The organism is Seonamhaeicola sp., from assembly GCF_028281565.1.
Lineage (GTDB): Bacteria > Bacteroidota > Bacteroidia > Flavobacteriales > Flavobacteriaceae > Seonamhaeicola.
Genome location: NZ_JANQJQ010000043.1, coordinates 288,358 through 346,028, shown reverse-complemented (window position 1 = coordinate 346,028; position 57,671 = coordinate 288,358). Strand labels below are relative to the sequence as shown.

At 38.3% G+C, this 57,671-nt stretch carries 30 protein-coding genes (2 of these 30 only partly in view); 11 read left to right on the top strand and 19 right to left on the bottom strand.

Annotated elements, in window-relative coordinates; translation table 11 throughout:
• The 3 genes from Q0983_RS18640 to Q0983_RS18630 form a co-directional block, all read right to left on the bottom strand.
• Positions 1 to 242, bottom strand: the 5' portion of a protein-coding gene (locus Q0983_RS18640; protein ID WP_299556457.1) for a RagB/SusD family nutrient uptake outer membrane protein. Its footprint begins 1,528 nt before the window's first position; the window shows 242 of its 1,770 coding nt (coding positions 1-242); the start codon lies at positions 240 to 242; its stop codon lies beyond the left edge, outside the window.
• Between the two features lie 85 nt (positions 243 to 327).
• Positions 328 to 3,429, bottom strand: coding sequence for a SusC/RagA family TonB-linked outer membrane protein (locus Q0983_RS18635; protein ID WP_299556455.1), 3,102 nt, complete (start codon positions 3,427 to 3,429; stop codon positions 328 to 330).
• Between the two features lie 382 nt (positions 3,430 to 3,811).
• Positions 3,812 to 6,781 (bottom strand): sulfatase-like hydrolase/transferase, encoded by a 2,970-nt coding sequence (locus Q0983_RS18630; protein ID WP_299556453.1) that lies wholly within the window; start codon positions 6,779 to 6,781, stop codon positions 3,812 to 3,814.
• A gap of 507 nt (positions 6,782 to 7,288) precedes the next feature.
• On the opposite strand from Q0983_RS18630, the gene Q0983_RS18625 reads away from it, so the two are divergent.
• The 4 genes from Q0983_RS18625 (at position 7,289) to Q0983_RS18610 (ending at position 18,181) form a co-directional block, all read left to right on the top strand.
• Positions 7,289 to 10,405: a TonB-dependent receptor gene (locus tag Q0983_RS18625; protein WP_299556451.1), complete on the top strand. Its 3,117-nt coding sequence runs from the start codon at positions 7,289 to 7,291 to the stop codon at positions 10,403 to 10,405.
• A 61-nt stretch (positions 10,406 to 10,466) separates the two neighbouring features.
• Positions 10,467 to 12,341, top strand: a complete 1,875-nt coding sequence (locus Q0983_RS18620) for a RagB/SusD family nutrient uptake outer membrane protein (protein WP_299556449.1) — start codon at positions 10,467 to 10,469, stop codon at positions 12,339 to 12,341.
• 37 nt (positions 12,342 to 12,378) lie between these two features.
• On the top strand, positions 12,379 to 14,049 hold the full coding sequence (locus Q0983_RS18615; RefSeq protein ID WP_299556447.1) for a hypothetical protein: 1,671 nt from the start codon (positions 12,379 to 12,381) through the stop codon (positions 14,047 to 14,049).
• A gap of 106 nt (positions 14,050 to 14,155) precedes the next feature.
• Positions 14,156 to 18,181, top strand: coding sequence for an FG-GAP-like repeat-containing protein (locus Q0983_RS18610; RefSeq protein ID WP_299556445.1), 4,026 nt, complete (start codon positions 14,156 to 14,158; stop codon positions 18,179 to 18,181).
• On the opposite strand, the gene Q0983_RS18605 is transcribed toward Q0983_RS18610, so the two are convergent.
• Entirely contained in the window at positions 18,141 to 18,389 is a 249-nt protein-coding gene (locus tag Q0983_RS18605; protein WP_299556443.1) for a hypothetical protein, read from the bottom strand. The two genes, Q0983_RS18610 and Q0983_RS18605, sit on opposite strands and share 41 nt — an antisense overlap.
• Positions 18,390 to 18,747: 358 nt before the next feature.
• Here Q0983_RS18605 and Q0983_RS18600 point away from each other — a divergent pair, with 358 nt between their 5' ends.
• From Q0983_RS18600 to Q0983_RS18575, 6 genes are all read left to right on the top strand, one after another.
• Complete coding sequence (locus Q0983_RS18600) at positions 18,748 to 21,912, top strand: TonB-dependent receptor (protein WP_299556441.1); 3,165 nt, start codon at positions 18,748 to 18,750, stop codon at positions 21,910 to 21,912.
• Between the two features lie 18 nt (positions 21,913 to 21,930).
• A complete protein-coding gene (locus Q0983_RS18595) occupies positions 21,931 to 23,793 on the top strand; it encodes a RagB/SusD family nutrient uptake outer membrane protein (protein WP_299556439.1) in 1,863 nt (620 codons plus the stop codon).
• A 37-nt stretch (positions 23,794 to 23,830) separates the two neighbouring features.
• Positions 23,831 to 25,450: a hypothetical protein gene (locus tag Q0983_RS18590; RefSeq protein WP_299556438.1), complete on the top strand. Its 1,620-nt coding sequence runs from the start codon at positions 23,831 to 23,833 to the stop codon at positions 25,448 to 25,450.
• Between the two features lie 173 nt (positions 25,451 to 25,623).
• Positions 25,624 to 29,586, top strand: a complete 3,963-nt coding sequence (locus Q0983_RS18585) for an FG-GAP-like repeat-containing protein (RefSeq protein WP_299556436.1) — start codon at positions 25,624 to 25,626, stop codon at positions 29,584 to 29,586.
• A 104-nt stretch (positions 29,587 to 29,690) separates the two neighbouring features.
• On the top strand, positions 29,691 to 30,407 hold the full coding sequence (locus Q0983_RS18580; protein WP_299556434.1) for a T9SS type A sorting domain-containing protein: 717 nt from the start codon (positions 29,691 to 29,693) through the stop codon (positions 30,405 to 30,407).
• 142 nt (positions 30,408 to 30,549) lie between these two features.
• Positions 30,550 to 33,093, top strand: coding sequence for a T9SS type A sorting domain-containing protein (locus tag Q0983_RS18575; RefSeq protein WP_299556432.1), 2,544 nt, complete (start codon positions 30,550 to 30,552; stop codon positions 33,091 to 33,093).
• A 108-nt stretch (positions 33,094 to 33,201) separates the two neighbouring features.
• Here Q0983_RS18575 and Q0983_RS18570 read toward each other — a convergent pair whose 3' ends face one another.
• The 12 genes from Q0983_RS18570 to Q0983_RS18515 all read right to left on the bottom strand — a co-directional run bounded on the left by Q0983_RS18570 (position 33,202) and on the right by Q0983_RS18515 (position 51,347).
• Positions 33,202 to 34,500, bottom strand: a complete 1,299-nt coding sequence (locus Q0983_RS18570) for a thioredoxin domain-containing protein (protein ID WP_299556430.1) — start codon at positions 34,498 to 34,500, stop codon at positions 33,202 to 33,204.
• Between the two features lie 23 nt (positions 34,501 to 34,523).
• On the bottom strand, positions 34,524 to 34,985 hold the full coding sequence (locus Q0983_RS18565; RefSeq protein WP_299556428.1) for a protein-disulfide reductase DsbD domain-containing protein: 462 nt from the start codon (positions 34,983 to 34,985) through the stop codon (positions 34,524 to 34,526).
• Between the two features lies 1 nt (position 34,986).
• Positions 34,987 to 36,423 carry a VCBS repeat-containing protein gene (locus tag Q0983_RS18560; RefSeq protein ID WP_299556426.1) on the bottom strand — a complete coding sequence of 479 codons (1,437 nt, stop codon included), beginning with the start codon at positions 36,421 to 36,423 and terminating at the stop codon, positions 34,987 to 34,989.
• Between the two features lie 18 nt (positions 36,424 to 36,441).
• Positions 36,442 to 38,706 (bottom strand): Gldg family protein, encoded by a 2,265-nt coding sequence (locus tag Q0983_RS18555; RefSeq protein ID WP_299556424.1) that lies wholly within the window; start codon positions 38,704 to 38,706, stop codon positions 36,442 to 36,444.
• Between the two features lie 14 nt (positions 38,707 to 38,720).
• Positions 38,721 to 39,665 carry an ABC transporter ATP-binding protein gene (locus tag Q0983_RS18550; RefSeq protein WP_299556422.1) on the bottom strand — a complete coding sequence of 315 codons (945 nt, stop codon included), beginning with the start codon at positions 39,663 to 39,665 and terminating at the stop codon, positions 38,721 to 38,723.
• Positions 39,666 to 39,687: 22 nt separating this feature from the next.
• Entirely contained in the window at positions 39,688 to 40,911 is a 1,224-nt protein-coding gene (locus Q0983_RS18545) for a thioredoxin domain-containing protein (RefSeq protein WP_299556420.1), read from the bottom strand.
• A 95-nt stretch (positions 40,912 to 41,006) separates the two neighbouring features.
• On the bottom strand, positions 41,007 to 42,242 hold the full coding sequence (locus tag Q0983_RS18540) for a TlpA disulfide reductase family protein (RefSeq protein WP_299556418.1): 1,236 nt from the start codon (positions 42,240 to 42,242) through the stop codon (positions 41,007 to 41,009).
• Between the two features lie 13 nt (positions 42,243 to 42,255).
• Positions 42,256 to 44,232 carry a VCBS repeat-containing protein gene (locus Q0983_RS18535; protein WP_299556416.1) on the bottom strand — a complete coding sequence of 659 codons (1,977 nt, stop codon included), beginning with the start codon at positions 44,230 to 44,232 and terminating at the stop codon, positions 42,256 to 42,258.
• A gap of 7 nt (positions 44,233 to 44,239) precedes the next feature.
• Entirely contained in the window at positions 44,240 to 44,749 is a 510-nt protein-coding gene (locus Q0983_RS18530; RefSeq protein ID WP_299556414.1) for a TlpA disulfide reductase family protein, read from the bottom strand.
• Between the two features lie 161 nt (positions 44,750 to 44,910).
• The gene (locus tag Q0983_RS18525; protein WP_299556412.1) at positions 44,911 to 46,332 is read right to left on the bottom strand and encodes a RagB/SusD family nutrient uptake outer membrane protein; all 1,422 of its coding nucleotides are present in this window, start codon (positions 46,330 to 46,332) and stop codon (positions 44,911 to 44,913) included.
• Between the two features lie 11 nt (positions 46,333 to 46,343).
• Positions 46,344 to 50,111 (bottom strand): SusC/RagA family TonB-linked outer membrane protein, encoded by a 3,768-nt coding sequence (locus Q0983_RS18520; RefSeq protein WP_299556410.1) that lies wholly within the window; start codon positions 50,109 to 50,111, stop codon positions 46,344 to 46,346.
• A gap of 105 nt (positions 50,112 to 50,216) precedes the next feature.
• A complete protein-coding gene (locus tag Q0983_RS18515) occupies positions 50,217 to 51,347 on the bottom strand; it encodes a FecR domain-containing protein (RefSeq protein ID WP_299556408.1) in 1,131 nt (376 codons plus the stop codon).
• A 144-nt stretch (positions 51,348 to 51,491) separates the two neighbouring features.
• Between Q0983_RS18515 and Q0983_RS18510 the strand changes: the two genes are divergently transcribed.
• A complete protein-coding gene (locus tag Q0983_RS18510) occupies positions 51,492 to 52,082 on the top strand; it encodes an RNA polymerase sigma factor (RefSeq protein WP_299556406.1) in 591 nt (196 codons plus the stop codon).
• A gap of 133 nt (positions 52,083 to 52,215) precedes the next feature.
• On the opposite strand, the gene Q0983_RS18505 is transcribed toward Q0983_RS18510, so the two are convergent.
• The 3 genes in view from Q0983_RS18505 to Q0983_RS18495 are tightly spaced (at most 26 nt apart) and all read right to left on the bottom strand, a layout consistent with a single transcriptional unit that may run on beyond the window.
• The gene (locus tag Q0983_RS18505; protein ID WP_299556404.1) at positions 52,216 to 55,338 is read right to left on the bottom strand and encodes an efflux RND transporter permease subunit; all 3,123 of its coding nucleotides are present in this window, start codon (positions 55,336 to 55,338) and stop codon (positions 52,216 to 52,218) included.
• Positions 55,339 to 55,357: 19 nt separating this feature from the next.
• Positions 55,358 to 56,440, bottom strand: coding sequence for an efflux RND transporter periplasmic adaptor subunit (locus tag Q0983_RS18500; RefSeq protein ID WP_299556402.1), 1,083 nt, complete (start codon positions 56,438 to 56,440; stop codon positions 55,358 to 55,360).
• A gap of 26 nt (positions 56,441 to 56,466) precedes the next feature.
• Positions 56,467 to 57,671, bottom strand: partial view of a TolC family protein gene (locus Q0983_RS18495; protein ID WP_299556400.1) — the 3' portion only. 1,129 nt of this gene lie beyond the right edge of the window; 1,205 of the gene's 2,334 nt are visible here — the last part of the coding sequence; its start codon lies beyond the right edge, outside the window; it ends in the stop codon at positions 56,467 to 56,469.

Sequence of the window (57,671 nt, the reverse complement as noted above, 5' to 3'; positions counted from 1 at the left end):
CCATATCCCGGATACCCCATATCAGAGCGGAGCGCTTCCGCTATAACATTCAATACGGCCGGGTGGTGTAATGTCTGGTACACCGTATTTAACCCTGCACCCGTTTCTGTTAAATTCCTCCAAAACCGGTCAACGCCAATTATATTTGGATTTTGTTCCTGAAGAAACTCATTATCCGCACAAGAGCACATGGTGGCTATGGTGAAGATTAACATTATAGATTTTAAAATGATATGTTTCATCTGTTTATATTTATTGTTTTAGATGTCAGATATTGAAATGATTAATTATGCGCATTTCATAACAACTATCTAGTTATATTTTTCATTAAAAGTTCAAATTCATTCCAAACAGATATTGGATTGAAATAGGTCCTGTGTCTTTATCCAATCCTCTGGACACAATCCCTCCCCCAATTTCCGGGTTATAGCCGGAATATTTGGTAATGGTCAAAGGGTTTTGGGTTCTTACATAAAACCTTAAATATTTCAGACCCCATTTCTCCACTGTTCTTTTAGGAATGGCATATCCCAAAGACACCTGTCTTAATCTCAAATAAGACCCATCTTCCAGCCACAGATCACTATATCCCAAATAGTTTGGATGTCTTCGCACATCATTTCTATAGGCCGGTATTGGAGAATCCCTGTTCACCTCAGACCATTGATAAATTAAATCCTTATGCCTACCGAAACCATAGGCCCAGGCATCAAAACCATTCATGATTTCCTGACCCAAAGCGGCATACCAATTCATAGAGAAATCCCAACTTTTATAATTTAGATTTAAAGTATACCCTAGTTCATACTTTGGTAATCCACTGCCACTATAAACCCGGTCATTATCATCCAAAACACCATCATTGTTCTGATCAATAAATCTGGTATCTCCCATTCGTGCATTGTTATCTATTAACTGGTATTCAGCTAATTTTTCTTCCGTATCAATAATACCGTCTGTTCTCCAGAGAAAAAAGGCTCCGGCTTCATGGCCCAGTGCCAAAGCTGTCACCCTGGACTGCTGAGGCGCTCTGCCTACCAAGCCGAAATCATTGGTTAACTGAAAATCCGTATTCCCGTTTATTTTGGTTATTTCATTTTCGTTAGTGGAAAAAGTACCATTCATTCTAAATCTTACCTTGCCAACATTACCTCTGTACGCCGCCGTTAACTCCAATCCTTTATTAACCATATTACCAACATTAAGGGTCACTGTTGCATTATTTCCTCCTCCTGCTGATAATGGCAGGAATACCGGGAAAAGCATGTCTTCCTTATCCGCATAATAATATTCAGCGGTAAGTGTTAGCTTATTCCTTAGAAACCCAAGATCTATTCCAATATTGGATGTTGTAGTGGACTCCCACTTTAATGTTTTATTTGCAAAATCAAGTTGCGTTGCTCCTAAACTAACACCGTCATCAGTACCGGTATTTCCTATATAATTGATATTTTGTTCTATCCCCGGAATAAATGAATAGGGCCTCACACGATCATTTCCTATGGTACCATGAGACAACCTTACTTTGAAATTATTTATAGTGCCTGCATATTTAGCCCAAAAAGGTTCATCAGAAGCATTCCATGCGAAAGACACCCCCGGAAACGTACCCCATTGCTTTTTTGGAGACACCAGATATGAAACCAGGGAAGATCCGTCCCTACGTACACTGGCACTTAATAAGTAACGCCCTTTATAACCATAAAGCACACGACCAATGGTACCAATTCTGGTTGTTGTATAATCAAACCCAGATGTCACGCTTTGGTCTCCGGTGGCCAAATTTAATACGCGGGCATCAGGATTCGTAGCCTCCAAACGTCTCGCTCTAAAGGCTTCATTTTGATACCTTTCGCGATCTGCAAAAAATGTAAACGTGAATTTATGATCATCAGCAACTACTTTTTGATAGGTTAAACCGGCATTAATATTTAAGGACCTGTTATAATTGGTTCTGTTATCTATATAGCTATTTATAGGTTGCGATTGCAGGATACCCTGCGTATTGAAAATTTCCTGATAAGGCCTGTAATCCTTTCTGAATGTATTAAAAGTGGTAAGACCAATATTACTTGTAAACTTAAGGTCTTTAGTAATGTCATAATCCAAACGAAAAGAAGCATTGGTTCTGACACTTTTTTGGTTTTGCTCGGTTCTCAGGCTTTCTAAGACCCAGCCTAAACGATTTACATCATCACCACCTTGTTCCAGCTCATCAAAACTGTCCAGATCCAAACCATTTTGTGTTGGTCTGTATACAATAGCCTGTGATAGTAAATTTCCCTGGGGAATATCTCTGTCATCCTGAATAAAGGCAAGGCTTGATTGAATTCTAACCTTATTCTTTTGATATACGGTGTTAAAACGTGTATTAAAGCGCTTGTATGCAGAATTTACCTGTATGCCCTCCTGATCGAAAAATCCCAGTGCGACGTTATATGTAATATCTTCTGTGCCTCCGGAAATATTTAAATTATGGGTTTGTGTCGGCACATCCTGTCTGAATAAAATATCATTCAGATTGGTTTCATTTTGAAATTGAATAGGATTTTGTAATAACTGTAGTCTTACTTCATCATCAAATGCTCCGCCTGTATTTCTTTGGGTTACAACATCAAAGTAAGTCTGCTCAACAGAGTTCATTAACGGCACGGCTGCTTGTCTTCTTTGAATAGCATAATTCCCGTTATATCTTACCTGTAATGACCCCGGCTTACCTTGTTTGGTAGTAATAATGATGACTCCTGTTGCTCCCCGAGCTCCATAGATAGCTGTAGAAGCCGCATCTTTTAAAATATCAATGGTCTCAATATCTGTTGGAGGAATCCTTGGGTCACCTTCCTGAACAATCCCATCAACTACGTATAATGGTGTGTTGTTATCTAAAGACGTAATACCTCTGATCAAAATTTCCGAATCACCTCCCGGTGTGGATGAAGCCACTACATTAACACCTGCAGCCTGTCCCTGTAATGCCGATCCCAGATCCGCGCTTACGATTTTCTCCAAAGCCTCGGCTTTTACCTGAGTTACGGCACCTGTTAACTCTTTTTTCTTAACTGCACCATAACCAATTACAACTACTTCTTCCAACTCATCTACTTCCGCGATCAGGACTACATTTAATTGATCCCCTATTACTTTTAACGACTGCGTAGTCATACCCAAATAGCTAAAAGTCAGAGTATCTCCAATACTGGCTTCAATAGTATAGACACCGTCAAAATCTGTAACTGCTCCTGTTGTTTTTCCTTCTTTTACAAGAATAACGGATGCCCCAGGAATTGGCATGCCGTCTTCACCTGAAACAACACCTTTTACTGTTAAGGTTCCGGTTTGCGCCTGCATAATACAAGTGAAAAACAGAAACATAAAAAGCATGGATTTGCTCAGTAAATTTCTCGTAAATAAAACGCTTTTAACTTTCATTTGCTTAAGTTTAATTAGCTTGTTTTTATTATAGAATTATCCGGTTGGACATTTTGAACCAAAACATCCAACAACTCAATAAACACAAAGGTTTTTCTTGATTTACTGCAGTAAAATTAGATATTGAAAAAGGACTTTAAATATCATTATTTACCCTTAACATAGCCTATATTACCATGCTATTAAACCTGAGGGAAGGCAGACAAAATTATTTGAAGAAAAAAGAGGCTGACTAAACAGTGGAGGTTTTGTCAACCTGAATTTATTTCAGGTTCTCATAGCAACTGATAACCATCAAGATAAGATTCTGAAACTAATTCAGAATGACAGTTTTAGTACTTTTTAGACAGCCTCTTTTTAGCACTATTAACTTGAATTCGATTTATATTTTGACAACTTTTTTGATTGACAATTTGTTATCCGCAAATACCTTTAAAATGTATGTCCCTTTTGGTAAATCAGACACATCAATTTTGGATCTGTGTATATTCGTTCTTTCAACTTTTTTAATTAATTGCCCTGTTACGGAAATTAATTCTATGGCTAACTTTTGGGCTGACCTTTTAAAGCTCAAATTAATATAATCTTGTGCAGGGTTTGGATAAACACGAAGGTTAGAAATTGACACATCTTCAACATTCAAAGTTCCCGAAGAACCAATTTGTCCGGAAACAGAACTCACTGTCTGATCAAAAGGCCATAAGTTATAATTAGTCGATTCAGACGTTGACCAATTTGCGGGGTTATTAATACTGGCCCTTAATTGTGACGGTGAACCGGAAAGTGCTCCGGTGTAAATACCATTATCCTGATCGGTACCAACTGCATTGGCATTCACACCATTGGTCAAAGCAGTGGGTAATGCACAAAACGTATTGCCACCACCGGTGCCCCAACCACCATTGGTATTCAACCCGGTGATCCATTGGCTGGAATTAGGATCTGTTGGCAAAACAAACGGATCTGCCTGGTAAATTAAGATCCCATCACCTCCGGTTGCCATATCAAAATCACCATCGCTACTTTCAGAGGATTTTCCTGTATGGTCATGAGACATGGTTCCAACAACAACTTCAGAATCACCAATGACATGTTTTACCTGGCCATCGGAATCTAATTTAAAAATATCGCCTGTGTTAAACGCCGCTCCGGCAGTCCAGGTCCAAACATCATCCACACTATAGTCTCCAGTCCAGCCATCCTGAGTCCCTTTCCATGATCTGTTGGAAATTGAAATTTTAGTGGTTGCGGTTATATCCTTTAAAAGCATAAAGGCAACAGCTCCATTATTGGTACCCTCTGCTTTAAAACCAACTATTGCAATATCACCGGCCGTTAATGTAGTTGGAACAATAGCATCCAACACAAAAATACTTGCCGGGGTATTGTTTACCGTTCCTACACTTGTTGATTGTAGGGTAAGTGTAAGCGTTTCACTGGTCTCATCTAAACCATCTGCTGCTGCTACAATAGTTATATCCGTGCTGTTTGTACCATTAGCAATAGTAACTGTTCCGGGCAAGGTTGGATAGTCGGTACCATTGGTGGTATTCCCACTTATGCTATAGGTAACATCAATATCTTCTCCAGCATGGATACCTTCGGGTAAACTTACGGTAAACACACCGTTAGTTTCTCCCTCAATGGCATCCGTTTCACCGGTAATGCTTATTTCACTTATTTGACTCTCAAGTAACAGCAATGGACTTTCAAATAAGGCATCATATGCCGGTAAGGTGCCGTCATCCCACAAGAAACTATGGGGGTGCCCACTGCCATCACCGTCATTATCATACCAGGCCGGCTTTACATCTTTAAAATCTTTCACGATGCCTATAGCATCGTCTAACATATCCTGAATAATCTGTTCGGCATTGGTCTCGGTTGCTCTTACATCAGTAGTTTCTCCAGGATCAGTCAAAATATCATACAATTTCCAGGCACCACCGGCCGTTTTAACTATTTTCCATTTCCCGTTGGAAAGCCCTCCATTGTGAAACCCATTTTGCGGCCTCATAATAATTACCGTTTCATCAGGCCTGGCATCACTACCCGCAATTAAATCATCCATAAAGTCTACACCATCTAAGGTTTTATCAACAGGCATAAGGTTATTACCGGCTAAATTCACCAGAGTAGGGTATAGATCTAAAGAACTCAATTGATGATCGTAAGTAGCCGGGGTGGTAATTTGAGCCGGCCAGTGTACAAACATAGGCACTTTATGCCCGCCTTCTTTCACGCTTCCTTTTAAAGCGTCAAGCGGCCAATTCACTGCACCTTTACTAAAAGTATAACCACCGTTGTCGCTTAAAAATATGATTAAGGTATTATTAAACTCCGTCATATCCTTTTGCAACTCGGCAATAACCCTACCTATGTTTTTATCCATATTGGCCACCATGGTAGCGTAGGTAACCCGGGCCTCTGTTAATTCATCTATTTTTGCTTGCTGATCTTCAGCGGGCAATTTTGTAACTGGGTTAGAATTTTTAATATAATCACTATTATTAACTAAACTTTCAAAATTAGGGTTATCCAATTTGAACTGTGCAATTTCAGCTGCCGGAGCCTGTAAGGGTGTATGTGGTGCATTATAAGATAAATACATAAAAAATGGATCAGACAAAGGTGCATTTGTTGCAATATAGGCTATAGCCTCATCTGTAAGGACATCTGTTAGATAATCTTCTTCAGGCGCATCGCTAAATTCGCTTTCTGGAACATACCCCCTATCTCTCCATAAAGGATCCTGATACTCATTTGTTACTGGGTTACTTCCTCCAAGCCGGTTGTAAAAATTGTCTTCATAGATACTTTCAAAATAGTTTTTTCCGCCTCCTAACATGCCAAAGAAATAGTCAAAACCTCTATCCAAAGGTTGATAAGATCCATGCTCGAAACCCAAATGCCATTTACCAATGGCAGCTGTGTTATAGTCAGAATCCTGAAGTACTTTAGAAAAATAAGTTTCCTCAGTCGGCACTCCCAATGTTGTGGTTATATCATTAGGCAAATTGTATTGTGCACCGATTCGGTGGGGCATCATCCCCGTTAACAATCCAACCCTACTAGGGCCACAAAACGGATGGGCTACATGCGCATTTCTACAAATAATACCATTGTTGGCTAATGCATCTATATTAGGTGTTGGTATGATGCCTCGTTCAGCTGGAAACGGATGCGTACTATTGTAAGCATCCCTGTTAAAACCAACATCGCCATATCCTAAATCATCTGCCAGAATAACGATAATATTGGGACGCGTACCTGCAGTCTGAGTAAACATGTTTATTGTAAACAGGAGCATGACACTCACCATACTAATCTTTAAGGAATCTAGTTTCATCATTTGACAAAATTTCAGGTTGTAAAATTACTTTGAACCTGAAACATAAGCTCCTAAAGATTTACCTTAATCTTATCATAATTTACCCTTTGTAACATATTATGGCATGAAAGCGAAAGGTTAAAAACCTCCTAATGATTTATACTATTTTCATCTAAACTTTTCAAAAAACGGCTTCCAGTTTTCAAACAGAAACTCTATACAAAAGCAGAAAAATAGTATTAATTTTTAAGATCCCAACACCATTAAAAACCATCTCCTTATGGTGCACTGAGAAACATTGCAACGCATTTAAACAAATTCCAAATAGTTTTTCATATATGAACAAGCATTCAACTATAAAACCAACAAAAAATCATAAACATCTAATTATCAGATATTTAAAATAATATAATTTTTAACAATAAGTAACATTTAGAACTTTTGTTCTCATGAATAGACCATTTGTTTCCCTGTAAATTGGCTTTTTTACACAATTTTGTCTATTCAAACATTTAAAACTAACAAAATATGAAAATCAACTTACTTGAAAGAACGCTATTCAAAGAATGGCAATTCAAGGCTTTTCTTATTGCATTTATTTGTTCTATTAGTATGAATACGGCTTTTGGCCAAACCCAAACTATTAAAGGACAGGTATCCGATATTGATGGAGAGCCTTTAGTCGGAGCAACTGTAATAGTAACAGGCACCTCTACGGGAGCTGTTACAGATTTCGACGGGAATTATGAGATCAAGGCAACTGCGGGTAGTAAATTACAATTCAGCTATCTGGGATACATTGACAAAGTTATTACAGTGGGCAGTAACACTACAATTAATGTTACCTTAGATGAAGATCTGGCAACTTTGGATGAAGTAGTGGTTGTAGGGTACGGTACACAAAAGAAAAAAGAAGTAACCGGTGCTGTAGGACAAATTAAGGCAGAAACATTAGTACAAAATGCTACTGCAGATTTAGGTAACGCACTTCAAGGACAAATTGCCGGTGTTAGCGTTACAGCCCAGGATGGAGAGCCGGGTGCAGAGTCCAATATTGTAATTCGTGGTGTAAGTTCTTTAACAGGAACAACCTCGCCACTTTATGTTGTAGATGGCATTCCTTTTGACGAAGACCCAAGGTTAAGTATTGAAGAAATAGAATCTATAGATGTTCTAAAAGATGCGGCGTCTGCAGCAATTTATGGTACACGTGGTGCCGGTGGTGTCATCTTGATCACTACTAAAAAAACCAAACCGGGCGTTATGAAAATTAGCCTGAATAGCTGGTATGGTATACAGAGAATCACTTCTGGTACACCTCTTCTTGATACAGAACAATGGATTTACGCCAGAAATATTTCAGAACAAAATAACCCTACACCTACATGGTGGGACAATACATGGACCCGTTTACGTAATGGTGTAGGACGTGCGACTAATAACTCCAGTCAGGTGGACTTGGTTGAGCAAGACCAACAACCCATACAAAATCACAGTTTAAATATAGCCGGTGGTAAAGAGGGGTTAACTTATAACTTGACTGCCGCATTTTTCAGCCAGGATGGTGCTATAATAAATACCGGGCATGAGCGGTTTAATTTACGTGCGAATTCTCAGTTTAAAAGCGGTAAATGGAATGTTCAAACCGGCTTGGCATTTAGATTAGAGGAAAGAAACCGTCCGGCTTATCAGTTACTTTACCAAGCTTTTAGAAATCTACCTTATCAAGACCAGGTAGATTTAGATGCAGATACAGTTGAACAAGCCGGAAACATCAACGATACTGAAGCAAATCAAGTTTCGCAACAGTTAACACGTTTGAGACAAACAGATACGGATCAGATTGATAACTTTCAGGCCAATATGACAGCGCGATACGACATCACTAAAAACTTATCGTACTCCTTGCGTGGCGGAATCAGCCTGACTAATAATACAAGAAAACAAGTAACGCCGCAATTCGATGTAACCGATCAAGACGGGAACATTGTTCCACGTTTTCAACGTTCGGGCATCACAAACACAAGTGGTAGAATCAGCAGATGGACTGTTGAGAATATCTTAAATTATAAGAAAAGTTTTGGAAGTCATAATTTTGTTTTAACCGCAGTATACTCTGCGCAATCTACAAAAAGAACAAATTTTTTCGCCACCAGACTTGATTTAAGAAATAACGACCTGCTTACTTTAGATAATACGACCGCAGATCCGGATGCCGGTAATGGCAGTATTTGGCTTAACAACACCCAATCGTTAACCGGTATATTAGGTAGGCTACAGTATAACTATAAAGGGAAATATTTATTTAGTGCCAGTATTCGTCGTGACGGTTCTTCACAGTTTGGTATAAACAATGTATATGGTAACTTCCCGTCTGCAACCATTGGATGGAATGTTTCCGACGAAGCTTTTTGGGCGCCCCTTAAGCGAACCGTCACCTCGTTTAAAACAAGAGCTAGTATAGGAACTGTAGGTAATGATAGATTCCAGCCTTACAGTGACGAAGCCGTAATTGTACCGGAATTAGATTATACTTTTGGCCCTACAGAAGCGAACAGATTGGTCTTGGGAGCTATTCAAACCGGATTTGCAAATCAAAATGTGAAATGGGAAACAACTGTTTCTAAAAATATTGGTTTTGATTTAGGACTATTTAAGAATAAATTAACCATTACCGGTGATTTTTATCAAACGGATAAAGAAGATTTGTTATTACCATTACTAATTCCACCATCAACCGGAGCCGGTGGTAACGGACAAGTAATCCTGAATGTTGGAGATATGACCAATAAAGGTATGGAGTGGGCCGTAAATTACAAGCACAGAGGTAAATTATCCTGGAATGTTGCAGCCACTTATACACAAAACAGGAACAAGGTTACTAAAATGAGTGGAACCAATAAATTGTTATATCTGGCCAACAGTCAGCCATATAGATTTGGGCCAACTACAGATGAAGTTAAAGTTATTGCAGAGGGTTATGAAGCAGGGTCTTTCTTCTTAATCAAGACAGATGGTATTATTAGAACGCAAGAGGAATTAGATGAGTATAGTCAACTTACCACGGGTAGTACACCTCAATTAGGTGATACCAGATTAGTTGATGCCAATGGTGATGGTGTTATTAATGTAGATGATCAGGTATACGCCGGAAGTGCCGTGCCGGATTTTGAAGCAGGCTTAAATTTCAATGCTAACTACAAAGGATTTGATTTTGCAATGCAATGGTATGGTACTTATGGTGCCGAAATTATAAACGGTAACAAAGCCTTCACTTACAGTCAGGGTGTACATAGAGACAGAGTATATCAATGGTCACCTCAAAACCCAACGTCAAACATACCTTTATACCAGGGTTCTAACCACAACAATGTGAGGGGTAGAAATGATACCTGGCTTGAAGATGGATCATTTGCGAGATTAAAAAACATCACATTTGGATACTCTATTCCCAAGAAATACCTTGAGCCTCACAATATTACGAAAATCAGGGTTTATCTTTCCGGGCAGAATCTTATTACTTTGACTGATTATACAGGTTATGATCCTGAAGTAGGTGGTACTGGTATTTCTACTAGTGGTTTAGACAGAGGTGCTTACCCGTTTACCTCTGCCTTTAGATTAGGAGTACAATTATCATTTTAACAAAAATTCGTAACTTAAGATGAAAAAAATAAAATTAAGTACTAATACAAAAAAAAGGAAAATGAAAAATTTGATATTTAAAAAACTTGCCCTTGTATTGGTTATAGCCATTGCAGTGACATCGTGCGAGGAAAGCTTCCTCGATGAAAGCAATCCCATATCCTTATCCAGTGAAACCTATTTTAATACAGTTTCAGATTTGGAAACCGGTCTTATTAGTGTTTACAATGCATTAAAAAATGACAATACACTATCAATAGTAAATGAATATCACCGTAGTGATATGACTTATCCCGGATTTGGAAGACCAAACCCTCAAAACTCTGGTTCAGTTTTTTATTTCCAGAATTTTGACGAATCATCAACAACAACCAATCAGAAATGGGCTGCACTTTACACCGGGATATTTAGAGCGAACCAGGTAATCGTTAATTGTGAACGTTTAATTCCGGAATTTACGGGCGATGCACAAGAAGCAGCGGAACTTGTTTTAGCCCAGGCCAGAACACTTAGAGGTTTGTTTTACTTTTGGCTGCATTCAAGCTACAATGGAGGGTCTGTGCCAATCTATGATTTCGTTCCCGTAAGTGAAGCTGATTTTTACCAGGAAGCACAACCGGAAGATGTGGTTCAGCAATTTTATCTTGCGGATTTAGAATATGGTATGAATAATTTACCTGCGTCATATACCGCTGAACAAGGTATTGGTAGAATTACCAAGGGTGCTGCCACGGCTTTATTAGGTAAGAGCTATTTATATGATGAAGACTACGCTATGGCTGCCCAATACTTTAAATCGGTAATAGATGATTTTGACTATGCGCTAACGCCCGATATTGGAAGCAATTTTACTACCAGAGATGAGTTTAATGAAGAGTCCATTCTTGAAATCTCCTACTCTACACAGTTCAAAGATGAAATTCATCCAGCTTCGCAAGAACAAGTTTCTACACGTTTAAATTATAGTTTTAGCCCCGTTGGAGGTTGGAGTTCTATTTACCCATCTTGTTGGTTAACGGTTTTATACCAGGACGAACAAGTGGATACCCAGGATCCCAGAAATACAGTAATGAAACCTGTTGTGCAAAATAACGGTAACATCTTTATAAAAGGTGGTAATTTTGAACGCGATAGTAATGATGACATTGTATATGAAGAAGGCCTGAGAGATTACTCCATGCGTGCTTCTGCTTCCATTGCTATAGTAGATGATAACATTACACCTTATTACTTACGTATGATTCCGGCTCAGGCCGCCAATTTTGGTTCTGGTGCCAGATACTCATGGTTTAGAAAATATACCAATTGGGATATTGCTACCAGTGAGGCCCTTGTTGCCACATCGGTTCAAAGATCCGGTGTTAATGTTCGTATAGTACGATTAGCCGATGTATTCTTAATGTATGCGGAGGCCTTAATTCAAGGCGGAACAGATGAGTCTGGTGTTGAAGAAGCTATGATATACATTAACAAAGTAAGAAGACGTTCAGGTGTTGTTTTATTAGGGTTACCGGGAACCGGGGAATATCCGGACAACGATCATGATAACGTAACATACAACGCACAAAATTTAATGGAACATTTAATGTATGTTGAAAGACCATTAGAGTTATGTGTTGAAGGTCATGCCATTCGAACTATAGACTTACGTAGATGGGGCATCACAAAACAACGCTTTGAAGACCTTGCCACAAGAAGATATTGGAGAGGACATTATGAATATGAAAATACATCCGGTAACAGAGCAACCAGATGGAGTTCTCGTATTGCAACCAGTGTATTATTTCCTCAAAACGCAAATTATGTAGATCCATATGAAGTTTGGAATGAATATGAGGATGCTGCTATTAATTATACGGAAGCTGATAACGCATATTGGCCACTTCCTAATGATGAGCGAGTTACAAATCCATTTATTGATGGAGGTGGAAATTAAGAGTCCTTTCACTTATAACATTTAAAAGATAAAAAATATGAAAAATAATATAATATTAATATGTCTTATGGTGGCTTTGGTATTTGCCAGCTGTGAAAGAGACGATAGTTATGATGCGCCTAATTCATTCTCTGATGTGGGTTGGATTTTTAGTGATGTTGATGGTCCTTTAGACGCAAATATTGGGGATTACATTACATTTACCGATGCCTCACAGGGTTATAGCCATCATGAATGGGAGATTGGAGAAGGAAACTTTTATTTAGAGCATCCTTTAGGAAGAAATGATCGTGGCGATTCATTATTAAGAACTAAAATTATAGGTTCAGGTTCAACCACGGATAAAACGGTAAGCGTATTTTTTGATAGATCAGGCTTGCAACCGGTACGATTATTTAATATTTTCCCTGAGAAAGTTACATTTAGGGGAAGTGATAATTTTAGATATGAAGCTAAACCAGTTGCAGATCAATGGGTGATAGATACCACCTTTATGGTTGATGTTTATGCCAAAATAAGACCTAAGGTACAGATAGACCATGCTAATGGTACTGAAATTTGGGAAATGTCAGAAATAGATGCTTTTGGCTCTAATATCAATCGGGTTTGGACCAATAGATCGACTATTGATAATAATGTTATTACTGTTGAAGCCGGTGACGCAGTTGACTTCACAAATATTACAGAGATTGGTAGACCCGAAACTGTGGCCTGGAAATTAATAAATGCTGCCAACGTGCAAGGAGATTCACTTAGCTACAATAATAATGGCCCGTCATTGGGTGGTGGCAATACCTTAAATTACACCTTTTCATCGCTTGGAGATTATTATGTTGGAATTCGTGCTTCCAGGGATTCAGAAAATATTCCTAATGGTTTTACTTCTGTGGTCCTTCCTTATCGTTTCAATGTTATTCCTTCTTCAAAACCTTTTGAATTATTAGGAGATGTTGTTGAATTGGAAGACGAAACTATAAGGTTGAATTTCACCGGTGAATTTCAAAACGCCACTAATCAAGAGCAATACTTCACAGTTTTGGTAAATGGCGTATCATTTAATATAGCTTCGGTTACAACAAACGGGACTTTCCTTGATATAGTACTTACTGATCCAATTTACAGACCAGATGTAATAACGGTATCATACGATGGTAACGGAGACTTTAAATCAACAGATGAAAGATCTCCTGAGGCCTTTACTGATGTACCAGTAATAATGCATAATGTAAGCATATTACCGGAATCGATTGAAAACACTGCTATGGCAGGAATGGATGGTACATGGTTTGAGGCACAGTCGTCTGGTCGTTTTGAATTTTCAACGGAGCAGTTTGTATCCGGCCCTACAAGTGTTAAAGCCACAATAGGACCAGGAGCAAGAGCAGGTATGAGAGCTAATCCAAGCCCTGCAATTCCAAGAGCGTCAGGTGAGTCCTTACTTGTTTCGTTTAAAATGTACATAGATCCGGCATCTACAGTAATGCCTCAAAGAGTGGCTATTTTTGACATCCCAAGATGGTCTGCTTCTTCTTACAATTTTACAGGTTCAGAACCTAAAGGTGAATGGATAGATGTGCAAATAATCCTTCCTCCACATTCTAGTGCAAACATAACAGGCGTCCTGTTTAGATCGGATGCTCTTGCCACTAGCGATGCTGTTATTTATTATGACGATTTTCACATTGTTGTATACGAAGAAAGACCTTAAAATATAAGTATAGTTAGTTTATAGTAAAGGTCAATTTTTAACTAAATTGGCCTTTACTTTTTATAAAATCTACCTTATATTATAAGTAACTATTCATTTATAAAAAATGAGCTTTCTAAATAATTTTTTTTTAAAGACTGTTCTTTTGGTTTGCTTTGCAATATTTTACCAAAGTAATGCGCAAACCTTTAAAAAAATTCAAGGGGCGTCTAAATTAAGCACTTTAGAAAATAACAATGGGGTGGCCGTGGCTGATTATGATGGCGACTATGATTTGGACATTTTTATTGTTGCAAAAGCAAAAGACAAACCTAATATAGAACAAACCCAAAGTAAGTTATTTAGGAACAACGGTAATGGTACTTTTACAGATGTCACCACAAATTCAGGGCTGGCTAATTTATTTCCGGAGAATGAGGAAATCTTAATTAATGAAGCACTCGATGGCATTAAATACGGCGCATTCTGGGGTGACTATGATAATGACGGCTTCCCTGATATTTTTTTTACACATAGTCGCAAAGTGCAACTCTTTAGAAACCAGGGTGACGGCACCTTTCAAAATACAACCGATGAAGCGGGCATTCAAAGCATAAACAATTGCATTAATACAGGAGCTACATGGTTTGATGCCAATAACGATGGCTATCTTGACATTTACATTTCTGTTTGGGACAGATGTGAAGGCAACATTTTCTATTTAAATAATGGAAACAATACTTTCACAAATGTTTCAGAATCTTATGGAGTAAATAGCTTTGAGCTATCTTATATGAGCGTTCCTTTTGATTTAAACGATGATGGCTGGATGGATCTGTTTGTCACTAACGATTTCTTTATCCCCAATCAAGTATTTATCAACCAAAATGGCACAGGCTTTTTAGAGAGTAGTAGCTATCCCGGCTTAAACACCTCCGGGAATGAAATGGGAATAGCTATTGGTGATTATAATAATGATGGTAGCTTTGATATGTTTGTCACAGATATTGATACCAATCTTCTGTTAACTAATAATGGTGACAATACTTTTGAAGATCTAGCTGTTCAGAATAACGTACTCGATACCGGTTGGGCCTGGGACGTTACGTTTTCAGATTTTGACTTAGACGGCGATGAAGATCTTTTTATTGCCAATGGTTTTAAAATAAGCATTCCCAATAAACAAAAAAACGTATATTTTAAAAACACGTTCATTGAAGGTGGTTCTACCTTCGAAGATGTTACACAAGACATTTTATTTGACGAAGAAACCATAAGTGTGGGATCTACCCCTTTCGACTTTGATAATGATGGTGACCTAGATTTATTCGTCACCAATAGTGACGCTCCTTCCTTCTTTTACGAAAATACCACTATCATTGAAAGCACCACAGATTCTAATAACTGGTTTAAAGTTATTTTAGAGGGAACAATCTCCAATAGGAACGCCGTTGGCACAGAGCTTTCTATTACCACTAATTTAGGGACAATTCACAGATATTATACGGGTTTAGGCTTTCTGTCCCAAAGTATTCAACCTGTTCATTTTGGTTTAGGAAGTGCAACCGACATCTTAGAAATTAAAATTAAATGGCCCTCCGGGATTGAAGAATTGCATACAAACCTACCTATAGATACTACCATACTGGCTATAGAGAATAATGGATTTCAAATTCTTGATATTCCTGAAGCCGTCAAAATTTCCGGCTGTACGGATATTAGTTCGTGTAATTATAATCCGGACGCCTTTTTTGATGATGACTCTTGTTCTTATTTAAGTGCCTCTCAAATAGCAGGAAAAAGCACTTCCGGTTATTTTAATACTGAAACATACACATATAACAAGGCTACTGATTCATCAATTTCCTGGCGAGTTACCGGTGGTGAAATAGTGGAAGGACAAAATACTGAAACCGTAACCGTTTTATGGCATCTTGAAGATATTGGTGAAGTATCTGTTATTGAAACCGGTCTTGAGTGCAGCACTGAAAAAGTGACTTTACAGGTGGACCTGAACATTTCTGAAATATCAGCTAATCTATCGGTTGCCAGAATTTGGAATGAAGCCTTACTTCACGCCATCCGAAATGATTATGCACGCCCAACAGTTCATGCCAGAAACCTTTTCCACACGAGTATTGCCTTATACGATGCCTGGACCGTTTTTGATGAAAACGCAAAACCATACCTGTTAGGCAATGAAGTCCACGGTGTTAACATACCCTTTAATGGTTTTGAAACTGATGAACCTAATAATGAGGCCCAAATAAAAGCCATGAGTTATGCGGCCTATGGTTTACTGGTACATCGATTTAAAAATTCTCCCGGAGCTGAAGAAACCAAAGACAAGTTCGATCTGATTATGTCTGATCTGGGGTATGATACCCAGTTCACCGGAACAGATTATAGCTCCGGCAACCCTGCTGCTTTAGGGAATTATATTGCACAATCTGTCATAGATTATGGTTTTAAAGATGGTGCCAATGAAGCCAATGCCTATGAAAACATTTTTTACAGGACTGTAAATAATCCGTTAACGCCTCAACTTCCAGGAAATGAGACTATGACGGACCCGAACAGATGGCAACAATTGAGCCTCTATCAATTTATAGACCAAAGCGGAAACCTAATTAATGAAAACACCCCTGATTTCTTAAGCCCGGAATGGGGGCAAGTTTCACCTTTTGCTCTAAAAGAAGAAGATAAATCAATATTTTCAAGAGACGGTCATAACTACCAGGTTTTTCATGATCCCTCCGCTCCCCCCTATCTTAATTTAAATGCTGAAGATGATAATAGCCAAGCATATAAATGGGGGTTTTCTTTAGTATCTGTTTGGGGATCTCATTTAGATCCATTTGATGAGGTCCTTTGGGATATTTCTCCTAAATCCATTGGAAATTTAGATATCGATAATTTCCCAAAATCGTTTGACAACTATCCCAATTTTTACGATGAGTTTGATGGTGGCGATCCCGGTACCGGTCATGCCCTCAATCCCCATACTAATGCACCTTATCAGGAACAAGTGGTTCCCAGAGGAGATTATGCGCGAGTGCTGGCCGAATTTTGGGCAGACGGACCGGACTCTGAAACACCGCCCGGTCACTGGTTTACCATTCTAAACTATGTTAGCGATCATCCCGATTTAGTTAAAAAATTAAACGGAACGGGAGAAACACTAGCTCCTTTAGAATGGGATGTAAAGGCTTATTTCCTATTAGCGGGCACCATGCATGATGCCGCTATATCTGCCTGGGGCATTAAAGGATGGTATGATTATGTCAGGCCTATTTCAGCCATACGATATATGGCAGAATTAGGACAAAGTTCGGACAACTCACTTCCCAATTACCATGTTGGAGGCATTCCGCTTAAATCCGGATATGTTGAACTTGTAGAAGCCGGGGATCCGTTAGCCGGGATTATGGACGAACACATAGGCAAAATAAAACTATACTCCTGGCGAGGCCATGACTATATTGGTGACCCAGATACTGATATGGCAGGTGTTGACTGGATTTTAGCCGAAAACTGGTGGCCGTATCAACGACCTAGTTTTGTAACACCGCCGTTTGCGGGTTATGTTTCCGGACATTCCACCTATTCAAGAGCGGCTGCCGAACTTATGACCTTATTAACCGGAGACGCCTTTTTCCCTGGTGGTATGGGTGAATTTATTGCAAGAAAGAACGAATTCCTCGTGTTTGAAGAAGGCCCCAGCGTTGATGTTATCTTACAATGGGCCACCTACAGGGATGCTTCAGACCAATGTAGTCTATCCAGGATCTGGGGTGGTATCCACCCACCTGCCGATGATATTCCCGGTAGATTGATTGGTGAAAAAATTGGTAAAGATGCCTATAGTTTTGGTGTTGAATATTTCACGGGTAAAGAAACTGACATCCCTTCAACTGCCGCTTATAAAGTATATCCTAATCCGTTGAATGACGAATTTAAAGTATTTATTACCAATACGGCTTCAACTGATGAACTCCAGCTTTCTGACCTAAAAGGAAGTGTCATCTCAATCTTGTCAAAACTATATAATGAGGAAACCGGAATTACAGAAATAAAGCTACCCCACAGTTTAGCATCCGGTGTCTACGTTCTTAAAATAAACAGTGAATCAAAACTTGTTGTAAAACAATAAGATACATCATTTGGTTTTTGGACATTTCTTGCTCATAATTGGACTCTTGTTCTAACTTCAATCCCATACTAATTTTATGTTTGAAAATGGTATCATTACCAGCCAAAACATCCAAATTTGGTGTAGGCATCTCCCTTAAATCTGAAGGAAAGCTTCCATCACGATTGAACCCTACATTACCAAACCCCGGGGCATCTGCTAAAATCACTATGATATTAAGGCACGGGCTGTTTGGACAGAAATATTTAAAACAAATAATAATATGGTAGCTGATTCATCCTTAACTTATTATAAATTATCCTTTTTACACAAGCATGAGCTAAGTTTTCATTCTTTTTGTCAGTCATTTATTGGTGAAAATCATTTTTCCTGATAAAACATTTAAAACCCAACAAAATCCAAGCAAATACATACTAAACAACTAATAACCAACAAATTAACTACGAAAAATATTAACATAAATTTAATACTTCATACTTATGTGTTAGCAAATTAGACTTCTGTTTCACAACAAATTGGCTTTTTTACACAAATTTGTGGATCAAAACATTTAAAACTAACAAAATATGAAAATCAAATTACTTGAAAGATCGCTATTCAAAGAATGGCAATTCAAGGCTTTTCTTGTTGCATGTATTTGTTTAATAGGGGTGAATGCAGCTTATGCTCAATCAGTAACTATTAAAGGGCAAGTGACAGGTGATGGAGAGCCATTGGCAGGTGCTACGGTAATAGTAGTTGGAACTTCAACGGGTGCTGTTACAGACTTTGACGGAAATTACGAGATTAAAGCAACTACAGGTAGCAAATTACAATTTAGCTACTTGGGATATGTTGACGAAACCGTAACAGTTGGTAGCAACACTACAATTAATGTTTCTATGGAAGAAGACAGGGCTTCTCTGGATGAAGTAGTTGTAGTTGGTTACGGTACCCAAAAGCGTAAGGAAATTACGGGTGCTGTTGGTCAAGTTAAACATGAAGACCTTGTATTAAACGCCACGGCCGATTTAGGAACTGCGCTGCAAGGATCTGTTGCCGGAGTTAATGTAACAGCGTCAAGTGGGCAACCGGGAGCTGAATCTAATGTACTTATTCGTGGAGTTGGATCCATTAATGGTGTTAACACACCGCTTTATGTTGTGGATGGTATTCCTTTTGACGGGGACCCCAAATTAAGTATTGATGAAATTGAAACTATTGATATTTTAAAAGATGCGGCTTCAACTGCAATCTACGGAACAAGAGGTGCAAATGGTGTAATCTTAATTACTACTAAAAAAGGTAAAGAAGGTATTATGAAAGTGAACATTCATACCTATTATGGATTGCAGTCTATTACATCTGGTGTTCCTTTAATGGAACTTGAAGATCATCTTTATGCTACGCATTTGAGAACAAACGCCTTAAATGGAACAACGTTTGGGAATACCTGGACACCTATTGTTCAAGGCGTACATCAGTTAACAAATAATTCTAACCTTGTAGAGATAATTGAAAATAATAGTGCACCAATTCAAAACCACAACCTTAGTATTTCCGGAGGTAAAGATGGTTTGGCGTATAATATTAATGCTTCTTTCTTTAATCAAGATGGTATGTTAATAAACTCTGGATACGACAGATTTAATATTCGTGCCAACACGCAGTACAGAAAAGGAAAATGGAGTATTTCTACGGGTATGGGCTTTAGAATTGAAGAAAGAGACAGAGAACCATGGCAGTTATTACTTATGGCCTATAGGTACAATCCTTATTCTCAACAGTTAGATCCGGAGGCCACCGAAATTGTTAATCCCGGATCGAATACCAGTAATGATGCTATTAACCTATCTCATAACCAACAACGCTTAATTCAAACAGACCGAGATAATGTTGACAATTTTGATGGTAATATTACTGCCAGATTCAATTTCAACAAAAATTTATCCTACACGGCCAGAGCTGGTTTTAATATCTCTAATAGTACCAGACGTGTTATAAACCCACTATTTGTTCAAAGAAATGAGGACGGTGCAATTGTAAACCCTCAAACACTTTCCGGTGTTAGAGAAATTTATACCAGAAGAACTAAACAAACTTTTGAAAATTTCTTAAACTTCAAAAAAAGCTTTGGTCATCACAATATTAACTGGACCGGGTTATTTTCTGCTGAAACATCTTTTGCAAGAAGTACCTTTGCAGATTTAAGGATTTTAAACAGCAACGAAACACAAGAATTAGGCGCTGGTACAAGTGAAAGTATTCATCAGGTAGGAACCAATGGCAGTTTCCCTAACAGTAGATGGAACAACCGTACCATAAACCTAATTGGTATGATGACAAGGCTTCAGTATAACTATAAAGGTAAATACTTATTAAGTGCAGCTATTAGACGTGACGGTTCTTCTCAATTTAGTCCGGACTTTAGATGGGGTAATTTCCCGTCGGCATCTGTAGGTTGGAATGTATCGGATGAAAGTTTCTGGGTACCTCTTAAACGTACCTTTACAAGTCTTAAATTAAGAGCTGGTTATGGTGAGGTAGGAAACGAAGGTTTTCTTCCTTATAGTAACCAGGCAACAATAACCACCTTAAGAGATGCTGTTTTTGGATCAGAAGAAAATGATGTGTTAATTTCCGGAGCCATTAGAGAATCATACGCTAATGATAAAGTTAAGTGGGAAACTTCTATTTCAAAGAATGCTGGTTTTGAGCTGGGGCTGTTTAAAAACAGATTAAATATCTCAGCAGATTTCTATGAAGAAAATAAGAGAGACTTATTACTCCCATTATTATTACCTCCATCTATATCGGGTACTGGAAATTCTACCGTAATTATTAATGTTGGTGACATGGAAAACAAAGGTATGGAATGGTCTCTTAGATACAGGCACAAAGGGAAATTCTCCTGGAATGTAGCGGCAACATATACAAAAAATAACAATTTAATAACCCGTATGTCCGGAGGTAATTCTCAGGTATTCTTAGACAATAGTCAAGTAGTACAAGGGGTACCTAATGAAGATTTAGTGTCTGTTATAGCCGAAGGTTATCCGGCAGCATCATTTTTCTTAATTAAAACCGATGGTATCATCAGTACCCAGGAAGAGTTAGACGCTTATAACCCTTTGGTTGGTGGAAATGCTAACTTAGGGGATTTAAGATATGTAGACGCCCTTACGGTCGATACCGATGGTGATGGTATTGCTGATGCCGGAGATGGTATTATTGACCTGGATGACAGACAATTTGCAGGTGGCGGCTTACCTGATTTCGAAATGGGATTAAATCTTGGAGCAAATTACAAGAATTTTGATCTGTCAATGCAATGGTATGGTGCATTTGGAGGCGAAGTAATGAACGGTAGTAAAGCTTATGCTTATAAGTTTGGTCGTCATCAGGATTTAGTTCACCAATGGACACCACAAAATACAACTTCTTTGATACCAACAGACCGTGGCAGAGACCATGAAAACTTTAGAGGTTATACAGATTACTGGATGGAAGACGGTACTTTTGTAAGGTTAAGAAACATTGCTTTAGGGTATACCATACCCAAAGATGCTATAGAAAAACATGGCATCTCAAACATAAGAATTTACCTTTCTGCTCAAAATGCATTAACAATTACAGATTATACTGGTTTTGATCCGGAAGTAGGGAATAATGGATTCAGTACCAGAGGCTTAGACAGAGGTAGTTACCCTATTAGTTCTAGTTTTAGACTAGGTCTTCAACTTGCCTTTTAATCTTAAAATCAGTATCTTATGAAAAAAACATATAATAATAGTTCTAACAAATACACAATTATGGAAAAGAAAACATTAAAAAAATTGGTTTTTTTGTTAGTGACTTCTCTATGCATTTTTAGTTGTGATGAAAATTTCTTAGAGGAGGCTAACCCGGTTGAGCTTTCTACCAGTAGTTTTTGGCTCAACATTAATGATTTAGAAACAGGCTTAATATCCGTGTACAATGCGTTTAAAGACGGTAATGTTTTAAACAAGACAAATGAATTAAACAGATCAGACATGACATTTCCCGGTTGGGGGCGTCCTAATACCAGTAATGTTTATTGGTTGCAAACCTTTAACAATAGTTCAGGAGCACCAAATACTAAATGGGCAGCCCTTTATAAAGGAATTTTTAGGGCCAACCAGGTTTTAGAAGCTGCAGAGCGTTTATATCCTACTTTTGAAGGCGAAACTAAAGACCGTGCAGATCTTGTTATTGCTCAGGCAAGAACTTTTAGAGGGCTTTTCTATTTCTACCTTTATACCGGTTTCAATAATGGGGCGGTTCCTATAATAGATTACGTTCCAACGGATATATCAAACTATTACCAACCAATAAGTCCGGCAGAAACGGTTCAGGCGTTTTACCTTTCAGATTTAGAATATGGTGCTGAAAATTTGCCTATGACTTATGATGGCCCTAAAGGTAGACTAACATCCGGAACGGCCATAGCGCTTTTAGGTAAAAGCTATCTTTACGATGGAGATTATACCATGGCAGCTCAATATTTTAAAACAATTATTGATGATCATCCATATGCGTTAACTCCAGACATTGGTAGTAACTTCACTACAAGAGACGAGTTTAATGAAGAGTCTATATTAGAAATAGGATATTCTGTAAACTATAAAGAAGAATTTTCAGTATGGGGGCAAGAACAAAACTCCAGTACACTTAATTTTTCTTTTGCTCCTGCCGGTACTCCTGGCGGTTGGCGAAGTGTATATCCTGCTTGCTGGTTAAACAACTTATATAGAAATGAAGTTTTAGATATGACCGACCCAAGAAATACGGTAAGCAGAATCCAGAGACAAGCTAATGGCCTGCCTGTATTGGATGGTGATGGGAATCCTGTTATGGATGTGGACGTACCAAGAATCTTTTCTTTAAGAACATCAGCTTCGATTGCTTTCTGTGATGATGAGGATACAGATTATTATTTACTTACATCTGCTCAAGGAGCACCATACAATAATGCCGAACATAGTTATTGGAGAAAATTCACTAATTGGGATATTGCGGCAAGCGAAAGAGATATAGCTGCAACTATTCCCAGATCTGGTATTAATATTCGTGTAATAAGATTAGCAGATATTTACCTTATGTATGCAGAAGCCTTAATTGGCGGAGGAACAAATAATGCCGGTGTTGAAGAGGCTTTGGTTTATATAAATAGAGTTAGAAGACGCTCTGGTGTAAGGCTACTTGGTTTAACTGGTACTGGAGAATATCCTGTTAATGATCACGATGAAATTACATACGATGCCAGTTCTTTAATGGATCATTTGATGTATGTTGAAAGACCATTAGAATTATCGGCTGAAGGCAACGCTATTCGTACCATTGACTTAAGACGTTGGGGAATTACAAAGCAACGCTTTGAAGAACTATCTCAAAAACAATATTGGTCAACTAATTATCCTTTTGAAACAGAAGATGGAACTAGTGGTACAAGATGGGCAGGAATACTATCAGATGTAGGAACTGGAGACCCAAACGGGAAGTGGACAGAGTTTGAGCAAGCTGCGGCAAACTACGTTGAGGAACTTCATGCTTATTGGCCAGTACCAAATAGTGAAGAAACTTCTAACCCAGTACTTTATGATACTCCATAAGTTAGGCAGAGTTTTAATTTTTAAAAACACAAGAAACATGAAAAAACACAATATAAAAATAAATATACTAATGGCCATCGCCATACTTGCTGTTATGTTTACAGCTTGTAATAAGGATGATGAGTATGAGCAGCCAAACTCTTTTTCTGATGTTGGTTGGTATATAGCTTACCCTCAAAGTCCTTGGCCGGATACTTTATTAACAAATAAAAATGACTATCTTACTTTCTCAGACTTATCACAAAATACAATAAGTCATAAATGGGAAATTGAAAGTGGGAATTTTTTCTTAGCGCACCCCATTGAGCGTCTGGACTCTATATTTGATGATAAAATAATTGGATCCGGTTCTACAACTGACAAAACAATAAGTGTTTGGTTTAAAAACTCCGGTTATAACCATGTTAGGCTCTTTAATATTTTCCCTGAAAAGGTAACATTCAGAGCTCCGGATTCTGATGACAATATAGAAGCCCAACAAGTAGGAGATGCATGGGTTATAGATAAGACTTTTGTAGTGGATGTGTACGATACCATAGTACCAACAATTAGAGTAGAACAAAAAGGTGTTGTAATTAATCATGAAAGTGAAACAGACACTGTTTATGTTGAAGCTGGAGATGCTATAGATCTTTTTGATGAAACAGCAATTGGTAGACCTGATACTTGGAGTTGGAACCTTGGTGGTTCTAGCAGTAACCAGCAAAATGTGAGTTTGGTGTTAAAGAAACTAGGTGTTTGGTTTGGTACTTTAAACTTAAGTAGAACAGGTCAGAACATTCCAGGAGATTGGGAAACATACAGAATTCCAGTTCCTTTTAAAGTAATTCCTTCCAGTCAACCTTTTGTTGCAGGAACTCCTTATGAAAGGGAAGATCAGACTATTGTGGTACCTTTTAACGGAGAGTTTGCGCCATTCATTAATCACGAGCAATACTTCACTGTTACTGTAAATGGAGGTGCCGTTCCTGTTACAATTAATAATATTAATATTGATCCTAATGATGCTACGCTATTACTCATACAACTTAATGAAACTATTTATAGTGATGATGTAATAACAGTATCATATGATGGTAATGGTACTTTCCAATCTACAGATACCAGAGATCCTGTTGCTTTTACAGATTTACCCGTGACCCCGTATGAATTAAATCTAATTCCTGCAATTCAAGCTAGTTTTGAAAATACAGGTGATGGTTGGGAAGCTAAAGGTGATCCAACATCTTTAGAATTTGTTACCGGTGGTGGTGGTGATCCAGACGTACCACATGGAGACTACATGGCAAAAATTGTTACCACTGGTGGTGGTCAAGGTGTTGCAATACTTGAACTTACTGGTGAAGGTTTTGTTCCTGGTGTAGAATATAAATTTAGCTACAAGGTTTACGCCGTACCTGGTTCTGCAGGGTCAATTCGTGCAGATTGGGAAGTTGGTGGATGGCACCGATTCAATATGTGGCAAAGTTTAAACCCTGGTGCTGCACATTGGCAAGGTGGACCTGCTCCGGGAGCTATAGGTGCTTGGGCACAAATTGATAATAAACTCTTCACTGTAGATAATGCAGACGTCCATGGCTTATTTTTACGTGCTAATGGTGCCGGAACTTACTACTTTGATGATTTAAAACTTGTAGTAAGAGATGAAAGACCTTAAACCTACATAGGTTAATTACTAAAATAAAAATGAGGCCTATTTGTTAATTCGGATGGGTCTTTTTTATTAAATTTTGAAGTTCAAATTCCGCTTGTCCTTTTGAATAAATTATGGTATTTAAGTTAAACCTAAAACTCTTAATAGTTACTTGTGTTGTCCTTACTTTCAATAATTTGATTTTTAGTCAAACATTTGAAAATGTTGAACAATTAGCTAGAATAGATGTATTAAGACAGAATAATGGAGTTGCTGTTGCCGATTATGATGGTGATAGGGACTTAGATTTAATTGTAGTTGCGAAAGCTAAGGACAATGACAACCGCAACAGTATTACCAGACTTTTTAGAAATAACAACAACGGAACTTTTGAAGATGTAACTGTAGAATCTGGTCTTATAAATTTATTCCCAGACGAAGAACAATCATCCGAATATTCCGGCATTGATGGGATAAAACATGGTGTTTCCTGGGGAGATTATGATAATGACGGATATCCCGATCTTTTCTTTACGCATAGTTTTAAGGTGCAACTGTTCCATAATGAAGGCGATGGTACTTTTATTGAAACAACAGAACAAGCCGGAATACTTAAAAGGAATGATTGCCGAAATACCAGTTCCACCTGGTTTGATGTTAATAATGATGGTTTTTTAGATCTTTACATTTCTGAATGGGGTGTATGCCCTAATAACTTATTCTATATTAATAATGGTGATGGTACATTCACCGATGCTACCGAACAATTTGGTATTCCCACACGTAAATTTTCATACATGAGCATCCCCTTTGATTTTAATAATGACGGGTGGATGGATTTGTATGTAAACCAGGATACCGGTGGAGATAACGACCTTTTTATCAATCAAGGTGGTACAGGTTTCAGTGAAGAAGCTACTATATACGGATTAGATACAGCATTTAACAATATGGGAGTGGCCATTTTTGATTATGATAAAAACGGGTGGTTTGATTTCTTTGTAACTACTATCAACTTAAATGTCTTTTTCAAAAATAATGGCGATAATACTTTTAACAAAAATCAAGAATATGACAATTTAAGAGATACCGGTTGGGCCTGGGATTTGGTATTTTCAGATTTTGATTTAGATGGAGATGAAGATTTTTTTGTTACCAATGGTTTTAAAGAAATGGCTCCCAATGAAAAACAAAGAAATTACTATTTTGAAAACTCAAATTCAAATGGTTCTATCACCTTCATTGATAAATCTGCAGAAACAAATCTGGACAAACTCTCGGTGAGCATTGGCTCTACTCCTTTTGACTATGATAGTGATGGCGATTTGGATATGTATGTAACAAATAATAACAGCCCTTCCCATCTCTACGAAAACAAAATAATTGATGAAACAAACACCAATAATTTAAATTGGTTTAAGCTTACACTTCAAGGAACAGTTTCAAACAAGCAAGCAGTTGGGACAACTGTTTCTATAACTACCGATATTGACACACAACATCGTTTTCATACAGGTGTTCGTTATCTATCCCAAAGCATTCAACCGGTACATTTTGGTTTAGGAGATGCTACTGAAATAACTGAACTAAAAATTAAATGGCCATCAGGAATCGTAGAAACCTATCAAAATTTAGATATAAATTCAAGTTTACTGGCCATAGAAAATAATGGTATTGAAGACTATGCAACACCTCCGGTCACAAAGAAAAAAGGGTGTACAGACCCAACTTCATGTAGTTATGATCCCGATGCTTTAGTTGATGATAGTTCCTGTACTTATCTGGAATCCCGTCAAATATCTGGTAGTAACTCATCCGGTTTTTTAAATACAGAAACTTACTCATATCCTGAAAAACAAGGTTCAACACTTAACTGGAGTGTTGAAGGAGGAGAAATAATTGGAGATACAAATACTAATGAGATAACAGTTAAATGGGGATTACAGGACTCCGGAATTGTTTCTGTTACTGAATCAGATGCCAGTTGCTCAACAATGCCTGTTGAATTACAGGTATCCTTATCGGCGTCCAAACTTTCAAATAACCATTCAGTAGCCCGATTATGGAACGAAGCCTTACTCCACGCTATTAGAAATGACTATGCACGCCCTACAGTACATGCCAGGAATTTGTTCCACACAAGCGTAGCATTATACGATACCTGGGCAATTTTTGACAAAAATGCTCAAACTTATCTCTTAGGTAATACTGTACATGGTATCAACATTCCTTTTATGGGTTTTAAAACGGAAGAACCCCTTGAAGAGGCCAGGCAAACAGCCATGTGTTATGCAGCATATCGTCTACTAAATTATAGATTTAAAGATTCTCCGGATTTTTCTGAAACTAAACAAATTTTTGATTTGCTAATGGAAGAGTTTGGGTATGATCTAAACTTTTACTCTAATGATTATTCATCCGGAAACTCAGCTGCCTTAGGCAACTATATTGCTCAAGCTATTATTGATTATGGGCTTAGTGATGGCTCAAGAGAAGCAGAAGCCTATTCGAATGCTTTTTATAAACCGTTAAACCTACCATTGGCACCTACTATCCCCGGTAGTGGTTTAATATTTGACCCCAACAGATGGCAGCCTTTAAGTTTATTCGAATTCATTGATCAAAGCGGAAACTTAATTCCGGGAACCACCCCCGACTTCTTAAGCCCTGAATGGGGAGAGGTCTTTCCTTTTTCTTTAAAAGAAGAAGATAAAACCATATTTAACAGAGATGACTACGATTACCATGTTTATCATGACCCTTCTGGACCACCTTATTTAAATTTAGATCAGGAAGATACAGGTAGCGAAGCCTATAAATGGGGATTTTCACTGGTATCTGTTTGGGGGTCTCATTTAGACCCAAATGATGGTGTACTATGGGACATTTCACCTAAATCAATAGGAAATTTAGATATCAACAACTTCCCACAATCTTTTGAAGACCATCCCAATTTTTATGATGAGTTAAACGGTGGTGATCCTGGTTTTGGTCATTCTATCAATCCACATACAAACGCACCTTATCAGGAGCAAATGGTTCCAAGAGGTGATTATGCAAGGGTTTTAGCCGAATTTTGGGCAGACGGACCTGACTCTGAAACACCTCCGGGACATTGGTTCACCATACTAAACTATGTAAGTGACCATCAGCATTTAGAAAAAAAACTCAACGGAACGGGTGAAATACTTCCCCCTTTAGAATGGGATGTAAAAGCTTATTTTCTTTTAGGTGGTACTATGCATGATGCAGCTATTTCAGCCTGGGGTATTAAAGGCTGGTATGACTATATCAGACCTATTTCGGCCATACGATATATGGCGCAATTAGGCCAAAGTACAGATAACTCTCTTCCTAATTACAATGTGGCAGGAATCCCTCTCAAACCGGGCTATATTGAAGTTGTTGAAGCCGGAGATCCCTTAGAAGGTGATTTAGGTGAACATATAGGTAAGATTAAGCTCTATACGTGGAAAGGGCATGTATATATAGAAGACACGGAAACAGATATGGCAGGTGTTGACTGGATTTTAGCCGAAAACTGGTGGCCTTATCAACGTCCCAGTTTTGTAACACCGCCGTTTGCGGGTTATGTTTCCGGACATTCCACCTATTCAAGAGCTGCTGCCGAACTTATGACCTTATTGACCGGAGACGCCTTTTTCCCCGGTGGCATGGGTGAATTTATTGCAAGAAAGAATGAATTCCTGGTGTTTGAAGAAGGCCCCAGCGTTGATGTTATATTACAATGGGCCACCTACAGGGATGCTTCAGACCAATGTAGTTTATCCAGAATATGGGGTGGAATTCATCCGCCTGCCGATGATATTCCCGGTAGATTGATTGGTGAAAAAATTGGTAAAGATGCCTATAGTTTTGGTGTTGAATATTTCACGGGTAAAGAAACCGACATCCCTTTAACTGCCGGTTATAAAGTATATCCTAATCCATTGAATGACGAATTTAAAGTATTTATTGCCAATACGGCTTCAACAGATGAACTTCAGCTCTCTGACCTAAAAGGAAGTGTCATCTCAATCTTGTCAAAACTATATAATGAGGAAACCGAAATTACGGAAATAAAGCTACCCTACAGCTTAGCATCCGGTGTTTATGTCCTTAAAGTAAACAGCGAATCAAAACTTATTGTAAAACAATAAGTTACACCATATGGTTTTAGACATTTCTTACGCATAATTGGACTCTTGTTGTAGCTTCAACCTCACACTAATTTTATATTTGAGTAACTAATTAAATATAAAATATGATGAAAAAATTACTTTTACTAATTGCTTTAGCAGCAACAACCAGTTTTTACGGACAAGATGTTTGGAACTGGGTAGATAAGGATGGTGACTTCCCCCAAGCCCCTTCAGTTACAATTGAATTTACGTATACAGCAGCCAGTGAAATAGCTGTTGGAGACATCAAAATGGACATGTGGTCTGTTTCCGGAGGTGTGTGGAGTGCTAATTGGAGAGGCTGGAGTCAAAATTGGTCAGCTCTTCCTGCAGGAACTGATTTGACAGGTTCTATTACTATTTCTACAATAAATGCAGCTGTTTTAAATGGGGATGGAAACATTATGACCAAAGCTGAATTATTAGCCGCTGATCCAAATGGAGCAGGTGCCGGTATAACAAATTATTATTACGAGATAAGGTTATCTTTCCCAAAAAGTGCGTCTGGTGGATTTGCTCCTACAAATTCTCCTGCATCACCTGCATATAAAAGTGCTAATGCTTCATTATCTAATGCAAACTTTGAAATTAAAAATCTAAGAGTTTTTCCAAACCCGGTCAGTAATGAATTAATTTTTTCAGACTATCAAAACTTTAAATCTGTATCTATTTACAACTTAATAGGTCAGGAAGTTAAAAAAGTGAACTCTGAAAGAAACATTGATGTTTCAGACCTCACAAGTGGTGTCTATATTCTGAAAACAAATACCGGAGCCACTTCCAAATTTGTTAAAAATTAATGATTAATAGTATATAGCAATTTGTTCTATTAAATGAACAATCTTTTAAAAGGTAGTAGTATACTTTTTCTTATACTACTGCCTTTTTTAACAACATAATTCTTTTTTACTAACTACCCTGGTTAAAAACTTGAGAGATCACATGAATCAGACAAACTTACTTACTTTTATTTTTCTATTTACATGCTTTTGGACAACAGCACAGAATACGTCTAACGTCAAAATTGACGTGCATTGCCAACGATATATAGGTGATGTTTCCGAACTGGACCGAACAAAATACTTTTCTGTTCACGATAGTGGTAACGATACCGAGCAAAGTGCCTTCAGAAACGATTATAATGTCACCGGTGGCCGTCAGTTTTGGGGGCCCTACGGCTATGCCTATCAAGCTTCTTCCGGCACAGCCTCGGAAAGAAAAGCCGGTGTTTACCCGGGAGACCGTTCCGGTAATGACGCCCTTAGATTTGTTAATAAAGGATACGTGGTTACCAGTCACCCCAGAACAGCTTTTATTGACAATTTGGATATTGACGCAGCTGCCGACTGGGCCGTCGAATATTTTAAGGATTACGAAAATGACACGTATAGGCAAGAGTTCTTTGAGGTCATGAACGAACCCTTTGTGCATGCCCATGAGTTTTATGATGGTTGGAATGCCGATGAAAACACCCGTATCAAGCGTCATATGGCAGCGTTTTACAACAAAGTGGCTCAACGCATTCACGAAACACCGGCATTAGCCGACGTTAAGGTTATTGGTTATTCCAGCGCATGGCCATCCATGGAACTCTGGGATTTTGGCCATTGGGAAGACAACATGAAACTATTCATGGATATTGCCGGAGACAATATGTATGCTTTTTCTACGCATCTATATGACGGCATCAACGTTACCGGCCAGGATACGAAACGTTCCGGAAGTAACTCTGAAGCCATCTTAGATTTAATTGAAAACTACAGCTACATAAAATGGGGAACTATCAAACCTCATGCTATTACAGAGTACGGTGCTATTGAAGAGGGTTATGGTGATGATTATAGTGATATAGCAAGTGCTCAGACTATGGCCTCTATTAATCATATTTTATTTAATTTACTGGATAGAGAAGACAGGTTAGTTAACTCCATTCCTTTTATTACAGGGAAAGCTACATGGCATATTACAGAAGCTAATAATTGGCAACCTTATCAGGCCGTACTTTGGAAACCAACTAATATTGGAGAACCTGTTCCTGACGGTTGGGAATACACTCCAAGAATTCATTTTTACGAATTGTGGAAAGACGTTAAGGGAAAACGCACCTTTATCAGAAGTGATAACCCAGATGTTCAAACACATGCGTTTTTAGATACAAATTCTAATAAACTGTATGTTTGTTTAAGCAATTTAGATGATGCTACCCAAACTGTAAATCTAACATACTTATCTTCTATGGCCGATATATCTGAAGTCAAGATCAAAGCCTTAAAAATATACCCTCAGGCCTTACCTGATATGTCTGAAACAATGGTAAATGATGCCCCTGACAGTATTGATTTGATCAAAGACGAAACAGTAGTTCTGGAATACACTTTCAATAACTCCATTACATTTGACAATGCTTTAAGAACAAAACATTATTATACCCAGAATTATTTACAGCCTATTACTGCTAATAGTGTCATTACCTATAATTTCAATAATGTTACCATAGGTAATGGTTTTGGAACTTTAAGAATGGCTATTGGAAGAAAGCACAACGTTTCTAAAGCACCCGTTGTTAAAATAAATGGCATTACGGTAGATGTGCCAGATAATTGGAAAGGGTATGACCAGGCTAATAGAGATGACTTTTTTGGAATGATCGAAATTCCGTTTCAGGCCAGCTTACTAAAAGAAAACAATGAAGTAACCTTAGAGTTTCCAGATACAGGTGGGCGTGTCAGTTCTTTAATTCTATCGGTGGATTTGCTTGACAATGCTGACGATAGTAGTATACTGGGATCCGTATTATCCACAGGGAATCCTTGTCCCGGAAGTACAGAGGGTATGATTACTGTCTCCCCAATGGTTGCGGATGATTTAGCAGTAAATATCACGGGAAACGGTTTAAATGACACTTATGACTTAAATAACAAACTTGAAATAACGGGATTAGCATCAGGTACTTATACCATAATTATTACTTCAAAAACAAATCCCGATCTAAAAACCGAATATGAAGCAACTATTTCAGAGCCTGATCCATTATCCGTTACTAATAAAATAGATGTTGAAAAACAAAGTGTCTCTTATAACTTAAGTGGCGGCAATAATTATAATATAACTTTTAATGATAGAACGTTTACCACATCGGCTTCTTCAATAGAACTGCCTCTTCAAACGGGTAATAATAAAATTGTTATAAAAACGGACAAAAATTGTCAGGGTATCTATGAAGACAACTTATTCTTCAATACCATTATGGGTTACCCTAATCCGTTCAAAGATAAATTAACTATTGATCTGGGGTTAGACAACAGTAAACGGGTTACTATTCAACTTTATGATCCATTAGGAACTTTAGTTTATGGTCAAACACATCACCCGAAAAACGGTAAAATTGAGTTAAATTCAGATTTTCTGAAAGATGGATTATACATAGTAACTGTAAAAACCCAAAACACTTCAAGGCACCTAAAAACCTTAAAAATGGTTCCATAAAAACCATAAAACTGTTTAATTAAAAAAAAGCAAGCTAAAATTAGCTTGCTTTTTTGTTGTTCTGACCAGGAACAATATCAGTCATCTTTTAAAATTTAGAACATAGGTTTAAATAGCCAAAGCTTTAATCTTTTTATCCATAGCTTCGGTAAAATAGGCTTCCCCCCTCGTTCCTTTAACATATTCTTTCACTTTTTCATAACAAGCTTTAGCTTTAGCTTTCTTTCCTAATATGTTTAATAAATCCCCCTGGTTATCTAATAGCCTGGTATCTTTCTCATTTAATTTTAAACCTGCTTCCACTAATGCCATACAACGTTTAGCCTGCATGGGGTTTAATGCAACACCTCCTCCATTATTGACATGGTATAATAGATTACCTACGGTTACAGAATAATCCATAGCCTCAGGTTCCTTATATGTAGCCAGATATAATCTATATTTTTCACTCCAGTCCAGGTATTTATCATAGTTGTTTTGAGACTTCTCATAGTTGGCTTCGCTAACATATTTCATGATTTTATAGCTGTCTCCTTTTTCATTTGGGTCTTCTGCAGAAGCATCCAAATGTGCTTGCTTTAAACGACCGTTAATCTGCTCAACAAAGTCTCTAAACGTTGTATCTCCTTTTCCGGAATACTCGTGAATGGATTGATTGTTAGTTCTCAAAATAAACATGGTCAAATCTTTAACAGGAACTAACTTTTTATAGTCTTCGTAATGATCATATACAAATTCCACAACCGGATGCCCATTATTAGCGCCGTCCAAATACTGCGCTATTAAAGGAAAATCTTCAGCATTGAGCATATCTTCAGGTTGTTTTAATACAAAATACCAGCGCGCTATTTCATAGACCTTCTTGTACCATTTTATTTGTGCTTCTTTATCTTTTAAACTTTGTGCATATACGGGCCCTTTTAACATGATCTCTCTTATATAATTGAGATCTCTGTTCCCGCCTTCATAAGCTTCAAAGAACGCTACAAAGTCAATGCCTTCGCCCAGGGCATTTTTAGCATAATTCACAAAGAACTCCGGGTTAGGAGCTGCTCCAACCAAACGGTCTTTTTCGGTTTCATCAGCATTTAAGAACAATAGTGTCGGATAGCCTTTTACTTCATACTTTTTGGCAAGTGTAATGCCTTCTCCTTTTTCGGCATCAATCTTTATAGATACAAAACGCTCATTAAAGAATGCTCCAACTTTTGCATCGGGAAAAATATTAGCATCCATAGCTTTGCAGGGGCCGCACCAGGTGGTATAAAAATCGATGAATACTAATTTGTTTTCTGCTTTGGCCTTAGCAATGACATCGGCAAACGAGCCCTTTTCAAAGGTAATGCCTTGTGCATTTACCATAACCGCAGTTAGTGTAAATACCGCTGATAATATTATATTTTTCATTGTGAGAGGTTTTAGTTAATAATTTAATTTATACGAATGGTCTTTTTATAAACCTGTGTGTCCGGCGGTAAACAAACCGATTTATTGCAGGTTTGATAAGTCACAGTACAAGATATCTCATAATCACCTGGCCTTACATCAGGATTGATATTGAAACGCTGACCGATCTTAATATCATTTCCCTGGTAGATCTGATACATTCCATATGGCCTCGGCATTGGTAAATCAGGATCACCGGGCGTAATACCCTCCGGAAGGTCAAACTGTAATTTAGTTTCAATCATACCGTGCTTTTCATTTAATCCCGTTGGCGCATAGATATACCATTCACCATTAGTTTGAAACATGGCCGTAATGGTAAAACCTTCAGATCTTAAAACTTTTTCGGGAAATATAACTTCATAGGTAACAGGTTTAAAATCTTGTGCTAAAGCCGTTTGAAGCATAGCAAAATTCAGTAATATGACAACAACTCGTTTCATCATTTTATTTTTTACCTAAAAACACATAAATGTACCCCTTGTGTAACATGTTAACTGCCTCAGGAACACCTGCTTTTTTCAATTTTTCCAAACCTTGCTTTTTGAACGATACTTGTTGGTTATAGGACGCCTTCTTTTGTTCTTCGGTTTTTCCTTTTAGAAAATCCTTCATAAACCCGTTTTGAAATTCTTCAAAAGTAGGTATCTCAAACTGTTCCGGAGTTCTGCCATAATCTTTTCCCGCAGCGGGAATACCCAAATCACGTTCCCATTCCCATGACATTTTACTGTGGAATTTACCATCAACGGTAACTATGGAAGCGCCAACAATTAGATCTTTTACCCCATCATTGTTCCAATCCTCTACATATACACGTTGACCGGATCCGGGAAACGCTTTACTTCCGTCTGCTGCTTCAAACAATGGAACACCCGGTTGAAACCGCTGCATGTCTCCATTTTCAGGAGCCACCCCTTTAAAAAAGGTCACCGCATGATAATCGTCGGCTACATATTCATCCGTTGACAAAATATCCAGAATACCATCATTATCCCAATCAACCACATGCTGCTGTGTCTTTCCGGCGCCTGAGGATTTTTTATAATAATCTTCATTGTAATACGGAAGCGCTTTACTTTTTTCATTAGGCGTACGAACTCTTAAAAGTTTACCATTTATATCCAATGCCGGCTTTCTGTAGCCAAACTCAGGTGATTTTTTGGTACCGATATTTTCACTGATACGAATGTATTTTCCACCGGTTAACAGGTCTAAGTCGCCATCACCATCAAAGTCCCCCATATTAGCCGAAGAATACACCCAATAATCAAACGTGTTAATATGCTCAGCATCTTTGTAGCCCGGATACATTTCATTTATTGAAGCCCAGGGATTTCCCTTTTGCTTTACCGGAATTCCTTTTGCATAACCGTATCTGGTTCCTCTAAACCAATACACATCCCCCGGGTGGTATTGTCCCGTGATGATATCCATATTCCCATCATCATCTAAATCAACAAACTGTGGTGTGAACCCAATGCAACACCATTGGTTAACTTCTAAAGCAACACCGTAAGAATCTCGTGCATAGAACCACTCATCTGTAAACTTTGGTGCTTCTTTAGTCCCAACGTTCAAGTATACACGTATTGTAGAACCTTCATCTCCATGATGTTTTTCACTGGTAGTTTCAAATTCACCAATTAATAGGTCTTTTAATCCGTCTTTGTTCCAATCCCAGAACGCAGGTCCTGCTAATCCGTGTTTCTCTGCCATAACAGGTTTGGTTTCTCCCATTACCAAAAATGGTTTTTGAAGCTTTGGTGCTCCCGGAATATCGGCAAACTTTAATATTGGAAAGTCTTCCGGTCCACGTTGTGCCAGAACAACGGAACTTACTAAAACTGAAGCTGAAAGTAATACTGTTTTTAATAGTTTCATTTTTTTATAATTTTTTGATTAATGTTTTCTACGTCTTATTAACACCGATAAACCGAATGCTAAAATTAAGAATGGAATAACGCCTATTAAGGTATATTTGGCCACTGTCCTGCCTGTATCACTTAAAGTAATTTCATTATCAAGTGTTGGGGCTTTATCAGCATTCACAGGATAATTATCATAGGTTAGCCAACTGAATAAATAGCGTACCAAACCGGCATTTCTGGTTCTGTCGTTTAATTGGCGGGCATTTTCCACATTATTTAAAAAGTCGGCATCACCTGCAATTACAATACGTTGTTCCTTAGCATCTTTTGACTGACTCAACATAAGTGCCACCGGCGTTTGAATAGGTGTTGCCTGTAAAGAATCCTGTTTCAAAGTCGTGTCTGTTTCATTCACCTCTAAAAGATTAGTCACTTTAAACCCATTGGCATCTTTAACGGTTACACCCATGGATGACGGGACCGAAACACGTTTTAGTTTTTCAATATACGTTTCAATTTGATCTGAAAGCGATTTAGCATCGTTAGAGAATTCAGCTAAAACAAAATCAGCATCGAAACCTTCATTTTGTTGTTGTAACTCGCCATTAACAAAGCCCATTCCCAAATGATCTACAATAGGTTGTACAAATGCACGCCTGGAAGGTTCTGCCAGAATTAAGGCATTACCGCCATTATCTAAATAGCTTTTTATTTTTGCTAATTCTGTTTCTGAATAAGGCGATGTTGGATCAGCAATGACCAAGATATCAGTGTGTTCCGGAATATTTGTCGAAGTTAAATCAACACTTTCAAACTCAAATCCCTTTTGAATCATGGACTCGCGATAGGTTCTTTCGGTTAAAGCCCGTGTAAAGTGTTTATCGGCACCTCCTTCAAAATGACGTTCATCATGACCGGAAACAAATACCATTTTTGCAGAACCATCCACCAATTGTTTTATGGATGATGATGTTTCATATTCCGAAGGATATTGGCGTTGATCGTCAAACTGTCTGACAAAACTGCTTTTACCGTTGTACTCTATTTGTCTGATAAATTGATTGTCCTCTTTTGACAGATCGATCACTTCTTTGATTTGATCCGGTCCCAAGACCATGCTTCTGTCCAAATCGTCAAAAACATCCAGTTGTTTAGCTGCTATCTCATGAATGGTCTTCCCCGGATTATCCTGAATAATATAACTTCTCCCAACAATAGTGTCATAGAAATACACATATTCGAATTCTAATTGCGGTATATGGCGTTTATAGTTATCGAAACGCGACATGTCCCGCTTTTTTCTTGAAGGTGTTGCAGACCATGAACTAAAGTCTAAAATATTAGCATAGGTCTTAATCTTTACGGGGCCATCAATTTTGTCAACAATAGCTTCGCTAACGGGCGTTAACGTATTGAAATCGGTTCTTGAAGCATCAAAATACCCCACTAAAGCCGGTCTTGAGCTTACATAGGCTAATGCAAATGCCATCCCGAACAAAGCAATGTATCGCCTTGATTTCACCCAAAAAGACGCGACTTCCCTACCGGAAGAAATTTTGATCACCGTAAATGCCAGGAACATGGCTATAATTATCAGAAAGTATATAACATCTTCAGTGCTAATTAAACCGTTTACCATACCATTGGCCCTTCCGGACATAGACAACCAATAGGTTAGATCTTCAATAATAGGAACACCCTGACCAACATTACCCATATAACCTAACCCAAATAACAGGGCTAACGTTCCGATAGCCGCTACCACCTGGTACGACGTTAAACTGGAAATAAACAACCCTATGGCGGCATATGTTGCCGTAAGTAAAATGAATCCTATGATCCCGGCCATAATCAATCCAAAATCTGCCGATTGAATTGAAATACCGGAAGCTATCATAAATATTATTAAGACCACTACCATTAAACCTATGTATCCCAACATAGCCAGGTATTTACCAAATACTAATTGTTTAGCGGTTACCGGCGAAGACATAACCAGTTTTATAGACCCACTGGCAATTTCTTTGCTTATCAGCCCCATGGTCAATAATGGAATAAAGAAAAAAGCATTATCCAAAACCCCTTTAAACATTCCGAATATTGGGTGTGCCAGGATATTGTATGTGACGCCGTTAGTTAATGGAATATTCATTTTAAAATACCTCGTTATCAAATCAAAGGCGTCTGTATACCCCATGGCAGTATGCACCATAAAAGCTACCAAAACTAACCATGCTATTGGTGAGTAGAATAAGATACTTATTTCAAATCTTGCTATTCTTAAAATTGTTTTCATCCTAAACTCCTTTTTTATTGGTTAGTATTTTTTTCTTCCAGATCTTTGGTCATTTTCGCAAATACATCATCCAGTGTGCTGCGTTCAATGATGATTTCTCTGAGTTTCCATTTTCCTGTAACGCTGGCTTCAACAATACGTTCTGCTACTTCTTGAGATGCATTGAATGTCACTCTTACTTTCTTCTCATTAAGTTGTTCTGCATTAGTAATACCATCTATTTTGGTAAACGCTGCCAGTTCCGGCAATGCTTCAGCTACCACAATAATGGTGTCCGGTTTTATATAATCATTGAATGTCTCCACCGAACCGGAAAACACTAATTTCCCATGATCTATCATTTTAATATCATTGCAAACCGCCTGTACTTCGGACATGATATGTGTTGAGAAGATCACGGCCCGGTCCTTCCCTATTTCCTCAATGATCTTTCTAACCTCAACAATTTGAACCGGGTCTAACCCAACAGTCGGTTCGTCTAACACCACCAATTTCGGATTGTGAATAATGGCGCCTGCAATGCCCGTTCGCTGCCTGTAACCACCTGATAGGTTTTTAATCAGACGCTTACTAAAGTGCCCTAAACCACATTTTTCCTTTACGCGCTCCATAGCTGCTGGAATTTCATCCGGTCCCATTTGACGTAAATAAGCACAATGCTCCAAGTATTCATCAACGGTACTGTCTAAATACAGCGGTGCTTTTTGCGGTAAGAAGCCCATGTGTTTTTTGGCTTCAACGGGGTCTTTACGTATGTTGATCCCATCTATTAAAACATCACCTTCGGTTTGATTTAAAACCCCGCACATCACATTCATGATGGTAGATTTCCCGGCTCCATTTGCCCCTAAAAGTCCCAAAACACCATGGTCACTGATATCAAAACTGACATCTTTTACAGCCCAATCAGTTGTATAACGATGTGATAAGTTTTGAATGCTTACTATACTGTTGCTCATAATATTGTATTAAGATTAGTTATTATCTGGTTAGATGCGTAGGCACTTCTCCCTGCTCAATGGTCCTCATGGTTTCATAAGCCCATTTCATTTTTTTGTTGCCTTCAAAGGTATCTGTCAGCCCTTTGAACTTATTAGCAAACTTTTTTGCTTCTTCCTGTTTGCCTCCTTTAGAAAGTAAGTAAGCAACATTGGCCACCGAGTAGAAATGTGGCGGATCCGTATTCACGCCTTCTTCAAATCTGGCAATCGCTCTTAAAGCATATTCCGGTTTAAGATGCGGCGTATCGTTAACCGATAACATACCCGCTAAATCGATTCCCAGATCTTCCCTGTCAATAAATTCGAAATAAGTATTGGCATAATCTGCTCTTGTATTTGGATCGAATCGCATTTTATCAATTTCAGTGTACTCTAAGGCCATATCGAAGTACTTTGGGAAGTCCTTTTTTAATGTAGCTTTAACGTCTTCAAAGCTTACAGATGCATCACGGCCAAATGAAGCCATAAGCAGTATATTGCTTATGAATTTAACAGCATTTTGCTTATTACTTAATTCAGGGTATTTATCAGTGTTAACAATAAGGAGTTTGTAAAATTCATTGCCGGGGGACGCCTGCCATTTAATGGTATTTTTAGCCTGCTCATTCTTAAACAAAGTTTCTTGTGGTAAGGCCTGAACCCATTCCCATAACAATGCTTTTGAAGGCGGCATTCTTTTAAACTTTAATCGGGCCTTCATATATTGTTGTAAAAACACAGGGTCTTTTTTACCCGGAGCATTGTATTCTGCCTGATATGCTTCCCAGGTCTTTACTTTTCCTCCTAAAGCTTCTTTGGCAAACGCTATCATACTTTCAACATCAGCCCTGCCAATACTGCTGCCGGCATCTATTAATGGCTTGCCTTCGGTATCCACAAAAATGTAAGTAGGATAGCCCCTAACCTCGTATTGTTTAGCCAGTTCAATGCCTTCGCCTACCTCAGCATCCACTTTAAAATTGATGAACCTGTCATTGTAATAATCACCTATTTCTTTTTGGTTAAAGACGTTCATATCCATGGAACGGCAAGGTCCGCACCATTTGGTATAGAAGTCTAAAAAGATCTTTTTGTTCTCTGCTTTGGCTAAGGTTTTAACTTGCTGGAACGTGGCACCATCTACATTTTTTTGCCACTTGATCCCTTGCGCGTTCGTTGAGAATAGTGCAAGACAGAGTACTGCACTTAATGCTAACTTTTTCATACTGTGAGAGGATTTATTAGTTAGTTAATTACTTGTTCTATTACTAAGACAGTACTTTTATGAAAATACACTACTGCCCAAATCTTAAAAAAATGCTAAAGTTTCAGGGCTTTTTTTATCGCGTCTTCCAGCTCTACTTTTTCGTCAATGTTATCATTTACTCCGGGTGTGTCCCTGAAATGAATGATCTTTCCGGTATGATCAACCATCATGACCGTTGGAAGGAAACGAATTTTGTATTTTTCGGAAAGCTCATTATTGCCAAATACCAAATCGAAAGTATACTTGTACTTTTTGACATAAGCTGCCGCTTCTTTTTCATGACCAACATCGCCCGACAATACGCTAATCACTTTTAATCCCTGGTCTTTATAGGTTTCATGCATTTTTTGAATGAACGGCATTTTAGCTTTACAAGGCCCGCACCAGGTGGCCCAAAAATCAAGCAACACTACATTTTCAGCATATTCTTTTGATAGGGTTTGCTTACCTCCATTGGCATTTTCTAAAGTCCAGTCATGAGCCTGCATACCAACTTCCATACTTTTTTGGTCCCAGGGTGCTACCCACATCTCTACAGCGAAATCCTCAGGAACCTTTACATCAAACTCTGGTAATGCTTCATTAAGGATCAATTCTTTAATGAATGTTTTTGAAATCTGGTTCCCATCTTCACCATCAACTTCAGTAGAGTTTCCATAATACAATCCATCTTTTACTCCAAAGTAATATCTAAATTTTAGTTGGTCATAATCCGGATTATAAGCCTGAATTACATAACACTCTTTTCCATGTACGGTTTCAATGGTTTCTAAAAACACATTTTGTTTTTGTGGGTGTTGTTTATAAAAATGTCTTTTTGTATAATCCTTTAATCCAGTAAAAAAAGTTTCATCTCCATAAACTGAATAAAAAGCAGTAGCTATCCACGCTGCAGAAGAGGCATTTTCATCACCTTTAATTACTTTCTTTTTTAATAAGTGTAATTCTTTTAAGCCTTCTTTTGTCACCACACCACGAATGTGTTTATCTCTTCCCTTAGCCGATTGTTTTGTTTCAAACCAACGATTTCCCAAACCTCCCGGTTCTCCTGAAAATTCAGCTTTTAGAGTACCTTCATAAGTCTTTTCAAAACCATACATATCGGAATCTTTGGTTGCTTCAATCTCGGCTGAAATTGACGTGATTCCTGCTAAAGCAGCTTCTGCCTTTTCTATGACCGCCAGAGCGCCTGGTCCGGTTCCTTCAACGTTGGGGTCGTCTAACGCAATAGGTTTGTTGCAACTGGCTAAAAGGAGTATTAAACTAATTATTGTTACTATATTTTTCATTGTTTTAATCTTTTTAAAATCCTTGTACGCTTACCGTGATGGCTTCATTGACTTCTTTTGGTGGCAGGCAAATGTTGTCATCACAGGTTTGCCATTTCACTTTCACATTGACATCAAATTCATTTGGTGTACGTGGTAACTTTGCAAATGCTTCACGAAAAACATCCATTTGCTTTTCATATGCAGCTTTTTCTTCCTCAGTAGCCGAATCCAGGTCAATCCTTTCCGGTCTGGGCACATTCGGCATAAAACGTTTCATTTTAACTTTCTGCTTAAAAGTAACTGTCTCTTTATATACCTCTGCCAGCCCTTTATACGAAACGGCCGGTGCTTCCACCTCTCCTACAGGTTCTAACCATTGCGGTAATTCAAACTTTACGGTTGTTGGGATAAATCCGTCTTTTTTATTTTTTACATTATCTACATACCCGTGCCATCCCTTATCAAAACTAACAGATGCTTCCAAGGTGTACTCGCCACGCCAGGTCATGCGTTCCGGCCCTTTTACTTTATAACCTACCGGTCCGTCAACATTACCGGTTTTAACCGTTTCATTGGGAATAATTTTTCTTTTCTCCGCTTCTGCCGCAACCACATCCTTCTTGGCAACCGCCTTATCTGTAGCTTTTTTGCCATACATAACAAACACATAGCCTCTGTGACGCATGGTCAAATATTTCAGGTCATCCAATTTACCGAGCATCATTCTTCTGAACATAGGACCTTGAACAGGATCTTCTAATTTTTTCTTAACACCTTCTAAACCGCCAGAATATTTTAGTTGCCTACCGGCATCTTTCCCTGGCATTTCAATTTCCAAGTCACCTGCCCATGCCCAGGCTATTTCATCAGCTACTTCAAAACCGTTGATTGTTGGGATTGATAATCCGAAAACAATATCCTCAACACCATCGTCATTATAATCTATCAACGTGATCATAGGCTGGACTCCGGGAAACGCTTTGGAACCGCCTTTAGCTGTAACCAAAGGTTGTCTTCTTTCAAAGCGCAAGCCCTTATCGGTTTGTACACCACGGTAAAACTCTATAGCGTTGTGATATTTCTTTTTATACTCGTAAGTCACCAATAAGTCTAATACACCATCTTTATCCCAGTCAACAGGTTTTATATAGGTTTTCCAAACACCTGCTAACCCCAAGTATCTTCCATATTTTGCTTGTTCATTAATAGTCTCCTGAGACGGGCGTTTTACTTCAAGAATGCCGCCATCTACATGATGTAAATAGTTTCTATATCCAAACTTGGGCTTTTCTTTAGTGCCTTCATTTAGGGCCACGCGCATATCACCTGAACCTCCTACAAAAAGATCCAGTAGTCCGTCTCCGTTAAAATCTGCAAAATCAGAGGTGGTATAGTTCCAATAGGAGTTTGACGTTGTTAACCATGGGGAATCACTTTGAGACAGGCGAGCGCCTTCAACATAACCTTCCTGCTCCACAAACTGACGTGGTAAAAAGCCGTCTTTTGACCCACGCCACCATGAGATAGCTCCCGGATTATATTGCCCTGACAGAATATCTTCATAACCATCCTGGTCTAAATCTACAATACGCGGATGGATCCCGATACAACACCATTGGTAATTGGTAATGGTATCGCCTTTTACATCAGTGGCATAAAAATACTCGCCGGTATATTTAGGGTTTTTGTTAGATCCCCGGTTTAAATAAACCTTAATATTTGAACCGGTTTCACCGGTTTCAAACTCTCCGAGCATCAGGTCTTTTTTGCCGTCCTTATTCCAATCAAAAAATACCGGATAGATCAAACCGTGTTTTTCGGTTCTTATTTCCTGTTTGGTTCCCGTAATTAATTCCGGTTGCGAGAACGTAACCGCTCCGGGAATTTTAGTACTTACCAATTCCTTGAACTTTATAAAATTGGTCGTCTTTATCTTGTCTTCATCAGGGTTTTGCGCAAAAACCGCAGAAGCTAATAAAAGGCTAATTAATGTGCAATAAAGTTTCATCTGTATATTATTTATTAGCATGAATTAGTTTAACAATATCTTCGTATTCGTTTGGATTGAATGTTGTGGAATGGTACAACACCACACCTTTTTTATCAATCACTGTTACGGTTGGCAAAAATTTTAAATCATAATTTTTCACCAGTTCGTTATCTCCGAAAAGTAATTTCAAAGAATATCCTTTTTCTTTAAAGTAATTTTCAGCACGTTCTTCGGCACCGGCATTCATGGTTAAAAGGCTTATAACTTCCACGCCTTTGTCTCCGTACTTATCTTTCAATTCCTGAATTTTTGGCATTTTCTTTTTACAGGGTCCACACCACATAGCCCAAAAATCCAGTACTACCAGGTTTCCTTTAAAATCTGAAAGTTTATAGGTTTTACCATCTGAAGCTTGTAATTCAAAACCTGGGGCTGCTTTACCGATTTCTACTTTGGTTTGAGCTTGAACTGAAGTAAAAGACATGAGTAAAAGCATTATTACTCCAGAAAAGGTTAAAAAGGCTGTTTTGTTCATCTTAAAATATTTAAAGTTTAGATATAGATTTTCCTGTACCACAATGCAAGGTTTACTTGATTTGGTTAGTTATATAAGCCTGAGTTAAAAATGGGTTAGTTAGTTTGTAAACCAATAATAAAAGAGTTACTCAAAAAATGAGCAACTCTTTTATTTATTAATTATTCTCTTGGATTTTGAGATATTTGCCCGTTGCTGTTATTGATAACATTAGGGCTTAACGGTACTGCCCAATTTGCTCCATTTGGCGAATAGGTTACAGAACCTCTTGTAAGGCTAATACCTGCATTATCCAGAGCGTTCAGGCGTTTTATATCGAAGAATCTCATACCGTTAACATGAAATTCTCGTCTGCGTTCATCAATGACATGAGCCAAAGCCTCAGCTTGATCTGATGCCGTTAATAAATGCCCGTCTGTTACAACAAAATCAGCATCAAATCTATTTGCTCTTAAGGCATTAAGTTCATCTAATGCTCCCGTAATATCTCCTGAACGTGCAAAGACCTCGGCTCTGATAAGCATTAGTTCCGGAACCGTTATACCCACAGCATGTTGTAAAGAAAAGCTGTTAAAAAGTCCGTAAACATAACTTCCGTCAACGAAGTCAGTTCCCGGCACCTTTATTCTCAAATCATTCGCTTGATCGTATAATGCCGCAAGTTCTGGGGAAAACCTCCCAAAAACTACACGTGAAAAACTTTCAGTAAATGCAGAGGTAACCCGAGCTTCTCCCAATAGAATATGTTCTGGATTATCCAGGCCATTAGGCGGAGCTATGTTTCCGAAAAAATCTGCCGGAAACGTCGCGTAATTCATCAGGTTCGAATTAAAAGTTAAGGCCAAATCAGCATTATCCAATGCCTCATCATAATCTCCCATATGTAAGTGCACCCTTGCTAACAAACCGTGTGCAGCCGGTTTATTAATTCTGGATCCATTTCGTCTATTATCTCTTAGCAGAGACAAGGCCTCTTGTAAATCATTTAAAATAAAGATATAAACCTCATCTACAGATTTTCTGTCAATAGCTACATTTTCATCTCCATAAACAGTAACTATAGGGACGCCAGATCCAGATTCTGAGGCATTAGGAAGTCCATAATGCTGCCCGTACACATTTACCAGTAAGAAATAGTAAAAGGCCCTTCTGGTCAATGCCTCACCTTTAAAATGATCCTTATCTTCCGAATCTTCATTAAGATCTTCGAGAAGTTGCAACACGTAATTCATAGTACCTATTTTTTTATAGGTCTCTCTCCACAACTCATCATTTTCCTGGGTTGAATAAAATACCGGTTCTAATCTGTAAATTCTGGCCAGTGCCGCACTAAAACCGCTCTCAATGCTACTGATATCCTGAGCCCTCATTTCAATGTTATCATTCACAACTATCGGTATTTCATATCTGAATGCCTGAGCCAAACCATCGCCCCCAAAAGAAGTGGCATTGTTTAGTAACAGATCAATATCATCAAGTGACTGCGCAATGGCATTACCCCTGGGAGTTATATCTACATAATCATCACAGGAATGTAGTCCGCCTGCAACTAATATGATCACTATATATTTTAATATTTTCATGGTCTTTGATTTTAGAAGTTAAACTGTGCGCTGAACACAAATGATACCGGAACTCTGATTCCCGGCCTGTAGGCTGACGGAAAACTTCCTGCAAAAGTAATAGCCCGTCCTGAAAAAGGTACAGATTCGGGATCTATATCCTTATCATTTGCTGTCCATAATAATCCTAGGTTTCTAGCCTGAAATGTAAAGTTAATGGCTTCAAACCCTAACTTTTTCACACCTTCACTTCCCATATTGTAATTTAGGGTTATATCTCTAAGACGAATATGGCTGGCGTCTAAAATGCCTATATTAGCTCTTTCAAATAAATCCCTTCTATCAAATCCTGTCTCACCTTCACTGAAAAATGTGCTTGCTGTTCTTGGTATTGCCGGAATATCCGTAAATGCCTCATCTCCGGGATTTTCCCAGGCATTGGCAATATCCCTGTGGAACGCGTGTGAAAAATTAGCTCCGGTGTAAGGGTATTTATTTCTAAGAGATTCCTGGAACACATGACCAAATTTAAAGGTCATTAAAAATGACAATGTTAAATTCTTATAGGTCAATCTATTGGTTAATCCTCCAAATGTTGGCGCGATAAAAGGTTTGGTAACCTCTAATCCTGCAATTGTAGGTAGCTCATCAGGAGTAGCCAAATAGCCAATAGGCTCATTATTGTCATTAAAGACCTGTGGGTTTCCTTCACTATCTAACCCTGCCCAACGATATCGGGCTGCTGAACTAACCGGATGCCCAACAATTTGTGTTCTGTCTCCATCTACATCAAACATATAGCCACTGGCATCTGTTTCCGGAATAAATCCGTAGGACACCACTTTATTTCTATTGTGGCTGATATTAAAATTAGCGTTCCAGTTAAAATTATCTGTTTGGATAATATCTGATGCCAAAGCAAGTTCAAACCCCTTATTAGAGATTTCGCCATTATTAGTAAATACGGCTTCTCCAAAACGGTCAGTCTGACCCAGCGTTGAATTTATATTTTTTAAGGTTAGAAGATCTGTTGAAGATTTATCATAAACATCAATGCTTCCCGCCAGATTATTGAAAATACGGAAATCCAATCCTAAATTCTTGGTAGTGGTTTGCTCAAAAGTGATATCCGGGTTACCGGGATTATCTATAAGCGCATCCGGTTCATTATTTAATCTGTCAACGCTATATCTGATGGTAGTTATTGCTGTTAATCCTCTTCTCAGGTTCCCGTTTTTACCATAGGATAGTCTTAATTTTAACTGATTAACCCATGCCGAATTAAAGAAATCTTCATTATGAATGTTCCAGCTCGCACCGGTTGCCCAAAGTAATGGCTTACTTAATCGCTTTCCTAAACCAAATGTGGACGACTGATCTATTTTACCCGAAGCTTCAAAGTTATATCGGTCTTTATAAGTATACCCCACATTGGCAAATGATGAAATTACCCTGCTGATTATTTCCGGTGTATATAAGTTACTATTAGAAACAGAACCAAATAAAATAGCTCCGGGTACCGAACCAAATTGACCAAATCCACCCGGGTGGAAATTCACATCGTATAAGCCGGTAGTATCATCATACCCAAAAAACTGTTGTTGATCTACAGTCAAGCTATTTTGGGACACTTCCATACCAGCCAAAGCAGTTACAAAATGCTCTCCCCCATAGGTTTTATTAAAATTTAGTGTACCTCTAAAGACATCGTTGGCAATTAATTGCTCTCTTCTTTCTAAAGTACCACCATAAGGCACCCCTCTGGTCACGCCGTTACCGGTATCTAAACCTGTAATATAACTATTGTTGGCTCTTCTAACTCTGTACAGGTCGGCAACTCTTACATTGTTGACTGTTTCAGAGATACGGTTATATTGATATTTTAAATCGGCCGATAACCAATCGAAGAATTTATAGTTAATACCGGCTGCCAAGCGCAAATTAAACCCTCTTGTTTCGTTATTTCTTAAACGCCTGTCAGTAATCGGACTATAAGATATGTCTTCAAATCCATTGGTTAAAAACCCATCTAAATTATCGGAAAAAACGTCTAAAATAGGCAAAGCATTTCCGTTGCTATCAACTAAATTATCAAACATATTAATACCTGGACCGGTACCATTGGAATACAAGTCTGAAACACCTATTCCGTTATCTCTGGTAACTGTATTTGCCAAACTAACATCCAATACGGCTTTTAGTTTCTCATTAACGATCATATCTGTTGTAAGCGCTAAGTTTAGCCTTTCAAAATTATCACCAACAGCAGGTCGCTCCTCTTTTGTATGCGTGGCGGTAAAGTTATAGCGCGTACCAAAACCACCGCCGTTTATATTTAGGGAATTTTGATAGACAGTTCCTCCTCTAATAAACGCATCTTCAAATTGCGGCAACACATTTCTTTGCCCTAACATAGCCAATTGTGCGTCTCTTTGGGTTTCATCTATACTTCCTGCATAAAACTGTGCCCATATTTCTTCAAATACACTTAACTGAGTATATTGACTTGAAAGGGTGAAACCGTTAACAGCTGAGTTGGCTCTATTACTAAAACTGGTAGGCTCTAACTCCTGAAAAGCGTTTAAAATCTTAATGGTTTCTGATGCCGAAGCCAAACCAAACTTGTCTAAGTCCTGTTTGGTACCAAAGGTTAAATTAGATTTAAAACTAATGCGTGGCTTACCAATGCGTCCTCTTTTAGTAGTGATTACCAAAACTCCGTTAGCTGCCCGCACACCCCAAATAGCTGTTGCTGCGGCATCTCTTAAAATGTCTATGGTTTCAATAGTTTCGGCATCAATATCATTGAACGGGCCTTCATAGGGGAATCCGTCTAAAATAATAAGAGGCTGTCTGTTAATTCTATTTATCTCTCCAAGAATGGGATCGAATTCCTGCCCCGGTTCATTAAACGTACTTATACCCCTAAGCACTAATTCTAACCTGGCTTGCCCGCCATCACTGGTTACAGTATTAAGTGTAAGCCCGGGCGATAATCCTTCTAACTTATCATCTAAATTGGTCGTAACCTGTCTTGAGATATTCTCTTTTGTAATTTTTGAAGCTGCCGCGGATGAGCGTGCTTTTTGAGTTCTGGTAATACCCGAAATCACCACTTCATCAAGTGTATTGACGCTTTCTTTTAAAACAATTTTATAAGACTCCTGCTTAGTGGTTATTTGTTGAGAGGTAAACTCAAAACCAATAAAAGACACAACCAGGTAGTAGTTTAATGATACTTCTAAAGTAAAATTACCATCAAAATCCGTATGTGTTCCTCTAATTAAAAAATCGGGAGATATATTATCTGGATTACTTTCCTCTATGTTATTAGACGTTACATATACAGTAGCTCCCGCCAGTGGCCCGCCTAACTCATCTGTTACCGTACCTGTAATGGTAAAAGTATCCTGAGCCGGTTCATCGGTTTTTTCTTTTTTTGAAATGGTAATGGTATTATCATCTGCGAAATCAAAATTAAAGTCTTTAATCCTGATGCTTTTTTGTAGTAATTCCGTAGCAGATATTACACCTTTTCTTAACTCCACCTTTGGATGGTCTTTAAATAAATCGGCTCTGTAAAAGAAGGTGTATTCCGTCTGTTTTTTAATGAGGTTAAAAACTTCATCAACCGTAACGGTTTTATTTTTGTCTACTACAATCTTGACATTTTGAGAGAATGAATTCTTAGGAGTGAATCCGAAAACTGCAGCACAAAACAAAAATATAAATGTTCTCATAATGAAGTTCAGTACCACTTTTCGTTTACAGAAAAGTGTTTTGGTTAACTTAATTTCCATAAATTTGTGTGTTAGTTAGTTAAACATTGTTTTAATTAATTATTCACTAAAAGGGAGGAAAGGTTTGCATTGTGAGAGGTACAGGCCCTATTCCCTTTTCTTTTTTTATTTTAAAATGACTTTCTTGTCTGTTATCTCATAGGCAAAATCGTTTGTGTTTATAATACTATTCAATATATCTTCCAGTGATTTGTTTTTCCTTAAAACACCGTTAAATTCTAAATTTTCAATATCCGGATTTTCAATACTAATATCGGCATCATACCACCTTGCCAATACGGCAACAATGTCCTTTAAAGGCTTATTGTTAAAACTGAATACACCATTTTTCCATGATACTTCATCAAAAACGTCCACGTCATTCACCTTTATTTCAGAGGTGTTGCCTGACACTATGGATTGCTGGTTCGGTTCTAAAAAAGCACTTGCCGATTCGTTTTCCACAGCCACTTTTCCTTCAACCAGTGTGGTATAAACAATAGCTTCGTTCTTATAAGCTTTCACATTAAACTCAGTTCCCAAAACCTCAACCTCCTGCAGCGCTGTCGACACTTTAAACCTTGCACCGCCATGTTTTGTACTAGGCGAAACGTCAAAATAGGCTTCTCCGTAAATAAGCTCTACCTCACGCGTTTGCCCTTCAATAAACTCTTTTGGATATTTAATTTTAGACTCTGAGTTTAACCACACTCTTGTCCCGTCAGAAAGCTCCATGTTAAACTGACCGCCCCTAGGGATTTCCAGGTAGTTATAGGCAATCGCTTTAGACGTCTTCTTAGCATCATATACAATTTTTTCGCCATTACTTACAAGGCCTTCAACTTTAAACGCTTTCCCTTTTTCCAGATTTACGACCGTACCGTTTTCCAAAGTTAAAACCGCTTTATCTGTTCCGGAATCAATTTGATTATTTACAATAACCGATGTGTTATCCGTACCCTTTATGTTATTCAAAACAAAAGGCAGTGACAAAAGCAACACCACGGATGCTGCCACAGCATACTTAAAGATGTTTCGCTTATATAACGGAATAACTTTTGGTGCTGAAAGGTTTTGTACAACTTCTTCGTAAGCTTTTAAAGCGTCAAACTCTAAATCCTGCTTTACTAAATAATCAATATTTAAGTACTCTTTGAATACTTTTCTATTCTTCTTGCTTTCCAACCATATTTCCAGCATATTAATCTCAGCTTCAGTAGCTTCGTTGTTAATATACTTTGAAATAATATGTTTCATTCTTTTTTGTGACATATGTCTTATAATTTCAATTGGTAATTTCCGGGCTTTCTGTTATTGTGACGCAATAATTTTAAAAAACCACCATGTTTTTATTATAATTTATTTCTTTTGTATTAATATTTCCTAAACCAACCAGCAAATTTGAGCAGTAATTCTTATTCAGATAAAGAACTTGTATCCGCCTTAAATGAAGGCGACAGAGCTGCTTACAAATATATTTATCTGACGTATTACAATGATTTATGTAAATATATTAGTAGTTATACAAACAGTCCGCAGGCTGCGGAAGACATTGTACAAAATGTGCTTTTAAAACTCTGGGAGAAACGAACGGACCTTAAAATCCATACCTCTTTTAAAAATTATCTTTTTAGATCTGCATACCATACGTTTATTGATAATTACAGGAAAAAGAAAAAAATAAACGAAAAACTGGAAACCATCAGGCACCATGCCCTGAACGAGATTATAGAAGAGCATAGCTCCCTGAAAGAAGAACGATTGGTTGCGCTGAGAAAAGCTATTGAAGAACTGCCTCCCAAATGCAAAAACATTTTTGTTTTAAGCAAATTTGAGGGCTATAAATACAAAGAAATAGCCGAAATATTAGGGATTTCGGTCAATACGGTTGAAAATCAAATTGGAAAGGCTTTTAAGGTTTTAAGAGAAAAAATACTCAATACCAAACCTTTGAATTTCTTTTTGAGTTTTTTTGAGAACAAATTTTCATGAAAGGCACGACATAAAGGTTGCGGATTCAACCTAGGATAATGGAGGGATTAACTACGTTGATCCCTTAAAGCTTAGCAAGTATCGTGAGCTGGGGCACAAAAAAAATCAAAGCGTCCCTTGTAAATATTTTTGATCACCAGCCCTCCAACAACGCATCGTTAAAAACGTAATCCCTGTAACTTACTTTAAACAAAGCACTATACAGTGCGGGTATAAACAACAGTGTGATTATAGTGCCAAATAACAAGCCAACCATGATACCTATGGCCATACCCTCCCACATTTCTCCTCCGGAGAGGTATAATGGTATTAACCCTAAAACGGTTGTAAATGTTGCCAAGAGTATGGGCCTGAATCGTTGTAAGCAAGCTGCAATTACAGCATCCTGTTCTTTCCGCCCCATATCACGTTGTTCAATTTCCATGCGATCAATGAGTACGATCGCATTATTGATCACAATGCCGGCCAATGATATTAGCCCTAAAAATGGCATGAACCCAAAAGCTTCATTGAACACCAATAAACCTATAACCACTCCTATAATTCCTAAAGGAATGGTTAATACCACCATGCTCATTTTCCTAAATGAATTGAATTGTATGATTAACAACAGTACAATCACAAAAGCCGAAATTGGCAAAAACCCAACCACAGATCCCATACTTTCAGCAGATTGCTTGGCATCTCCACCAAATTCGTAGCGATAACCAGTGGGCCAATTCAGTTTTTGCGCTTCTAACCAGGGGGTAATTTCATTGGTAATGGCTGAAGCGTTACCGTCCGCTCTAAGCTCGCTGGTAACATTAATGGTCCTGCGTAAATCCAATCGCTTGATCTTTGCATATTGCCATTGCGGTACAATGCTGGCCACTTGCAATAATGGAATACTTTTTCCCGTATTTTGCGAATAGACGTTTAAGGTTTCGAGCGAAGCTAATGACTGCTGCTGATTGTGATCACCTCGCATCAAGATTGGAATTGATTTGTCATTTTCTCTGTATTCACCGGTCTGGAAACCATCTAAAACCGTCTGTAAGGATGTGGCAATATCCTGACTGGTAACACCTGCGGTTTGGGCCCTGTTTTGATCGATTTCTACTAAAAACTTCTTACTCTTTGGGCCCCAATCATCTTTTACATTTTTTGTTCCTGCTATAGATGACAGCTTTAGCTTAATCTCCTCTGAAATTTGAGATAATTCGTCCGGACTACTTCCTGAAATTTTAATTTCAATCGGCGTACCTCCTCCACCCGAGGCTAAAGAACCCACTTTAATATCTGCATTTGGAAAATTATTGAATGTAAAATGATCAATTTCAGAAATTAATCTATTATTTTCCGTAAAAGAAGATGTGTTCACTAAAATGTGCGCATAATTAGAGTTTGCCTCGTCCGGGCTATAACCCAGGTCATAGGATTCCGGGCCTTCCCCTATATAGGATGACCAATCTGTAATCCCTGCAGTTCTTGTGTCGTTCACTTGAAGTGAATCTGCCATGTATTGCTCCACAAGCTTTACCACCTCTTCGGTACGTTCTATTCTGTTTCCTTCAGGGAGGTTAATATCAATAGTGATCATGTTGCGATCACTGTCCGGGAAAAACACAAAAGGAACTTTAGTAAAGCCATACAGAGAGGCAAAGAACACCAGAAAAATACCAATGATCACCTTCCATTTATTGGACAATGCTATTAAGATTAAGTCTTTGTAATAGCCCTTAAGCGTATTGATGATTCTATCAATAAAACGCTCCTTGGTTTCTCCTTTTGGTTGAACTTTCAAAAACAAATAACAAAACATAGTCACTACGGTAAGGGCAATAATCCATGAGGACAATAAGGCTATTGTAATAACCACAAATATTGGCCCTACAATATCTCCCATTGTGGTCGGAGACAAATAAAAGGCCAGGAATGCAGCTGATGTAGTCAATGTAGAAATTAACAAAGGCATCCAAAGTTCTGAAAATGCTTCTATAGCTGCTTGCTTTTTTCCTATACCTTGTTCCATCTTTACCATTATGGTTTCTGCAACCACTATGGCATTATCCACAAGCATTCCCAAAGCCATAATTAAGGCTGCCAAAGTTACCTGGTTAAGTCCCATGTCAATAAAACCCATAATCATCAAGGTCATAATGGTCACTATTGGGATTAAACTTGCAATGACCAAGCCTGTCCTGGTCCCCAAAAAGATGAGCATGACCAATAAAACAATGCCCACTGCCTGAAGCAGATTGACAATAAAATCATTTACTTTTAGATTGATATAGGTATCCATTGAGGAGACCCTGGCCAGTTCCAAACCAATGGGCAGACGCTCTTGCCAAATTTCCACCAATTTGTTGACATCCTCGCCCAGAACAATAACATTTGAATTCTCCTTGAGATTGACATGAAGCGAAATGGCATCCTTGCCATTGATACGTACCTTTTGGGTTGGAGGATCTATGTAATCTTTGATAACATTTGTAATGTCTCCAAGCTTTACCAGTTGACTTGTATTATTAGAGCCAACGGAAATAAGCATATTCTTAATGTCTTCAACAGAGTTGAAATTCCCCGTTGGTTCCAATATAATACGCTCATCTCCTAAGTTGATCTGTCCTCCGGAATTCAGGATATTCGTAGACGAAATGGCTTGTTGGAGCATGGAAGCGGATAGACCATATTCCTTTAATCGTGTATTATCAAACTCAATAAACACGTATTCATCCTGTACGCCTCCTAATTCTACTTTAGCGGCTTCAGGTAATTTTATGAGATCATCTTTAATAGCATCGGCGTAAACTTTCATTTCAGCGTAAGAATACCCATCTGATATTAAGCCAATTGCAATGCCATAAACATCCCCAACACCATCATCATTTAAAGAGGGATGCACCCCTTGAGGGAGGCCATCCAGCGCATTCAGTTTTCTTCTCAATCGGTCCCAAACAGCTTGCATTTTTTCCGGGGGCACCTCATCTTTGAGCGTGACATTGACCACAGACAATCCTGATCTTGAAGTACTGCTTACTTCTTTAAGTTCAGGAAGCTCTTGCGCTACTTTTTCTATTTTATCTGTTACCAATTGCTCTACGCGCTCTGGTCCTGCTCCCGGAAATTGGGATACCACACCGGCAACTCTAACTGTGTATGGCGGCATACTGTCTCTAGACAAACTTGTATACATCACCAATCCCATCAGTACGATAGTGATGAGCACCATAAAGGTAATTCGATTCTTTTCTATTGAAAACTTTGCCAAATTCATCTGGTGGTTATTAGATTTATTAAAGTTTCACTTCTTGCCCGTCAAGTAATGTCTGTAGTCCTGCCGTAGCAATTTTTTGCCCGGCAGTTAATCCGGATGTTATTTCAAACCCATTTGTAGTTAAACTGCCAATAGTTACCCGTTGTTTTTTCACTTTAGCAATGTCTCCGCTACCTTCAATTAAAAACACAAAATGGCCTTTACTGTCTTCTCCAACGGCATGTGCGGGCACTACTAATCTTTTTTCGGTGTTTACGATTTCACTCCCAAAATCAAAAGACACGTTTGCCGCCATACCACTTTTTACATCATCCGAAGGATCGCTAACGGTTATTCGAACCGGATAAGTAGCTATATTGGCATCTACAGCAGGCGCAACTTCCGTGACCTTCCCATTAAAAGTGGCGTTGGCAATTGAAGTGAAATCTACTTTCACATCCATTCCTACCTTTACACCATTTATAGCACTTTCGGGAATACCCAATAGAATTTCAATATCGGTGCCGGCATTAAGAGTGGCAATGTTTTGTCCCGGGCTTACATTTTCATCGATTTCGGAATATACCGCAGCAATAATACCATCTTCCGGGGCATAGAGGTAGCCATACCTTACTTGCTCCTGTTGGATGGCAGCACTTCTTTTTGAAGATTCAAAACTCTCTTTTGCTGTCTTGTATGCGTTTTTTGCTGACTCAAAATCACTGAGTGATGCACTCCCCTTCTCAAACAAAGAACGGACTCTGCCTAAACTAAGCTTAGCTGTATTCATCTGTGACTCTGCACTGTTCATTGACGATACAGCACTCTGGTAATTCAATCGGGCCTGTACATTATCCAGCTTGGCCAACAGGTCTCCTTTCTTTACTTCTTGTCCTAACTTTATGTTGAAGTCGGTAATAACCCCACTACTTCTAAAGCTCAGATTAATGACCCTTTCGGTTTGAGCTGTTCCACTAAAAGTCCTGATTTTTTCCGCATCTAAGTAACCGACTTCATGATATTTTACCGGACGAATACTCTTTTTTGTTTCTTCCTTTTTCTCAGAACATGAGGCCAGGATTAAACTCATTAATACAATGCTGATGGTTTTTAACTGTTTCATTGTTCTTAAAGTGTATATATTATAGCTTAATTTCTACGATTTATAAATTCTAAAAAACGCTGTCTGAACGTGGCATTGTCTGCTTCTGAGTTCAGCACAAAGTAATAACCCAAATAGCGTTCTAACTGTAATGCATTAATCAAATAATTGTAGGTAGCATTCATGCTGGCCAACTGTGCGTTGAGGTAATTGTTTTGGGCATCTATGAGCTGAATAACTGTAACCGCACCTGTGCTGTAAGAGGTTTGCGTTAGCTCCAATGCTTCTTTGGCCGAAGCTTCTGACACTCTTGATAGCTCTATATTGGATATCTGGTTAATAAGGTTCAAAACACCGTTTCTTATATTGGCGTCTATAGCCAATCGTGTATTCTCTTTATTGATTTGCAATTGATCTTTTTGAATGAGTGCAATTTGCTTGTTGATATTATTGGTGTTCTGGTTGAAAACAGGAATCGATAAGCTAGCTACTACATTATAATTGTCATTTGGATATCCGGGAAAAGGCAATGTACTGCCTTTACCGCTTCTGCTAAAATTGCGATTATACTGCCCCTGTAAAGCCACAGATGGTAAAAAACGCCCTGTCCCATAGAGCTTTACTTGTCTGTTTGTAGCATTGAGATTATAATCCAAGACTTTTAGCTCCGGTGCATTCTGTTTTGCTTCTTCAACCAAAAAGGCTATAAAGGGCTCTCGTAATTTTGGATCATCCAATAAACTGGTAAGCTCATCATAGTTATATTGTTCAAAAATGCCTTTACCCAGTTCAGTGTCTTCAATATCTATTTCGGTATCCAGAGGATTGTTCAGCAATTGATTAATTACTAAAAAGCTTTGTTCCAAACCATTGATGGCTTCAATCATGGCTTGGGTATTCTGAGCCATTTCACTTTGAAAACGCAACATGTCTGATTTACCAGACTCTCCGGCTTCATAATTCTGCTCGGCTATTTGCAAATTCCTCTTCGTTAGGTTTAGATTTCGCATTTGGATCTGGACATTGGCTTTGAGTATCAAGGCATTAAAATAAGCATTGGATATATCGAATATGGCGTCAAGCTGGGAGGCGTTAAAATTAGCTTCCTGGGCTTTTAATAATGCTTTTTGGATGGCAATATTGGCGTTTGCAGCTTCTGAGAAAATGGTTTGTTGCAGGGTAATGTTACCATCAGTTGAAAACTCCGGGTTTTGGCCCTGGCCGAATTCTGCAATATCAGGATCGATATAAG

Coding starts and splice junctions, on each gene's coding strand:
- Q0983_RS18635 (WP_299556455.1), bottom strand. CDS start 3,429: ATGAAAGTTAAAAGCGTTTTATTTACGAGAAATTTACTGAGCAAATCC.
- Q0983_RS18630 (WP_299556453.1), bottom strand. CDS start 6,781: ATGATGAAACTAGATTCCTTAAAGATTAGTATGGTGAGTGTCATGCTC.
- Q0983_RS18625 (WP_299556451.1), top strand. CDS start 7,289: ATGAAAATCAACTTACTTGAAAGAACGCTATTCAAAGAATGGCAATTC.
- Q0983_RS18620 (WP_299556449.1), top strand. CDS start 10,467: ATGAAAAATTTGATATTTAAAAAACTTGCCCTTGTATTGGTTATAGCC.
- Q0983_RS18615 (WP_299556447.1), top strand. CDS start 12,379: ATGAAAAATAATATAATATTAATATGTCTTATGGTGGCTTTGGTATTT.
- Q0983_RS18610 (WP_299556445.1), top strand. CDS start 14,156: ATGAGCTTTCTAAATAATTTTTTTTTAAAGACTGTTCTTTTGGTTTGC.
- Q0983_RS18600 (WP_299556441.1), top strand. CDS start 18,748: ATGAAAATCAAATTACTTGAAAGATCGCTATTCAAAGAATGGCAATTC.
- Q0983_RS18595 (WP_299556439.1), top strand. CDS start 21,931: ATGAAAAAAACATATAATAATAGTTCTAACAAATACACAATTATGGAA.
- Q0983_RS18590 (WP_299556438.1), top strand. CDS start 23,831: ATGAAAAAACACAATATAAAAATAAATATACTAATGGCCATCGCCATA.
- Q0983_RS18580 (WP_299556434.1), top strand. CDS start 29,691: ATGATGAAAAAATTACTTTTACTAATTGCTTTAGCAGCAACAACCAGT.
- Q0983_RS18575 (WP_299556432.1), top strand. CDS start 30,550: ATGAATCAGACAAACTTACTTACTTTTATTTTTCTATTTACATGCTTT.
- Q0983_RS18570 (WP_299556430.1), bottom strand. CDS start 34,500: ATGAAAAATATAATATTATCAGCGGTATTTACACTAACTGCGGTTATG.
- Q0983_RS18565 (WP_299556428.1), bottom strand. CDS start 34,985: ATGATGAAACGAGTTGTTGTCATATTACTGAATTTTGCTATGCTTCAA.
- Q0983_RS18560 (WP_299556426.1), bottom strand. CDS start 36,423: ATGAAACTATTAAAAACAGTATTACTTTCAGCTTCAGTTTTAGTAAGT.
- Q0983_RS18555 (WP_299556424.1), bottom strand. CDS start 38,706: ATGAAAACAATTTTAAGAATAGCAAGATTTGAAATAAGTATCTTATTC.
- Q0983_RS18550 (WP_299556422.1), bottom strand. CDS start 39,665: ATGAGCAACAGTATAGTAAGCATTCAAAACTTATCACATCGTTATACA.
- Q0983_RS18545 (WP_299556420.1), bottom strand. CDS start 40,911: ATGAAAAAGTTAGCATTAAGTGCAGTACTCTGTCTTGCACTATTCTCA.
- Q0983_RS18540 (WP_299556418.1), bottom strand. CDS start 42,242: ATGAAAAATATAGTAACAATAATTAGTTTAATACTCCTTTTAGCCAGT.
- Q0983_RS18535 (WP_299556416.1), bottom strand. CDS start 44,232: ATGAAACTTTATTGCACATTAATTAGCCTTTTATTAGCTTCTGCGGTT.
- Q0983_RS18530 (WP_299556414.1), bottom strand. CDS start 44,749: ATGAACAAAACAGCCTTTTTAACCTTTTCTGGAGTAATAATGCTTTTA.
- Q0983_RS18525 (WP_299556412.1), bottom strand. CDS start 46,332: ATGAAAATATTAAAATATATAGTGATCATATTAGTTGCAGGCGGACTA.
- Q0983_RS18520 (WP_299556410.1), bottom strand. CDS start 50,111: ATGGAAATTAAGTTAACCAAAACACTTTTCTGTAAACGAAAAGTGGTA.
- Q0983_RS18515 (WP_299556408.1), bottom strand. CDS start 51,347: ATGAAACATATTATTTCAAAGTATATTAACAACGAAGCTACTGAAGCT.
- Q0983_RS18505 (WP_299556404.1), bottom strand. CDS start 55,338: ATGAATTTGGCAAAGTTTTCAATAGAAAAGAATCGAATTACCTTTATG.
- Q0983_RS18500 (WP_299556402.1), bottom strand. CDS start 56,440: ATGAAACAGTTAAAAACCATCAGCATTGTATTAATGAGTTTAATCCTG.